Below are 57,671 nucleotides of genomic sequence, written 5' to 3' on the forward strand. Positions count from 1 at the left end.
GTGGAGCCGGGACCCGCCCGATCGTCGGGTGCGGGACGAGCGGGTCCCGGAGCGGGTGGGGGTGTCACGCGGTGGTGCAGGCGGTCCCGTTCAGGCTGAAGCCGGCGGGCTTGGCGAAGGTGCCGCCGTAGCTGCCCTGGAACCCGAAGGACACCTGGCCGCCGGGCGCGATCTGCGCGTTGTGGGCGAGAGCGCTCGCCGTGACCGCGCCGGAGGAGGGTGTCACGGTGGCGCCCCAGGCGCTGCTGATCTGCTGCCCGGACGGCAGGGTGAAGGCCAGCTTCCAGCCGTTGACGGGGGAGGAGCCGGTGTTGGTGACGGTGACGTCGGCGGTGAAGCCGCCCGGCCAGACGTTCGTCGCGTACGCCACCTTGCAGGCCGTCGAGCCGCCGGAGCCGCCGCTGCCGGTGTTGACGGTGGAGGAGAAGGAGTTCACGGCGAGGCCGGCGCCGTTCTGCCAGGGCTCGAAACCGGCCTGCACACTGGTCAGGTACCAGCTGTCCTGCGCGAGCCCCCGGGAGACGGCCTGCCGGACGAAGTCCATGACGTCGAAGCTCCAGCTGGTGATCGCCGACGGCGCGACGAAGGACAGGACGTCGTTGGAGCCGTTGTTCCCGGACCACACCTGCCACTGGCGCCCGGCCACGGTGGCGGTGCCGACCTGCGAGCCGACGGGCTGGACGGGACCCACCTTGTTGAACCAGACCATGATCTCCGTCCGGCTGACGCCGTCGGTGCGGGGCGTGGGGTCGAGCCAGATGTCGTACGCGGCGTCGTACACGGCGTTGCTCACGTACGTGTACGAGATGCTGGTGGGCGCGCTGGAGATGGTGCCGAGCCGGGCCGGAAGGTTGGTTCCGGGCGAGCAGTTGGTGTAGTGGCAGCCGTTGAAGACGGACGGGTACGACTTCGGGGCACCGTTCGTCGGCACCGAGCCGTCGGCCTGTGTGACGCGGAATCCGGAGTCGGTGACCGAGATGCACTGGGTGTCGCTGGTGCCCCAGCGGTTGTTCTGGACGACGTAGCGGTTCTGGATCGTCGTCGACCCGTACTGTTCGCAGATCGTGGTGTCGGCCTGCGCCGCCGGAGCGACGGTGAGCAGCGCCGCCAGCGCTGCCAGGGCGGTGAGGAGCACGCCCAGCAGGCCGCGCGTGCCACGGACATGGTGCTTGGACGGTCGCATGCGGGTCCTCTCCATGACGGTGGAGCACAGTGCGGGAGCGCTCCCATGTGCGCAGGGATGGGAGCGCTCCCATTTCCCCCGTTGGGCTGGGACTCTAGGGAGAGTCCATGTCCCTGACAAGACTGAGGGCGGAGGAAGCGTCGAAGAACTTTCGAAGCCGCAGGTCGGAGCGGGGCGCCTGCGCGGCCGTCCCGCGCTGGGAGCGCTCCCGAAGTGCCGGCCGAGTCACCGAGCGGCCGGTGCGGCAGCGCCTCTCAGGCCGAGTCGCGCACCACCAGCTCCGTACGGAGGATCACATGCCGCCACGCCACGGACGACTCCTCGACCTCCTCCAGGAGCAGCCGGACCATGGCCCGCCCGATCTCCTCCAGCGGCTGCCGTACGGTGGTCAGCCGGGGCTGGGTCCGCTCGGCCAGCGGGAAGTCGTCGAAGCCGATGACGGCGACGTCCTCCGGCACCCGGCGGCCCGCCGCGCGCAGCGCCTGCAGGGCCCCGGCGGCCGTGGTGTCGGAGGCGGCGAGCACACCGTCGATCTCCGGATGCCGCTCGATCAGCCGTTCCATGGCGCGCCGGCCGCTCTCCTCGGTGAAATCGCCCTCGGCGACCCAGGACGGCAGCGCCTCCAGCCCGGCCTGGGCCAGGGCCTCGCGGTAGCCGCGCAGCCGGCACTGGGCGACGTACATGTCGAGCGGCCCGGTGATCGTGGCGATCGTCCGCCGGCCCGACTCCAGCAGGTGGGCGACCGCGCTGCGGGCACCGCCGACATTGTCCGCGTCGACGTAGCTGACGTGCTCGTCGGCCGAGCGGCGGCCCAGCAGGACCGTCGGCAGCCGGGCCTCGGCGAGCATGTCGGGCAGCGGATCGTCGGCGTGCACGGACATCAGCAGCACCCCGTCGACCCGGCCGCCGCGGGCGTACTCCAGGAAGCGCCGCCGCTCGGGGTCCGAGCGGACCAGCGTCAGCAGCAGCTGCATCCCGGTGTCCGTCAGGGCGTCGCCGAGCGAGGTGACGATCTCCGAGAAGAACGGCTCCGCGAACATCCGCCAGTCCGGCTCCGTCATGACGAGCGCGACGGCGTCGGCGCGCCGTCCGGCGAGCGAGCGGGCCGCGAGATTGGGCACGTAGCCCAGTTCCGCGATGGCCTGCTGCACCACCCGGCGTGTCGACTCCTTCACGCCCGCCTCGTTGTTGACGACGCGGGAGACCGTGCCCCGGCCCACTCCGGCGTGAGCGGCCACCTCCTCCAGCGTCGGCGTGCCAGGACGCCGCTTGCCCATGACCACCTCCCCCCACGAGATCACCGATATTACGGGGCACGCGACGGCGGGCGCACAGCATGTCTTCGGCCGAACGCGGGGCGGGCGGCGCGGCGTATACGATCACCGCCGGACCGGAGCGCGAGGGGTGCGGGGACGACCGGTGGACGCGGCCGGACTGCCCGACCGGACAGACCACGGTTCCATGCCGCACAGGGTTCGCACGCCGCCGGCGCCGAGGCTGTGCAGCGGCGCGCAGCGCCCGCGAGGTCGCCACGCTCGGTACGGTCTCCGGCGCCCACCTGGTCGCGCCGACCGCCGCCGGCGCCCGGACGGAGGCCGGCATGGACGATCCTGGCTGCTCCGCCACCGCCTGCGGGCCGCTGGAGTGCACCCCGGGGGGCGGATTCGCCCGGGCCGTCGCACCGCCGGGTGAGCGCGTCCGCGTCCGGATCCGGTGCCCGGTGTCGCCCGGGCGGAGGCCCTCCGTACGGCATGGACGATCCCGGCTGCTCCGCCACCGCCCGCGGGTCGCCGGAGTGCACCCCGGGGGGCGGGTCCGCCTGGGCCGTCGCACCGCCGGGTGAGCGCGTCCGCGTCCGGATCCGGTGCCCGGCGTGGTGCCGTCCGTGCCTCGGTCCGCGGGAGCCCTGGCCGGCCTGCCGGGGCAGCGGTTCGTCGCCCAGGTCGCCTTGCCGTAGCTGCCGGGCCGACTCTTCGCGCACACCAGGCACCGCGCAGGACCGGGCGCGCCCAGTTCGCGGTCCCCGCCTTCGCCCCCCATGACGCCGCCGCACCGTCGCGCGCCCCCGGCCCGGTCCGCGTCAGAGTTCCATGAAGTCGAACAGGGCCGACGGATCCGGTTCCGGGACGCTGTCCAGCGTCTGCTCCGCCCAGATGACCTTGCCCCGCGCCGCGTAGCGGGTCCCCCAGATGTCCGCGAACTGGGAGACCAGGAACAGACCGCGGCCTCCCTCGTCGGTGGTGGCCGCGCGGCGCAGCCGGGGCGAGGTGTTGCTGCCGTCCGACACCTCGCAGACCAGGGTGCGGCCCAGCAGCAGCCTGACCCGCACGGGCGGAGCGCCGTAGCGGAGGGCGTTGGTGAGCAGTTCGCTGAGGATCAGCTCCGTGGCGAACGCCGTCCCCTCCAGCCCCCAGTCGGCGAGCCGTCGGCTCACCTCCCGGCGCACCCGGGGCACGGCCTCGACGTCGAACGGGACGTCCCAGGTCGCCACGCACGAGGGGGCGAGCAGCCGGGTCCGGGCGACCAGCAGCGCCACGTCGTCCCGGGGGTGCAGGGGCAGCATCGTCTCCACCAGGGCCCGGCAGGTCTCCTCCGGCGTCCGGTCCGGATGGGCGATGGCCGCGGAGAGCATCGCCAGGCCCTCGTCGATGTCCCGTCCGCGGTTCTCGATCAGGCCGTCCGTGAACAGGACGAGACGGCTGCCCTCGGGCAGGTCCAGCTCACCGGACTCGAAGGGATGCCCGCCCACGCCCAGCGGCGGCGAGAGGGGAAGGTCGGGGAAGGTCACCCTGCCCTCGGGGTCCACCACGGCGGGTGCGAGGTGCCCGGCGCGGGAGAGCGTGCAGTGCCCGCCGACCGGATCGTAGATGGCGTAGAGGCAGGTGGCCCCGGTCAGCGGCACCCGGTCGTCGTCGGCGGTCGCGGACTGCGTGTCCAGCCGGGTCACCATCTCGTCGAGGTGGCCGAGCAGCTCGTCCGGGGCCAGGTCCAGCGAGGAGAAGTTCAGTACGGCCGTACGCAGCCGCCCCATGGTCACCGCGGCCTGCAACCCGTGCCCCACGATGTCACCCACGACCAGGGCCACCCGGAAACCGGGCAGCGGGATGACGTCGAACCAGTCGCCGCCCACACCCGAGCGCGCCGGCAGATAGCGCGAGGCGATCTCCAGCGCGTCCTGCTCCGGCAGGCCCAGCGGCAGCAGGTTGCGCTGCAGCGTCACCGCCAGCTCGTGCTCGCGGGAGTACCGGCGCGCGTTGTCGATCGCGACGGCGGCCCGGGCCACCAGCTCCTCGGCCACGGCGACGTCCTCCTCGTCGAACGGGAGAGCGCCCGCACCACGCCAGAGGTTGACCATGCCGAGGACCACCCCGCGAGCCCGCAGCGGCACCGCGATCAGCGAGTGGATGCCGTAGTCCAGCGCCCGCTGGGCACCCTCGGGGTCCTGCGCCCGCCAGTCCTGGGCGGTGTGCAGGTCGGGCACCAGGACGGCCTTGCCCCGGCGCAGGGCCGCCACCATCGGCGTGTCGGCCATCACGAACCGGATCACATCGCCCACCGGCTGCAAAGGATGCCCGCTCTGCGACGCGCGCAGCGCGGTACGACGCATCTCGCGCACCGCGCTCGACGGCTCCTGGCCGCGCAGCACGGAGTCGAGGAGTTCCACGGTGACGAAGTCGGCCATCCGGGGGACCGCCACCTCGGACAGCTCCTCCGCCGTACGCTGCACGTCGAGTGTGGTGCCGATCCGCACGCCCGCCTCGTACAGGAAGGACAGCCGGCCCCGCGCCACCTCGGCCTGGCCGGACAGCGCCTGCAGCTCCGTGGTGTCACGGAAGGTGGCGACCAGCCCCTGAACGCCGCCGAACGGGGCGGTGGGCCGGATGTTCACCGCCAGCAGCCGGTCCCCGGCCGGGATCACCTCGTCGGTCGCCGTCTCCTCCGACTCCAGCAACCGCGTGAGCCGCGGCCCCAGCCCCAGCTCCCGCACCTGCCGCTGGTCGACGTCCCCGGGCAGGTCCAGCAGCCGCTGCGCCTCGTCGTTGGCGAGCCGGACCCGCCCGTCGCCGCCGACGATCAGCACCCCTTCGCGCACGGCGTGCAGCACCGCGTCGTGGTGCTCGTACATCCGGGTCATCTCGGCCGGCCCCAGCCCGTGGGTCTGCCGCAGCAGGCGGCGGCTGACCAGAGCCGCGCCGCCGGTCGCCAGGACGAGCGCCCCCGCCGCCGCGCCGAGCAGCAGCGGCAGCTGCCGGTGCAGCACATGGCCCACGTTGGCGTACTGGATCCCGGCGGTGACCATGCCGACCACACGCCTGCTCGCGTCCGTCACCGGGACGACCGCGCGGACGGCGTCGGTCGGCCGGCCGTGGAACGTCTCGGTGAACGCCTCACCCGCGGCGGCCCGGCCGACGCCCTGGGCCTTCGTGCCGATCAGGGCGGGATCGGGGTCGGTGAGGCGGACGCCGTGCTTGTCCAGGACGCTGATGAAATCGACGCCGGCGCCCTTCTGCGCCTGCTCCGCGGCCGGCTGCAGCCGGGCCGTCGGATCCGGCGACCGCAGCGCGAGCGCCGTCCCGGGGGCGTGCGCGAACGCCTCCGCCGCGGCCAGGGACCGGTCCGCGGCGCTGCGCTCGGCGTCGTAGAGCCCCTGCACCACCAGGGCGGCGGACGCCACCGCGACCAGCAGCAGCATGATCAGCGCCTGGAGCACGAACACCTGCGCGGCGAGCGTGCGGACGCTCAGGGACGACGAGAGGCGGCGTCCGCGTGACGGCCAGGGCCTTCGTCTACGGGACGGATCGGATGACCCACGTGTGCCGGGCGGCGGCGCCGCGCTCGCCCATGGCCAGCGGGAACGTCCGCTCATCTCCCTTTTCTAGCACTGGACCTCCGTGCTCGGCGACCGGTGTGCCCGCGGATGGCGCAGGCACCGTGAACGTCCTGCGAGACGCCCCCTGCGCACGCGGGGCGCGCACCACCAGCGCAGGGCGCCCACCGCCGCTCCGGCGCGCTCCTGACGCCGATGGCCGGGGCGCGGTCATCAGGCTTGGCGCCCCCGCGTCGCGCCCGGCGGGGAGGGTCGCGCGCGGCTTCCCGCCCCGCACTCCCCGGCCGTGGTGGAACATGCCGTGGAGTGGAGCAATCGTTGGCGCGTCGCCGCGCGGCCGACCAGGCTGGACGTCTTGTCGAGTTGCCGTGACAGGAGTCCGTGTGCGCAGACCACGTATGCCGAAACCTGGACATACCGGTCGGGAGCCGGAGGACGGCGCCGGTGCGCGGACGCAGTTGCCGGCGCCTCCGGCGTGGATGCGGTGGCTACCGGTCCTGTACGTCGCGGCCCTCCTGCTGCTGGAGCCGGCGACGCCGGTGGAGTGGCCGGTGAGCTTCGTGCTGATCGCCCTGCCCCTGGTCGCCGCCTTCGCCCACGGACCGGCCGTCGTCGCCGGCACCACGGTGTTCGCCATCGTCATGGAAGGCGTCCTGGCCGGCACCCCGTGCTGCGCGGGCCGCTCGGTCGGCTACCTGTGGGACCGCCACTACGTCGCCGCCTACGTCTGCACCGCTCTGGTGGGCGTCCTCGGCACGATCCTCGCCGCGCACCGCACGCACCGGGAGCGCACCCTGGCCGACGTCCGGTTCGTGGCCGACATCGCCCAGCGGGTCCTGCTGAGACCGGTCCCGCACCGGATCGGCAGTCTACAGCTGGAGAGCCTCTACCTGTCCGCCGCGGCGGAGGCCCGCATCGGCGGCGACCTCTACGAGGCCGTCCCCACCCGGTACGGGGTCCGGCTGCTCATCGGCGACGTCCGGGGCAAGGGCCTGCTCGCGGTGGAGACGGCCGCGGCCCTGCTCGGCGCGTTCCGCGAGGCGGCGCACGACGAGCCCGATCTGCCCGCGCTGGCCGACCGGGTGGAGACCAGCATGGACCGCAGGGCGGCACTGCTGGGCGGAGGCGAGGTGGGCGAGCGGTTCGTCACCGCGGTGTTCGCCGAGATCCCCGCCGAGGAGCCGCTGGTCCGCGTCGTCAACTGCGGCCATCCGCCCCCCGTCCGCATCCGGGACGGACAGGCGCGGGAACTGGACAGCGGCCGTTCGGCTCCGCCGCTCAACCTCGGCATGCTGGTCGGGGAGCCGTACCACGTCGACACCTACTCCTTCCGGCCCGGCGACCAGCTCCTGCTGTACACGGACGGCATCACGGAGACGCGCGACGCGGACGGCGCCTTCTACCCCCTGCTCCAGCGCCTCCGTGCCTGGTGCTCGCTGCCGCCCCGGGAGCTGCTGGAGCGGCTCCATCATGATCTGATGGCCTACAGCGGCGACCGGCTGGAGGACGACATCGCGGCGCTCGCCGTCTGCCTCCCCGCCCACGCGCCCTCCGTTCCGCCGCCGTCCCCGGCCGGATGAGCCGGGCCTCGGCTCAGCAGACGGTGCGGGCGGCCGGAAACCGTCCGGGCCCGGCCGTACCCGCCGCCACGCCTCGCCGGTGTCCGTGCACCCGCACCCGCACGCGCGCGCCCCGCCGTCGCCGCGCGGCTTCGTCACCGCGTGGGGGCGAAGAGCCCCGCGCACGGCAGATCGACCAGGAACTCGTCCGCCCCGTCCGCCGCGCGCACCGGAACCAGGTCCGGTGCGCGGCCGACGGCTCGCTCCGCGCCCACCCGGTGCACCAGCGTCCCGAAGAGCGTCCGCCGGGCCCGTGACCGGGCGCGCCGGTCCTCGCCCCGGGCCCGCATCGTCGCCCCCGGATCCGTGTCCCGCACGCCGTACGGCCGCCGCCTCAAGCACCCCTGCGCGCACGCAGAGCCACGGGCCGCCGTCACAGGGAAGGACGGCGGCCCGGGGCAGGCGGGGGCGCGGACGGGCGCGGCACCGGTCAGGGGATGCGGGCGACCCCCGCGTAGATGCCGCTGCCCTCCGGTTCCGCGTCCGCGGCCGAGGCGCTCCACTCCGTGGCCGTCACCAGGCCGGGCGGCACGAGGTCGAGGCCGTCGAAGAAGCGCTCCACCTCCGCGCGCGACCGGAATGCGAGCTGGATGCCGCCCTTGGCGTACTCGGCGGTGACCTGTGCGGCGAGTTCCGGATACAGGTCGGACGCGGCGTGCGACAGCACCAGGTAACTGCCTGGGGGCAGCGTGTCGACCAGCCTGCGGACGATCCCGTGGGCGTCCTGCTCATCGGTGATGAAGTGCATCAGCGCGATCAGCGACAGCGCCATCGGGCGGGTGAAGTCCAGGACCTGCCGGGCGTGCCGGACGATGGACTCCGGCTGCCGCACATCGGCCTGGACGTAGTCGGTGACCCCCTCGGCGCTGCTGACCAGCAGGGCCTCGGCGTGGCGCAGGACGATGGGGTCGTTGTCGGTGTAGACGACCTTCGCCGACGGGACGATGCCCTGCACGATCTGGTGGAGATTGGGCTGGGTGGGGATGCCCGTGCCGATGTCCAGGAACTGGTCGATGCCCTGCGCGGCGAGCCAGGCCGCGGCCCGGTGCATGAACGCACGGTTCTGCCGTGCCGCGTCCCTCGCCTCGGCCGGCAGCCGCTCGCCCACGGCCTCGTCGATCGGGTAGTTGTCCTTGCCGCCCAGCAGCCAGTCGTAGACCCGCGCGGGATGCGCCTTGCTGGTGTCGATCGCCAGGGGCGACGGTGACTCGGTCGTCATGACAACTCCGGTGCGCGGATGAGCGGTTCGGGCAGTGAGTTCGATCATCCTACTCGGGCGGACGAGGGGGCGTCGCCGCGCGGCCCGGCGCGGCCGCCTGCGCGCCGGTGGCCTCGGCGCCCCGGTACGCCGTCGGCGGCCGGCCGAGGAGCTTTCTGAACGCGGTGGTGTAGGCGGCGGGGTTGTCGTAGCCCAGCATGGCCGCGACCCGCGTGACGGGTGTGCCCGTGGCGAGGTGCCGCAGGGAGTGCAGGACACAGGCACGCTGCCGCCACTGCGAGAAGCTCAGGCCGGTGCCGCGCCGGAACAGGCGGGCGAGGGTGCGTTCGCTGATGTGGAGCGCCGCGCACCACCGCGCGGGCGGGTCATGGACGTCCGGCCGCCGCAGGAACGCCTCGCACAGGCCGCGCAGCCGGGGATCGGCCGGCAGCGGCAGGTCGAGCGGCAGCGGGGCGAGGTTCCGCAGCTCGTGGAGGAGCAGATCGGCGACCGCGGCGTCACGGCTGTGCGCGGGGTAGCGCGGCTCCATCTCGACGGCCTCCAGGATCAGCGCCCGGAGCAGGGGGGAGACGTCGACGGCCCGGCAGCGGGCGGGGAACCACGGCACGGCGGCCGGTTCGATGTAGAGGCTGCGGGTGCTGACCCCCGTCATCGCGACCTGGTGCCGGGTCCCGGGCGGAATCAGGACCGCACGGGCGGTGGGAATCGTCCAACTGCCGTCCGCCGTCTCGACCCGCATGACGCCCGTGGCCGCGTACAGCACCTGGGCACGGCGGTGTGCGTGCCAGACGAGCAGGTGGTCAGGAGGGTAGTCGGTGCCGATGGCCAGCACCGCGCGATCGAGATCGTCCACCTCCGCGACCGGGACGTTGCGCATGCCGCGAGCGTACGCGGGACGGTACGGTCCTGTCCGCTGCGCGTAGGAAGTCGGCGCCTCATCGATTGTCCGCCAGGAGCCGTGATCCCTAGCGTCGCACCCGTGCAGACCTCCTTCCTCACCCTCCTGTGCTTCGGCTGCCTGACCGGCGTCACCACCGTGCTCTTCGGCTTCGGCGGCGGCTTCGTCACGGTCCCCGTCGTCCACGGCGTCCTGACCGCCACGGCACGTCCTGGAGACGCCATGCACGTCGCGGTGGCCACCTCGGCCGCGGTCATGCTCGTGAACGCCGCGACGGCGGCACTCGCGCAAGGGCGGCAGGGCCGGCTGCGCCGCGCGTACGTCTGGCCGCTGGCGGCGTACATCGCGATCGGCGCCGCCGCCGGGTCCCTCGCCGCCACCGCGCTCGGCGACACGGCGCTGCGTCTGCTGTTCGCCGCCTACCTGCTGGTGACGATCACCGACAGTCTCCTGCGCGAGGGCTTCCTCTCCGTGGCGCACCGGCCGCGTCCCGAGCCGCTGGGCCGGGCCACCACCACCCTCGGCGGCATGGGCATCGGCCTGGTGGCCGCGGCCCTGGGCGTGGGCGGCAGCGTCATGACGGTCCCCCTCCTGCGTCGCAGGGGCCTTCCCATGGCCGAGGCGACCGCCCTGGCGAACCCCCTCAGCGTCCCCGTCGCCGTGGCCGGCACCCTCGTCTACGCCGTAGCCCCCACCACGGCCGCAGGCCCGGGACAGCTCGGCTACGTCGATCTCACCGCCGGCGCCGCCCTGCTCCTCGGCTCGCTGCCCGCCATCGCCGTGGCCAGGCGGATCACCGGCCGCGTCCCCGACCGCGTCCACTCCGTCGCCTACGTCCTGCTGCTCCTGCTGGTCCTGATCGTGACGGTGTCCCTGGGCGTCTGAGGCCCGGCCGTGCGTTCCGTCCGGGGCCGCGCGGCGCACTCTCCGCACGAGCTGACACAACGTCAGGCCCTCGTTTCATGCGTGCATCCCGCCGGACGGGGCAGCAGGTCAAGCTCCGGCCGCGCTCGCGGCCGAGGGACGCGGCACGCGTTGGACAGTGCGGAGGGAGGTGTGGCAGAAAGATCGTCGGCATGCACGGCCGTGCCTGGCCTGGCTTTCACCACCGATCGCGGCGGGGTACTCTGCATCTTATTTGCTATACGACAATGATCCGGACGATGTCGTGCGGCGTCGAGGGGGCGGTCCGTCGAGGGCCGTGACGGTGTCCCGCATGCCGGCGGAACTCCTGGTAATCAACGAGGATTGGTCATGGCTGAGACGACGGTCGACGATGTGCGTCCGGTACCGCGCAGCCGCGCGCGCAAGGTGGGGGAGCCGGAGCTGCGGCAGCTGTTGGCCGGACTGACGGCGGTCCGCGACGGCGACTTCGGCACCCGCCTGCCGGACGGTGCGGACGGCCTGCTGGGCGAGATCGCCACCGTGTTCAACGGCATGGTGGACCAACTCTCCCTCGTCACCTCCGAGGTGACCCGGGTCGCCCGCGAGGTGGGCACGGAGGGCACCCTCGGCGGCCAGGCCCGGGTTCCGGGCGTCTCCGGCACCTGGGCCGACCTGACCGATTCGGTCAACGCGATGGCGGGCAACCTGACCACCCAGGTGCGTGACATCGCGCAGGTGGCCACGGCGGTCGCGAAGGGCGACCTGTCCCAGAAGATCGACGTGGACGCGCGCGGCGAGATCCTGGAGCTGAAGAAGACCATCAACACGATGGTCGACCAGCTGTCGTCCTTCGCCGAGGAGGTCACCCGGGTCGCCCGCGAGGTGGGAACCGAGGGTAACCTCGGCGGGCAGGCCGACGTCAAGGGCGTGTCCGGCACCTGGCGGGACCTGACCGACTCCGTCAACTCCATGGCCGGCAACCTCACCGCGCAGGTGCGCAACATCGCCCAGGTCACCACGGCGGTGGCGCAGGGCGACCTGTCGCAGAAGATCACGGTGACGGCGCGGGGCGAGATCCTGGAGCTGAAGGAGACCATCAACACGATGGTCGACCAGCTGTCCGCGTTCGCCGAGGAGGTGACCCGGGTGGCCCGCGAGGTGGGCACGGAGGGCATCCTCGGCGGGCAGGCCGATGTCAAGGGCGTGTCGGGCACGTGGCGGGACCTGACTGACTCCGTCAACTTCATGGCGGGCAACCTCACCGCGCAGGTCCGTTCCATCGCCCAGGTCGCCACGGCGGTGGCGCAGGGCGACCTGTCGCAGAAGATCACGGTGACGGCGCGGGGCGAGATCCTGGAGCTGAAGGAGACCATCAACACGATGGTCGACCAGCTGTCCGCGTTCGCCGACGAGGTCACCCGCGTCGCCCGCGAGGTGGGAACCGAGGGCAACCTCGGCGGGCAGGCCACCGTGCGGGGCGCCTCGGGCACGTGGAAGGACCTCACGGACAACGTCAACGTGATGGCCTCCAACCTGACCAACCAGGTGCGGTCCATCGCGCAGGTCGCCACCGCCGTGGCCCGCGGCGACCTCTCCCGGAAGATCACGGTCGAGGCCAAGGGCGAGGTCGCCGAACTCGCCGCGGTCATCAACACCATGGTCGACACGCTGTCCGCGTTCGCCGACGAGGTCACCCGGGTGGCCCGCGAGGTCGGTACCGAGGGCCGGCTCGGCGGGCAGGCCCGGGTGCCGAACGTCGCCGGCACCTGGAAGGACCTCACGGAGTCCGTGAACTTCATGGCGAACAACCTGACCGGGCAGGTGCGCAACATCGCCCTGGTCACCACGGCCGTCGCCAAGGGAGACCTGTCGAAGAAGATCGACGTTGACGCCCGGGGCGAGATCCTTGAGCTGAAGACGACGATCAACACGATGGTCGACCAGCTGTCCTCCTTCGCCGCCGAGGTCACGCGAGTGGCCCGCGAAGTGGGCAGCGAGGGCCGGCTCGGCGGCCAGGCCGAGGTCGAGGGCGTGTCCGGCACCTGGAAGCGCCTCACCGAGAACGTCAACGAACTCGCGGGAAACCTCACCCGCCAGGTACGGGCCATCGCCGAGGTCGCCAGCGCGGTCGCCGAGGGTGACCTCACCCGTTCCATCACCGTCGACGCCTCCGGCGAGGTCGCCGAACTCAAGGACAACATCAACGCGATGGTCGGCTCCCTGCGCGAGACGACCCGGGCCAACCAGGAACAGGACTGGCTGAAGTCCAGCCTCGCCCTGATCTCCGGCCTGATGCAGGGCCACCGTGACCTCGCGGTCGTGGCCGAACTCGTGATGGACGAGCTGACGCCGCTGGTCTCGGCCCAGTACGGCGCCTTCTACCTCGCCGAGGAGACCCCGGACGGCACGGAACTGCGACTCGTCGGCTCGTACGGCCGCCCCGCCGGCGACGGAGCGACCCGCCGCTTCAAGCTGGGGGAGTCGCTGGTCGGCCAGGCGGCCCGCAGCAGGCGTGTCATCGCCGCCGACGGCGTGCCCGGCGACTACGTCACGATCTCCTCCGGGCTCGGCAGCACCGCCCCCGGCAGCCTGATCGTGCTGCCGATCGTCGTCGACGACCAGGTGCTCGGCGTCATCGAACTCGCCTCGTTCACCGCGTTCACCCCCGTCCACCGGGACTTCCTCGAACAGCTGATGGAGACGGTGGGCGTCAACGTCAACACCATCCTCGCCAACGCCCGCACCGACGAACTGCTCGGCGAGTCCCAGCGGCTCGCCGCGGAACTCCAGGCGCGCTCCGAGGAACTCCAGGTCCAGCAGGAAGAACTGCAGCGCTCCAACGCCGAACTGGAGGAGAAGGCGGCGCTGCTCGCGGCGCAGAACAGCGACATCGAGGCCAAGAACCTGGAGATCGAACAGGCGCGTCAGGAACTGGAGGACCGCGCCCAGCAGCTGTCCCTCGCCTCCAAGTACAAGTCGGAGTTCCTGGCCAACATGAGCCACGAACTGCGCACCCCGCTCAACTCGCTGCTCATCCTGGCGAAGCTGCTGGCCGACAACGCCGAGGGCAACCTCTCCCCGAAGCAGGTCGAGTTCGCCGAGACCATCCACGGGGCCGGCTCCGACCTGCTCCAGCTGATCAACGACATCCTGGACCTGTCGAAGGTCGAGGCGGGCAAGATGGACGTCTCCCCGACGCGGATCGCGCTCGTCCAGCTCGTGGACTACGTCGAGGCCACCTTCCGGCCGCTGACCACCCAGAAGAGCCTCGACTTCACGATCACGACCGCCCCCGGCGTGCCGTCCGAACTGATCACGGACGACTCCCGGCTGCGGCAGGTCCTGCGGAACCTGATCTCCAACGCGGTCAAGTTCACCGAGCGGGGCAGCGTGGAACTGCGCATCGAGACGGCCCCGGAGAACGCCCTGCCCGCCGCCGCGCAGCGCGACGGCGCCGTCCTCGCCTTCCGCGTGAAGGACACCGGCATCGGCATCGCCGAACAGCACCTCGAAGCCATCTTCGAGGCGTTCAAGCAGGCGGACGGCACCACCAGCCGCAAGTACGGCGGCACCGGCCTCGGCCTGTCGATCAGCCGCGAGATCGCCCACCTGCTCGGCGGCGCCCTGACCGCGGAGAGCACCCCCGGACAGGGCAGTACGTTCACGCTGTACCTGCCGGTGACCCGCGCCGACTTCGAGCACGAGGCCGGCCGTACGGCGGAGGGAGCCCCCGCCACCGGCCGCCCGGCCGCGGAGACGGCGAGCGAGAGCCGGCGCTCGCCCGGCCCGCAGAGCGAGCCCCGCAGGCCGCGCAGACTGCTGGTCATCGAGGAGCGCCCGCGCGGACTGCTGTCCCTCGTCGCCGAGAGCGCCGTCGGCGAACTCGCCGGCGGACACGACCGGGAACCCTTCGAAGTGATGACGGCGGTCGGACCGCGGGACGCGGCCAGCATCCTGGCGACCGCTCCCGTGCACTGCGTCGTCCTCGAACTCGACATGGCCGACGGCGAGGCACTGCACTTCCTCGACGCGATGGACGGCGACGCGGCCCTGCGCAGCGTCCCCGTACTGGCGCACAACCACCGGCGCCTGGAAGCGGAATACGAACGGACGCTGCAGGACCGGGCGCGCACGCGCCCCCTGGAACTGCTCTCCAGCCTCGACGAACTGCGCGAGCGGATCGCCCTGCACCTGTCCGCCGAGCAGCCGGGCGCCGTGGTGCCCCTGGTCCGTGCGGAGAAGACCCCGCCGCAGCCGTCGGAGACCGTCGACGACTCGCTGCACGGCTGCACCGTGCTCGTCGTCGACGACGACGCCCGCAACCTCTACGCCCTCAGCGGCATCCTCGAACTCCACGGCATCGACGTCCTCCACGCGGAGAACGGCCGCAAGGGCATCGAAGCGCTCCTCGACCACCCGGACATCGACCTGATCCTGATGGACGTCATGATGCCCGAGATGGACGGCTACGCCGCCACCGCCAGGATCCGGCAGATGCCCGAACACACCGATCTGCCCATCATCATGGTCACCGCCAAGGCCATGCCCGGCGACCGGGAGAAGAGCCTCGCCTCCGGCGCCAGCGACTACGTCACCAAGCCGGTCGACGCCCATGACCTCATCGCCTGCATCCGCCGCTGGGTGAAGCCCCAGGACGACGCCCAGGGAGTGTCATGACCTCCGCCGAGAACACCGACGGCGAGGAGACCGTCCGCCCGCCGGACCCGGCGGGCGACCAGCCGCCCGTCCCCCTCCGCGACATCGCCGCGGCACACGTGATCACGTCGGCGGAGGCGGGCCTCCTGCCCGCCGACGCCCTGCACCCGCAGGCGCCGGCCCACCCCCGGCGGGGCTCCGCCGTCGGCCGCCTGGCCGCCACCGTGGAGCGACTGCGCGCCGAGGTGCGCGCCGCGCACGCCGCGGCCGAGGGCCGCGCCCTGGTGGAGATGGCCAAAGGCGTGCTCGTCGAGCGGCTGCGCTGCGGGCCCGCCCAGGCGGCACGGCAGCTGACCGAGCTGGCCCACGAGGCCGGTGTGTCCCCGCTGGAACTGGCCGCCGACATCGTCAACCAGGCTGCCCGCGACCACCTCGCCGAGGTGGCGGAGGACTTCGTCCGGCAGGCCAGCGGACAGGCCTCCCCGGGCGCGGCGGCCGGCGCGTCCGTCGCCGTACGGCTGCGTACCGCCGAGAGCGCCGCGCTCGCCGCCGGCGACACCCAGGCCGTCGCGGAGTCCCTCCTGGCACACGCGCTCGCCCCGCTCGGGGCGAGCGCCGTCGCCGTGTGGACCGCCGGCTCCGACGCCTCCCTGACCCTGTGCGGTCACGCCGGCTTCAGCGCGGACGAGGCGGACCGCTGGCGGTACGTACCGCCCGGGGTCGTCACCGTGGCCCGCCAGGCCCTCGGCGAGCGGCGCACCGTACGCGTCGACTCCCTCGCGGCGGTGGGGCTGCCCACCATCGGCCGCGCCGAGTTCCTCGACGGCGGTCGCGTCGCGCTGCCCGCGGGCACCGGAGGCCGGATCCACGGGGTCCTGGAGATCTGCTGGCCGGAACCGCTCGCACCGCACCCGCCGGCCATCGTCCGCCAGATCGAGGCCCTGGCCGAACTGTGCGCCCACACGCTCGAAAGCCTGCCGACGGCCGTCCGGAACCCGGCGGGCGCACGCGAACCGGGAGACGTCGGGGAACTCATCGACCTCTCCGACGGCCTCTACGACCCCGCCCTCGTCCTCACCCCCCACCTCGACCCCGAGGGAAACCTCGCCGACTTCCGGATCCGCCACGCCAACAGCTGCTTCGTGGACCCCGCGGGGCGGCCCCGCAGCGCCGTGGACGGAGCCCTGCTGCTGGAGGCCTACCCGATGGCCGCCGGCGACAGCGAACTCTTCGAGAAGATCGAACGCGTCTACGCGACCGGCGAGCCCTTCCGCGCCCAGCGCATGACGCTGACGGCGCTCGTCGACCAGGTGCCGCTGTCGGCCGTCGCCGACCTCAGCATCAGCCGGCACGGCGACAGCGTCCTGCTCATCTGGCGCATAGAGGACGAGACCGCGCGGCTCGCCAGCCTGCTCCAGCACGCGCAGCGCCTCGGACGCGTCGGCGCCTTCGAGGAGAACCTCGTCACCGGTGAGATCACCTGGAACGGGCAGCTCTTCGCCCTCTACGGACGAGCCGTCAGCGAGGCGCCCGTGTCCCTCCAGGACCTCGCCGAGCATGTGCACCCGGACGACGCCGTCGCCATCGGCCGCTTCCTGCAGGCCGTACTGCACCACCGGCGCGCCACGTCGACCGCGTTCCGCCTCCAGCGCCGCGACGGCGTCACCCGCCACATCCGGGTGATCGCCGAACCCGTCCTCGACGCCGACGACCGGCTCCTCGCCGTACGCGGCGCCTACCAGGACATCTCCTCCCAGCACTGGACCGAGGTGGCCCTCGCCGCCACCCGCGACCAACTGGCCCAGACCGAACAGGAGTCGGCCGAGCGCAACCGGCTGGCGCTGCAGTTGCAGCACGCCATCATGCCCCCGACCCGCGCCCCGCTCGACGCGCCGGGACTCCAGGTCGCGGTGCGCTACCGGCCCGCGGAGTCGGAGGCTCTGGTCGGCGGCGACTGGTACGACGCCGTCGTCCTGCCCAACAAACGCGTCCTGCTCTGCGTCGGCGACATCGCGGGACACGGCATAGAGGCCGCGACGGGCATGGTGGTGCTGCGCAACGCCATGCGCGGCCTCGCCGTCACCGGCGCCGGCCCCGGCCAGCTGCTGTCCTGGCTCAACATCGTGGCCCACCACCTCACCGAACAGGTCACCGCGACCGCGGTGTGCGGCGTGTACGACCCCGAGACCCGCGTTCTGCGCTGGGCCAGGGCCGGTCATCTGCCGCCGGTCCTCGTCCGTGGGCAGGAGGCCACCACCCTGCCCGTGATCCGTGGACTCCTGCTGGGGGCCCTCGCGGAGGCCGAGTACGAGGAGGAGGAGCTCCAGCTCGAACCCGAGGACACGCTGCTCATGTACACCGACGGTCTCGTCGAGCGCAGGGACACCGCCGTCCAGGAGTCGCTGACCCAGCTGCTCGCCGTGGCCCAGGACCCCGCCTCCTCGCTCGAACGGCGCCTGGACCGGCTGCTGTTGTACAGCAAGTCGGACACCGACGACGACACCTGCCTCATCGGCGTAAAGGTGTCGTGAGCGGCGCCTGAGAGGTCACGGAAGGCGGGTGGGGGCGGTGTTGCTCACCTGCTGGAAGATGACCGAGGTGCGGAAGCCGGTGACTTCGCCGCGCTTGCTGAGCTGGTCCGTCAGGAAGGCGTGCAGGCGGTCGAGATCCTGCACGGCGACATGGAGGAGGAAGTCGTCGTCTCCGGACAGCACGAACACGTGCAGGACTTCCGGCAGTTTCCCGGCGAAGGTCTTGAACGCGTCGATGACGGTCCGGCTGAGCGGGCGTACCCGGACCGACACCAGCGCCTGGACCCCGCGGTTGAGCGCGGCCGGGTCGATGTCCGCGTGGTAGCCGCGGATGACGCCCCGGCGGTGGAGCGCCCGGACCCGTTCCAGGCAGGTGGAGGGGGCGATGCCGAGCTGCCGGGCGAGTTCGCGGTTGGACTGCCGTGCATCTGTCTGGAGCAGCCGCACAATCTCCGAATCAAGTTCGTCCACGGTCGGCGACCCTAGCCCATCTTCACCCATTCGTTCGGCGAAGTCCCCGGACAGCGGCTCGTTCAGGCACTGTGAGGGCATCCAGCTGGACGAATGACAGGAGGATGCAGTCATGCTCGATCACGAGCAGGTCGTGGTCCGTTCCGGTCGCCGGTCCCGGTTGCCGGTGATCGTGGCCGTCCACTCCACGGCACTCGGCCCGGCGGCGGGCGGCCTGCGGCTGTGGCACTACCCCGACTGGCGGGACGGCCTCACCGACGCGCTGCGCCTGTCGGCGGCGATGACCGCGAAGTTCGCCGTGGCGGGGCTGCCCAGCGGCGGCGGGAAAGCGGTCGTGGCCCTGCCGGAGGGCATGGTGCTGGACCCGGACCGGCGCCGTGACGTCCTGGAGGACGTGGCCGACACCGTCGAGTCGCTGGGCGGCACGTACGCCACCGGACCCGATGTCGGAACGGGCCCGGACGACATGGCGGTGATCGGCACGACCACCCGGCACGTGTTCTGCCGGCCGGCGCGTCTGGGCGGCAGCGGCGACTCCTCCCCGCACACCGCGCGGGGGACGCTCGCCGCCCTGCGGGCCGTCAGCCGGCGGCTGTACGGCACCGCGAGCCTGGACGGACGCCGGCTGGCCGTGGCCGGCCTGGGCCGTGTCGGCACGGAACTCGCCCGGCTGCTCGCGGCCGAGGGCGCCGCGCTGACGGTGACCGACGTCGACCAGGACAAGCGGAAGACCGGCCACGAGCTGGGCGCCGACTGGGTCGCGCCCGACGAGATCCTCGCCGCGCCCGTCGACATCGTGGTCCCCGCGGCCCTCGGCTCCTGCCTGACCCGGCAGAGCGTGACACGGCTGCGCTGCGACGCCGTCGTCGGGCCGGCCAACAACCAGCTCGCCACGCCCGATGTCGCCGACCTGCTGCACCGGCGCGGCGTCCTCTGGGTGCCGGACTACGTCGCGAGCGCGGGCGGGGTCGTCCACGCCGTCAGCGTCGAGGTCCACCGCCTCTCCGCCGAGGAGGCGCGCGCCCGCGTCGACGCCATCGAGCACACCGTCACCGACCTGCTGACCACCGCGGACGCCCAGGACCTGAGCCCGGCACAGGCGGCGACCGCACTGGTCCGGCAGCGTCTGGCCGCCGCCGACCCTGCCGGCCGATCCGCGGCCTAGCGCCCGTCGTCCGGATCCTCCCGGCGTCGCGGCACCTGGCACTCGCCTGTGCGTCGTCGTCGGCCGCCACGCCCCCCACGGCGGGGGATCCCCGCAGCCGCGCGCACCGGGCCCCGCCCCGGGCGGGCCGGCAGGCGCCGCACCTGACCGCCGGCCTGAACCGGACGACAGGCCCCGGCACCGGTACGCCCCGGGCACCCCCTGGGAGGGCCGCGGTCGCGCGGGCCTCCGCCCGGGTCACCGGGGTTCGACGGCGAGTTCGTCGACGACGGCCTGGAGACGGCCCCCGTGCTGGTCCGCGACCCGTCGCTGGCGCGCGGAGCCGGGGCCCTGGCGCTGGACCTCGCTCAGCCAGTCGCCGACCCACCGGTCGTCGCCGTAGCGGCTGAGGTGCGGCTCGACACGCTTCCACAGCTCCTCGACCAGCCGGCCGACGGACGTGGGGGCGCAGTCATGGGTGTGGGTCGCGGGCAGGGTGCCGTGCGTCCCGTGCCGGGCGGCCTGCCAGCACGCCGCCCGCAGCAGCAGGTCGGGGACGGCGGGCGCGGGTTCACCGGCGCGCACCGCGTCCACCGCGCAGCCGACGAGGGCGCGGACGAGGAGCGCGTACGCCGTGGTGGCCGCGGGATCGGGCAGCACGTCGGCGACGCGCACCTCCACCGTGGGAAGGTGCGGTGAGGGGCGGACGTGCCAGTAGACCATCGCCGGGTCCATCGCCGCCCCGGAGGCCACGAGGTGGCCCACGACACGCTCGTAGTGGGCCGCGCTGTGCAGGTAGGGCGGCGGACCCGCCACCGGCCACCGGCCCCAGACCACGGAGCGCCAGCTCGCGTAGCCGGTGTCCGTCCCGTCGCTGAACGGGGAGTTGCCGGTGACGGCCAGCAGCAGGGGCATCCAGCCCCGCACGTGGTTGATCGACCGTACGGCCTCTTCGCGGTCGGCCACCCCGACGTGCACGTGGCAGGCGTTCACCCCCTGGTCGTGGGCCAGCGGCCCGAAGCGCCGGGCGAAGGCCCGGTAGCGCGCCTTGTCCACGACGGGCGGCGGGCCCGGCCGGCCGAGGACCGCGGTGCCGGTGGGCACCAGGAGACAGTCGTACTCGGCCGCCGCCGCGGCCGCGCCGCTGCGCAGCCGGACGATTTCCGCCGCCAGGCCCTCGGCGGTACGGCACACCGCGCTGACGGTCTCCACCTGGGCCTGCGAGACCTCCACCGTGACATGCGGCGCGCCGAGGCGAACGCGCGCGGCACCCACCACGGCGGGGGCCCGGTGCACGGCCGCCCTGCTGTGCCGCGCGGCCAGGACGAACTCCTCCTCCACGCCGACCGTCGGCGGTGCGGTCACCTCCGCCGGAGACGCGGGCGTACCGGCGGGGACAGGGGTCACGGCATCAAACGGCTCTGGCACGACCAGCCCTTCCGGAAGACACGGGACACCGACATCCGCACGGCACGGGCTCTGCGCGGCCCTCGATCACTGCTGTCGCGTTCGGAGACATGGGGCCACTCCCTGTCGAACAGCGGGCGGGGTCCCTCATGCTCGTCCCGGCGCCGAGCGCACGGCAAGCGCCAACCCAGTCACCATCAGGGCGCGCCCGCCGCCCCTGCCCCGGGCGCCGCCGGCGACCACGCCGTCCCGAGAAGACGCAGGTCCGGCGGCGGTTCCCGTACGGTGCGCCCCTGCCGGCCCAGGTCCCACACAGATCCACCGCACCGCACGCGGCCTGACGGCTCGCCACCGCGTGGCCGAACTCCGACGCACCACCCGGTGCCGTCCGGCCGCACGGGGGGCAGGAGCGGGTCCTTCAGGAGCGCCGGGCCTTCAGGTACTCCTCCGCGCCCGGGATCCGGTGCGCCTCCTCCGCGCCCACCAGACCGCCCAGCGCCTTCGCGTCCGGCTTGAGCACGTACGTGGACAGGCTCGCCGGACGGTCCACGTCGGAGAAGTCCTGCGGGACGCCCAGACCGGTGTCGGCGTTCTCCTGCGCGCGGTGCGCCTTCACCACGTCCTCCCGGGCGAGACTCCCGGCGGCGCAGGCCTTCTTCAGGCCGGCACCGAGGAGCTGGGCGGCGTTGTAGCCGGACAGCACGCCGGAGTCGACGGGGGAGCCGGCGTACTTCTTCCGGTAGGCCGTCACCATCCGGCGTACGCCGGGCAGCTCGGAGCTGACCGCGGGCGCGGAGCTGACCACATGGAGGAGGGCGGCCAGGGCCGGCGCGGCCGGGGTCTTCATCAGCTGCGGAGCGAAGCCGGGCGCGCTGCTGACCACCGGGACGCGCAGGCCGCGGGAGGCGGCGACGCCGACGAGGGACGCGGTCTGCGCGGGCCCCGCGCTGATCAGGATCGCCTTCACGCCCTCCTTGCGCAGCGCGGAGACCTGCGCGGACAGGTCGGTGTCGGTCGCCTTGATCTTCTGCCCGACCACCTTCACCCCCGCCTTCCGCGCCGCCCAGGAGGAACCCTCCAGCGCGTTGGCGCCGTAGTCGCCCTCGAAGTACACGTGGCCGATGGTGTCGCCCTTCCGCACGCCCCGGGTGCGGGTCAGGAAGTCGACGGCGGCGATCATGTCGAGGTCGTAGGTGGTGCCGACCACCTGCACGGACTCCTTGCCGAGCAGGGAGGCGGCCCAGGCCTGCGGAAACGTCAGCAGGTGATCGCGCTGGACGTCGTCGAGCAGGGCGGCCACCACCGGGGAGCCGATGACCTGGGGCAGGGCGACGACGTCCGGGGAGATGTCGGCGTAGGCGGCGACCGCCCGCTGCACGTCGTAGCCGTGGTCCTTGACGGTGATCTCGACCTTGCGGCCGCAGATGCCGCCGGCGGCGTTGGTCTCGTCGGCCCACATCTGCTGGGCCTGCACGATGCTCTTGCCGAGGGTGGCGTAGGGGCCGGTCAGGTCCGTGAGGGCGCCGAGCCGGATGGTCTCGGCGGAGACGCCGGGGCCGGTGCGGACGCCGTCGGCGTCCTGGCCGCCGCTGCCGCCGTCCGCCTTGGCGCTGCATCCGGTGGCGGCGACCAGCAGGGCGAGGGCCGCGGCGAGGACGGCCGTGGTGGCGCGGTGTCCGGGGTGCGGGGTGTTCACGGGGTGTGCTCCTCGGGTCGTACGGGTGCGATGGGCGGCGCGGAAGGACGGGCGTGCGGCCCGGATCCCGGCCCGGACCGGCGTGCCGCCCGGAAGCGGTCGCGCAGGCGGCGGGTGAGGCCGTGCAGGCCGTCGGGGGCGTGGAGGAGGACGACGACGACGGCGGCGCCGTAGAGGAAGCGGGCCGCTTCCGTCGGGCCGACCGCGCCGTCCGCGGTGCCGGGCGCGGCCACCAGGGGCAGCTGGTCGGCATAACGGCTGAGCAGCAGGGGCAGCGCGGTGACGAAGACCGCGCCCGCCGTGGCCCCGGCGACGGAACCGAGGCCGCCGAGCACGATCATGGCGAGGTAGTCCACCGAGAGGGCGAGGGAGAAGTAGTCGGGGACGATACGGCGGAAGGCCAGGGCCAGCAGGACCCCGGCCGTCCCCGCGTACATCGACGACACGACGAAGGCCGCCGCACGGTGGCGGGCCACGTCCACCCCCAGCACCGCGGCGGCGGTCTCGCTGTCCCGCAGCGCGGCGAGCGCCCGGCCGGGCCGGGAGCGCAGCAGGCCGCGGGCGGTGAACCAGGTCAGCCCGAGCAGCGCCAGGGCCAGGTACCACAGGCGTTCCTCGGCGCCGAACGGCACACCCAGCACGGTCAGTTCGGGCTCGCCGGCCGTGAAGCCGAACCCGCCGAGACGGAGCGGCGGCACCGAGCGGCCGTTGAAGCCGCCGGTGACGGAGTCCGCGGTGAGCAGCACATGGTGGCCCAGGAAGACCAGGGCGAGGGTGGCCACGCCCAGGTAGATGCCGCGCACCCGGCCGGCGACCGGGCTGAACAGGCCGCCCGCCGCTCCGGCCAGCAGCACCGCGAGGACGGCGGCGACGGCGGTGGGCAGGCCCGGCCCCGGCTCACCGGCCAGCCACGTGTAGCCGTAGGCGCCGACGGCGAGGAAGAAGGCGTGGCCGAGCGAGAGCTGGCCGGCGGTGCCGCTGAGCAGCGACAGACCCACGGCGCCAATGGCGGCGGCCACCGAGAACAGGCCGACGCGCAGCCAGAAGGCGTCCAGGTAGAAGGGCGGCACACACAGTACGAGGGCGATCAGGAGCGTCCTCACCGGTGTGCGCGGGCGGCGGTCAGACACGGGCCGCTCCTCTCGTGCCGAACAGCCCGGTGGGCCGGACCAGCAGGACCAGGACCATCACGGCGTACGGGGCGACGTCGGCGAAACCTTCGCCCAGCAGGCTCAGTTCGGACTGGTGGCCGGCCACCAGGGCCTCGGTCAGCCCGATGAGGAGGCTGCCGGCGAGCGCGCCGACGGGGGAGGCCATGCCGCCGAGGACGGCGGCCGGGAACGCCTTCAGCGCGATCTGACCGGTGGTGCGCTCCAGGCCGGGCGCGGGGAACGCGGCGAGGAACACCGCCGCCAGCGCGGCGAGCCCGCCCGCCAGACACCAGGCGAGCGTCCGCACCCGGGACAGCCGGACACCCATCAGCGCGGCCGCCTCCACGTCCTCCCCGGCGGCGCGCAGGGACAGGCCCCAGCGGGTGTAGCGGAACAGGGCGAAGACGGAGGCGATGGACACCGCGGACACCACGATCGCGGCGAGTCTGCTGTCCGCGACGGTGACCGGCCCGAGCCCGGTCACCGCGTCCCCCCAGGGGTCGCCCAGCGGCAGCAGGTCGCCGCCGATGCGCCGGGACAGCTCGGTGAGCAGGACGATGTCGACGCCGATCGTGACGATGGTCTGCACGTGCGCGGCGCCCGGGCCGGGATCGCCGCGCTGGAGCAGCAGCCGGTCGAGGGCGCCGGCGAGGAGGGCCGTGGCGAGGACGGCCACCGCGAGCGCGCCGGCGAAGCCCAGGTCGTCGTGCAGGACGGCGATCAGGTAGCCGCCGAACAGGAGCAGGGAACCGTGGGCGAAGCTCAGGACGCCCGACGCCTTGAAGATGACGACGAATCCGAGCGCCACCAGGGCGTACACGGCACCCAGGGCGAGGCCGCCCAGCAGGTCGTCGAGGAGACCGGTCACGCGGCTCCCTCCCGGGGTGTGCCGAGGTAGGCACGCAGCACCTCGGGGTCGCGACGGACCTCGTCGGGGGTGCCGTGCGCGATCCGGCGGCCGAAGTCGAGGACCGTCACCTCGTCGGCGAGGCGCATCACCAGCCCCATGTCGTGCTCCACCAGCAGCACGGACAGCTCCAGTTCGGCGCGGACGCGCGCGATCACCTCGGCGGTGCGGGCCCGTTCGGCGGCGTTCATGCCGGCCACCGGCTCGTCCAGGAGCAGCACGCGCGGCTCCAGGCACAGGGCGCGGGCCAGCTCGACACGTTTGCGGTCGCCGTACGACAGCAGCTCCACCGGGCTGTCGAAGTGCGGGCCCAGGCCGGTGAGTTCGGCGATCTCCCGGGCGCGGGCGAGATGCTCGCGCTGTTCGCGCACCGCCCACGGCAGGCGCAGCGCGCTCGCGGTGAACCCGGCGCGGGAGTGGAGGTGCCGGCCGAGCATCAGATTGTCGGCGACCGTGCCCGCCGTGGTGACGATGTTCTGGAACGTGCGGGCCACCCCGAGCGCGGCGATGCGGTGCGGAGCGAGCCGGGTCAGCTCCGTGTCCCCGAGCCGGACCGTGCCGGCGGCGGGGCGGGCCAGACCGGAGAGCACGTTGAAACAGGTGGACTTGCCGGCGCCGTTGGGCCCGATGAGGGCGTGCACGGTGCCGGGCGCGACGGCGAAGGAGACGCCGTCCAGGGCGGTGAGACCGGCGAACCGGACGGTGACGTCCCGCACGCTCAGGCCGGGCACGGTCATGCCGCCCCCTCCTCGCCCAGATAGAGCCGGCGCACCGCGTCCGTGCCGGCCAGATCGGAGGCGGGGCCCGACAGCCGTACCTCCCCGGTCTCCAGGACATGGGCGTGGTCGGCGAGGGACAGGGCCATCCCGGCGTTCTGCTCCACCAGCAGCACGGCGGTGCCCTGGGCGTGGATCTCGCGGACCACCTCGGCGATCCGGTCCACCATGAGCGGGGCGAGGCCCAGCGAGGGCTCGTCCAGCAGGAGCAGGCGCGGGGCGGCCATGAGGGCGCGGCCGATGGCCAGCATCTGCTGCTCCCCGCCGGACAGCAGGCCCGCGGCCTGCCGGCTGCGCTCGGCCAGGCGCGGGAACAGCGTGAAGACGCGGTCGCGGGCCTCGGCCGTCTGCGCGGGTCCGCGGCGGCCGAGGCCGAGGCCGCCGCTGCGCAGATTCTCGTCGACGGTCAGGCCGGCGAAGACCCGCCGTCCCTCGGGCACCTGGACCACACCCGCCCGTACGGCGGCGACGGGGTCACGGCCGTCCAGGACGGTACCGCCGTAGCGGACCCGGCCGGCGGTGATCGCGCCGCGGTGCAGGCGGAGCGTGCCCGACACGGCACGCAGCAGCGTGCTCTTGCCGGCGCCGTTGGCGCCGAGCAGCGCGACCACGCGGCCGTGCGGCACGGTCAGGGACACATCGCGGAGGGCGGAGACGGCACGCCCGTACGTCACGTCCACATGCTCGACGTACAGGGCGGGCGGGTCGTCCGGTGGTGCTTCGGGCATCGCGGCTCCTGGGGGCCGGGCCGGCGCGCGGCACGGGCTCGTGGCGGGGAAGGAAGCTCACGACAGCACGGGTGGCCGAAGCGGGTACAGGAGCGCGGGCACGGTCGGTGCGGCGGCCCAGCGGGGACGCGGGGCGGCTGTGCGGGTGCCCAGCGGTGACGGCGTTCCGGGCCGGGGAGGAGCGGCGGCGGCCGGGTTCGGGGGGTGTCAGGAGAGGCGGCACAGGAAGAAACCGGCCGCCTCCCCGCCGAACCGCAACCGGGCTGCCGGGCGGGCGAGTTCGGGGGCGGAGAAGTCCTCACGGCGGACGTCGGGCCGGCCGGGCAGCCGCTCGCGGTGCGATGTGCTCCGGGTACGGCCTGGTGCCGACCGTGTACGGGCCGGCCGGGCCCGCTCCGCCCCAGCGGATGCCGCACCGGCACCCCTGCCGCGGCCGGGCTCTCCGCGGTCACGAGGCCGCCGCTCCGGGCGCCACCCGGACGACCGCCCGCACGCGCGGGTCCGAGAGGTCCGCCGCGGCCCGGTCCGGCGCGCGACACCGTGCCGGCTCGCCCGGCGGGCTCTTCCCGCGCAGCGCCTCCGGCACGCCGGGGAGGCCGGGGACCGGCGGCAGCGGGACCGCCCCGTCCGCACCGCCCACGGGATGAGGGGATCGGGGCGGGCCCCGGCGCGTGCCGCCGCCGCGGAACCGCCGAGGGGCAGAAGCCCGCCGCACCGACCGGGGCGAGGGGCTGCTGCTCGCGGGCGAGCGCGCCGAGGGCGAAGGACAGGTCCCGAGGCCGCTCCCGCACAGGGAGGAGCGGGCACGGGTGACGGACGGACCGGCTCCGACAGACACCGGCGGACGGGACGCGCACGGGCCGGATCGCGCAGGCCGTCGCGGGACGCGTCGTACCGAACCCGGACCAGCGGCTGCTCCGGCGTCTGTCACGCGCAGAGCGTCATGGCGCCCTCGTGGGAACCCCGGTCACGGTCGTGCCGCGAGGAGGCGGCGGGCGGTCAGGGCCAGGGTGACCTCGACCAGGTCGGCGGGGCGGGACAGGGAACGGCCGGTCAACTGCTCGTAGCGGCGCAGGCGGTTCAGGACGGTGTTGCGGTGGCAGTACAGCCGCCTGCTCGCCCGCTGCGCGGAGCCGTCACAGGCCAGCCAGGTGGCCAGGGTGTCCAGCAGCACGTCGGCGTCGGCCGGTTCCAGCCGTGCCAGCGGGCCGAACGCGCGCTCCACCAGCAGGGCGGCCAGGGACGGGCAGGACACCACGAGGGCCTCGGGAAGGTGGCCGTCGAGCCGCACCGTGCCGCCCGCGTCCGGGCACAGCCGCAGGGCGGTGTCCGCCAGCCGGCGCCCCTCGCCGACGGCGGCCAGTCCGTCGACGGCCAGGCCGATCCCGACGCGCAGCCCGGGCGGCGCGTCGGCCGGCGCGGGCACGACGCCGTCCTCGACGAGGACGATGCCGTGATCCGTCTCCGGCCCGGTGTGCCAGTGCACCCGCGCGCTCGGCGGCCACAGGGCGCGCACGGCGCCGGCGGACCGCGCGCCCGCGACCGCGACGACGACGTACCGTCCCTGCTCGGGCAGACCGAGCGCCTGTGCGGTCTCCGGCAGGTCGGCGATGCGGCCGGTGCCGTCGAGCAGGGCGGCGGCCAGCAGCCGCACCCGGTTCTCGCGCCGCCAGGCGAGCTGCCGCTCGGTCTGCCGGTAGGCGTCCGCGACGAGCGTGCAGTGCTCGTCCACGAAGTCCCAGACGTCGCCCGCCACATGCACCAGGAGCCGGACGTCCTCGGGAGCGGTGCGGGAGGTCACGTCGACGAGTTCCTGCCACACCAGGGAGCCGCCCAGCCGGAAGGCGTGCAGCAGCGCGTCCAGCGGCAGCCCCTGCTCGGCGCGGGAGACCCCGATGCGCCAGGAGCAGCGGTGCGCGGCCTCCCGGGTGCCGCGCGGGTCGAGCAGGGAAGTGACGCTGTGCCGCAGCGAACGGTGCACCTCCTGCCAGGTGCCCGGGTGGTCGTCGTCCAGCGCGGGCCGGTAAGCCGGTTCGCGTTCCCGCAGGGCGGCGACCAGCCGGTCGGTGAGGCCGGGCAGGTCGTCCAGCAGCACCCGGGCGGCGCGGTGCAGCACCCGCAGGGCCTCGGCGTCGATCAGCGACCGGGTGTGCGGTCCGCGCGCCCGGGGCGCGGCCTGCGGCCCCGGGCGGAGCGCGGGTCGTGGCCGTACGGCAGGGTGCATCGCGGTTCCCCCAGGGTCGGCTGGCGCGTCCTTGGTCGAAGAATGACATACCGTCCGGTCGGTCCCTAGAGTTGTGCAGCGGTCTTTTCCGCCTGCTCCACCAGACGCGCCAGCTCCATCCGGGAGCGGACACCGAGCGCGGCGAAGACGTTGCGCAGGTGGTAGTCGACGGTGCGGGTGCTCACCGACAGGCTCAGGGCCACCTCCCGGTTGGTGAGCCCCTGCGCGACGCCGCGGGCGATGCGCATCTGCTGCGGCGTGAGCCGGGACAGCCCGTGCGGCACGGCCCCGCCCGGGACCGAGACTCCCTCCGCCCCGGCCACCCCGTTCGCCCGCAGCTCCGCCGCCGCCTGATGCGCCCACGGGCGGGCGCCGCAGCGCTCGAAGCCGAGCAGCGCGGCCCGCAGCTGGGCGCGGGCCTCGCCGAGCCGCCGCCGGCGGCGCAGCCACTTGCCGTACAGCAGCTCGGTGCGGGCCCGCTCGAAGTCACCCGCGGCCTCCCCGTGCCGTCGCAGCGCCTGCCGGTACACCGGATCGGCGGCCTCCGGCGGGGCCAGCAGGGCCCGGCAGCGCAGCAGTTGCGCGGGGGCCTGGGGGTCGGCGTCGCACGCCGACCAGCGTGCGAAGTCCTCGACCGCCTCCCGCGCCTGCTCCGGCTGCCCGGCGAGGGCGCACGCCTCCACGTAACACGGCACGGCGAGCATCCAGACGGCGAAGTGGCCGCGCCCCGGGCCGGGCCGCACCAACGGGCCGAGCCGCTCGGCGGCCTCACGGGGCCGGCCGTGGCCCAGATCCGCCCGGGCGGCCGCCCACTGGGCCAGCGCGGCGGCCTGGGCCAGCCCGTGCCGGCGAGCGGTGGCCAGCGCGGCCGTCACATGCTCGGCGACGGTCTGCGCCTCGCCCTCGATCGACGCCGCCAGGGCCAGTACGGCGTGGTGGTGCGCGGCGGTGTTGCGCTGCCCGGTGCGGTACGCGCTGCGCAGCCCCTCCTCGGCGTGCGTCCGGGCCAACGCGTGCCGGCCCGCCCGGAGTTCGCCGTAGGCCAGATATTCCAGGGCCCGCGCCTCGTGCACCGCGGACCGGTTCGTGCGCGCCACCGCGAGCGCCCGCGCCCCGGCCCGCCGGGCGGCGGCGGTGTCTCCGAGCAGAAGAGCCGCCGAGGCGGCCCGCAGAAGCCGCCCGGGCTCACCGGCCGCACCCGGCGACCGCGACGAGCCGCCTGCCGTCCGTGGCGGTCGGTCGGGGTCGTGTGCGGTGTGCGGTGGCTGTGCCGGGGTGTCTGTTGTGTGTGCCGGTCGGTCCGGGTTGCTCGCTGTGTGCGGCGGTTGTCGTCGGTCGTCTGTTGGGTGCGGAGGCCGGTCCCGGGCGTCTGCCGCGGGCGTTGACGGCTCGCGGTCGCCCACCGTGACCGGCGGCTCCGCGGCGGAATCGCCCGCCGCGTGCGGCGGCTGTCCCCAGCCGTCCGCTGTGCGCGGCGGTTGCTCCGAGGCGTCCGTCGTGGTCGGTGGCCGTCCGGGGGCGTTGGCCGCGGGCGTCGGATGCTCCCGGTCGCCCCTCGCGCCCCGCGCCTCCGCGGGATCGCCCGTGGCGTGCCGGAGCGCTTCGCGGTCGCCCGCCGTCCACGCGCCGTCCACGACCCGCCGCAGGGGCGCGGTGGCCAGGTCGAAGCGGCCCTCCAGGACGGCTCGCATGCCCGCGCGGTGGTCCCGCAGGACCGCCGACGGTACGGCCGCGCTGCCGCCCGGCCGGTCCACCGGGCGCGGACACGGGCCCCCGGGCGGAGCGCCCTCGCCGTTCCGGTCGTCGGTGTGCCCCCCGCTGTCGGCGTCGGACCGCAGGCGGTCCCCGGCCGGTTCCTCCGCCAGCGCCCGCAGGCACGCCGCGCGGTCGCCCGCCGCCCAGGCGGCGTCCGCGGCGGCCAGGGCGGCCTCGGCGGATCGCTCCGGGTCGTGCGGAGCGAACAACTCCGCGGCCAGGAGCAGCGTCTCGCGGGCGTCGTCGACCGGTCCGTCCCAGCGCAGCACCGCCCCGCGCAGCAGCTCGGCACGCGCGCGTACCGCCGAGGGCGCCGGGCGACCGCGGGCCGTGTCGAGCAGGCGCAGCGCCCGGTCGGACTGCCCGGCCAGCAGGGCCTGTTCGGCGGCGGCCGTGTACCACCGGACCTGCCGGGCGCCGTCCGACGCGAGGTCGGCGGCGCGGGTGAGGGCCGTGCAGCGCAGCGCGGGCGGCGCCGAGGGGTCCGGGCCGGCCGCGGCGGCGGCGAGGTCGGCCGCGAGCGCGGCGGCCGGAGCCGTGACGGCCCACGAACGGTGCAGCAGCGCCGGCAGAGCGCCCCCGTCGGGCAGCGCGCGGGCCAACGCGGCGTGGGCGGCACGGCGCCGCTCGGCCGACGCACCGGCGTACACCGTGCGGCACAGCACCGTGCTGTGGAAGCCGATCCGGCCGTCGGAACCCCGGAGCGGCTCGGGCAGCGGGGCGGCACCCGGTGAGAGCCGGCTGCCGCCGGGACCGTACCCGCCCGCGTCGTCGGCGAGCGGCTCCGGCAGCGCGGGACCGGCACACGGCACGGCCCCGGCGAGCCGCGCGGCGGCGCGCCGCAGGACACCGGCCTCGACGGTCGGCTCACCCGACACCTGTACGGCCGCTGCGGTCAGCACCAGCAGGTCCCGCTGCGCGGCCGGCAGACCGGTGAGGTGGCCGCCGGCCAGCGAGGCGAGGGTCTCGGCGTCGGCCAGAGGGCACGGCAGCGGCGCGAGCCCGCGCCTCTGCGCCGGGGTCAGGCGGTCGAGCACCCGCAGCAGCAGGCCGGGATTGCCCTGCGCCGCGGCCGAGATCTCGTCGCGCACCCGGGGGTCGAGCGCGTCCTGCGCGGCCTCCTCCAGCAGGGCGGCGGCGTCCGGCGCAGGCAGCGGGGCCAGGCGCAGCAGCGGCAGACCGGCGAACTCGGGATCCACGGGCCGGTGCCCGGCGACGGTGAGCAGGAGCGCGACCCGGCCCCCGTCGGCGAGGCGGGCGGCGAGCCGGCCCAGCGCGGCCCGGGAGGCGGCGTCCCACAGGTGGGCGTCGTCGACGCACAGGAGGACGGTCCCGGACGCGGCCGTGCCCTCCAGCGCGGCGACGAGGTCCCGCACCGGGCCGGCGGCGCGGACCGCGGGGACCCCGGCCGCGTCGCACAGCGCGCGGAGTCCGTCCGACGGCTGCCGGCAGCTCCCGGGGCGGGCGCGTACGGTCACGACGGGCCCGGCGGTGAACGCGTCGGCGGCGAAGGCGAGGAAGGCCGACCGGCCGCCTCCGGGCTCGCCGGTCACGACACAGGCCCCACCCCCGCGCAGCCGGTCCCACAGCGCGGCCACCACCCGCACCTGGGAACCCGGCCGGTACCGCGGCGCGGCGGGTCCCAGAGTCGTCAGTCCGGTCATTCCTGTGACCTTACTGACGCGTAAGGAAGCGCGGAAGCCTTACGTCCGGGTAGGCCGTCCAGGCCGTCGCGGCCGTCACCTGCGGGTTCCCGGGAATCCGGCGGAGCACGGCCTGTGCCGCGGCACAACGCACGCGCCCCCGCCCGGTGCACCCGCACAACGCCGGCGGCGACCACCGCCACGGGTGGTCGCCGCCGGATCACGGGCCGCCGGTCGGCGCGGGTGCGACAGCCGGTCAGGAGGTGTGCGGGCAGTTGCCCCGGTACTCCTCGATGGTCAGGCTCGGCCGCGGCAGCGGGCACAGGAACTGCTCGTAGCGGGTGTCGTTGTCGATGAACCGCTTCAGCCACGAGATGCTGTACTTCGCGATCGTCGTGTTGGAGGTGTTCGGCGTGAAGTGGGTGGCGCCGTTCAACTCCAGGTACGCGCGGTCGAGGGAGCTGGGGAGAGCGCTGTAGAAGGGCTCGGCGTGGGTGGCGACGGGGGCGATCGTGTCACCGTCGGCGCCGACGATCAGCGTGGGCGTCTGGATCTCGGGCCAGGTCTTGTCGAGGTTCCACGGGGTCAGCGGGATCGCCGCCTGCAGCGAAGGCCGCGTCTTCGCCGCCTCCAGGCTGCCGCCGCCGCCCATCGAGTGGCCCATGACACCGAGCCGGGTGGCGTCGACACGGCCGCGGACCGAGCTGCTGCGGGTGAGGTAGTCGAGGGCGGCGAGCAACTGGTCTCCCCGGGAGTCCGGCTGGTCCAGCGTGGTGAGCGTGTCGATGGTGAAGACCACGAACCCCTGGGACGCCAGCCGCGGGCCGAGCCAGGAGATCGAGGACTGGGTGCCGGTGTAGCCGGGCGAGACGGCCACCGCGCCGAAGGTGCCGTCGGCGGTGCTGGTCGGGTAGTAGATGGTGCCGCCGCCGAAGCCGGTGACGGCGAGCCGGGAGACGGACGTCTCCGAGACGGCGTACGGGCCGCGGAGCGCCTCGATGCTCGATTCGGTCGGCGCCGGACCGCGCTCGTAGGGGTTGTCCGCACCGTGGGCCGCCGGCCCGCCGAGCATGGTCAGGCCGACGACGGCCGTGACCGCGGCGGCGAGGGCGGCGAGCCGTCCGGAACCCCGGAGGGTGCCGCGACCGGTTGGCCGGTCGGGGCGGGCCGGGTGCGGACGGTGGGCCGGTGCCGTGGTGCTGGTGCGCGGGTGCTGCACGACGAGTCGTCCTCTCTGTCGTCTGTCGTGGCGAGCCGCCCGTTCGGAGCCGACGGCGCGCACAGGCGCGCGACGGCCGAAGGACGCCGCCGATGGGCTGGCGGTGCCACTGTCGGTGCCGTGCGGGCGGGACGGGACCGGCAATGTCACCGGTCTCGTGCGGACGCGCACCGCCGCGTCGCGGAGCGAAGGCGGGGCGAAGTGGCGTATGACTGGGTGGACTTGCCCAACGCGGTGGCCAGGGAGGCCGGATGACGGGTCGTACGGAATCGATCGAATCGATGGAGCAGCTCGCCGTGGTCTGGCGGGCCATGGTGCTCGACCGGGATGCCGAGGCCGACGTGCGGGACCTGCCGGGCATCGCTGTCCGCTGGGCCGACTGCCGGTTCGCGTTCTGGAACTGCGTCACGCTGACCGAGGTCGACGCGGACGCCGCGCTGGTCGCCCGGCGCCTCGGCCAGGCGGCCGAGATCATGCGCGCGAAGAAGCACCCGGGGTTCCTGTGGCTCTTCGAGGACCTGCTCGGCGACGAGGCGCGCGGGGCGGTGCGGACGGCGGCCGAGCGGGCGGGCCTCGCGTACGCCTTCCCCGGCACCGGCATGGCCGGCGACCTCCTGCCCCTCCCCGAACCGGCCCACCCGGAGCTGACGTTCGTCCGGGTGACCACGGAGGAGCAGCTGGAGGCGTACGCGGACCTGAACTCACGCGCCTACGGCTTCCCGCTGGAGGACGGCCGCGACGGGCTGCTCGGGTCCGCGCTGTGGAAGAACCAGGTGTACGCCTACCTGGGGCTGCGGGACGGCGTCCCGGTGACGTGCGCCGCGACGGTGGAGGCGGACGGCCGGCTGTTCGTCGTGCTCGTCGCCACGGACCCCGCGTGGCAGCGCAGGGGCTACGGGGAAGCGGTGACCCGGAAGGCCCTGTACGAGGGCGCCCGGGCCACCGGCCTGACCCGCGCCACGCTGCACGCGACGGCGGCGGGGGCGCCCGTGTATCCCCGCATCGGCTTCAAGCCGAACTCGCCGGTGCGTTTCTACAGCCTGAAGGAGTGAACCGCCCGCCACCGGCCCGACGGCCTGCCGGCGCACGCCGTCGGGCCGGTACCGGTGCGATGGATCACCAGGGAAGGGGCCGGCCGTCGCGGTAGAAGCCGCCGGTGGGGCCGTCGTCGGGGAGTTCCGCGGCCCACACCACACCGGCGGCGCCCTCCCGGACGGGCCGGCCGCCGGGGCCGCCCATGTCGGTGGCGACCCAGCCGGGACAGACGGCGTTCACCAGGATCCGGTCGCCGCGGAGTTCGTCGGCGAGCATCCGGGTGAGCGCGTTCAGGCCCGTCTTGGTGACGGTGTAGGCGGGGGTGCCGCCTCCCATGCCGGCCAGCGAGGCCGCTTCGCTGCTGACGTTGACGATTCTGCCGTGGCCGCTGCGCCGCAGCAGGGGGAGGAAGGCCTGCACGGTGCGCCAGGGGCCGTAGAGGTTGGTCTCGGCGGCCTCCGCGACGACACCGAGGTCGGCGGTCGCGGCGCGCTGCCATGTGTCGTAGGTGATCGCCGCGTTGTTGACGAGTACGTCCAGCCGCCCGAACCGCTCGGCCACGTCCCGTGCGGCGGCCGTGACGCTGTCCGGGTCGCGGACGTCCAGCCGCAGCGGGTGGACGAGGGAGCCGTCCCGGCCCAGCTGCTCCGCCGCCTCCTCCGCGTGCGCCAGGGTGCGTGCGGTGAGGACCACGGTGTGCCCGTGGGCGGCCAGCAGGCGGCAGACCTCGTGTCCGATGCCCCGGTTGGCGCCGGTGACGAGGGAGACCGTGGGGCCGGGCTCGGCCGTGGGACGGGTCATGGTGGGGCTCCTGCCTGCGGAAGAGGTCGTGTGCCGATCCTCGGCCGGACGGAGGGGAGTTGTCCAAGACGTTCCGTCAGGGGGATGCGTGACGGGGTGCGCACCCGTGTGCTCCCAGGCGGTGCGTACGGGCCAGGGTCAGCCGGATGGCGTAACGAGGAAATGATTCGGCGGGTGAAAGGGGCGGACGGGGCGTGGTTCCGGCCGCGGTGAGCACTGATCATGGGCGCGTGCCCGGCCGGGCGGCCCCGCCGCAGCCGCCGGCACGGTTCTCCTTTCCCCGCCTTCCTCTGAGAGGTCCGTCATGCCTGTCCGTCGTCTGCTGACCGCTGCCCTCGGTTCCCTCGCTCTCACCCTGGGTCTGCTCGGCGCCGGCACCGCCACCGCGACCCCGGCGGCCGCCGATCCGTGCGGCTTCTACGAGACCGGCTCCGACGCCTACTACAACCACTGCACCTCCGACGGCTCCCACGTCGTGATCAAGGTCGAGGTGGCCCTGGCGCCCGACTACGAGCGGTGCGTGGCCCCGGGCCGGACCTGGCTGGGTTCCGCCGGCAAGATCCAGGGCGCCTACTACGTGGGCCGCACCTGCTGATCCGTCGGCGGCTGCGCCGGGTCAGATGGTCATCGGCTCCTGGAGCCAGCGGCTGATCCGGTACGGCAGCCACCAGGCGAGCGGGCCGGCCTCCAGCACGAGCTTCTCGCCGCGGAAGTCGTCGAGCACGGCGGCCGGCACCGAGTCCGCCGGCGCTCCGTAGGCCAGACGCTCGATCGCCCGCTCGTAGTGCGGCTCGTCGGCGGTGAAGCGGCGCAGTTCCCCCCAGCGGCGGTCCCGTATCTGCACGAAGCCCGGGCCCTTGCGCCACAGGCACTTGCACAGATAGTGGCCCTGCCGCCAGGCGCGCAGTGCCTCGGCGGCCTCGGCGGGCCCCTCGATACGCCGGGGCGGCTGCAGGTGGCTGAGGACCTGCCAGGTGCCGTCCGGCGTCGGGGGCAGCCGCAGGTCCCACTCGACCAGGACGGCCCGCGCGGTCAGGTCCCGCACCAGGCTCAGCGCGCCCACCGCCGCGGCGGCCCGCTCGTCGTCCCCTCCCGAAGCGAGGTCCACGGTCGCGGGCAGCCGCACGCGCCGGGCGCCCAGCCGCCAGAGCCGCTCGCTCTCCCCCTCCAGCGGACCGGGAAGGGCGAGTTCGCCCAGGAACATGCCGGGGAGTGCGCAGGCGGCGGGGTCGTAGTCGCGCCAGGCGAGGACGGCGGGCGGACTCGTGGTGCTCGACGTGCTCATGGGCGTACTCCTCCTCGGGGCGCGGTCACGCGTGGACGGGCTCGGCCCGCGTCGCGTAGGTGTGGCGCATGAAGTCCAGCCGCAGCAGATCCTCGTTGACGGCGGCCGGGGCGATGTGCACGTACTGCCCGCCGTCGGTGAAGACGATCCCGAGGCGGAGCCAGTGGTCGAGGAGGCGCTGCGCACCCGCCTCGTCCCGGGCCGCTCCGGGCGCGCCGCGCGCGGCCTTGCGGGTGAGGGCGGCGACGGTGTGCGGCTGGTCGAGGAGGCGGAACGCGGCCAGCTCGAAGGGGTCGGCCAGCTCGGTCGTCCGCCAGTCGAAGGCGCGGCGCCGGGAGACCAGGACGATCCGGTCGCCCAGGTCGGCGTGGGTCAGGCGGGCGTCGGCGTGGTGCTTCTTCCACGCGGCCAGGGCGTCGTTCAGCGCGGTGACGGTCGGTTCGCCGATGCCCCGCTCCGGTGCCTCGAAGACGTACGCGAGGTCGTACAGCTCCTCCTCGGGCAGGTCGTAGGTGAAGCGGTAGTGCTCCTCGGGCCGCAGGCCCGTGAAGCCGAGTTCGGGCCGCTCGAAGTAGGGGCTGAAGCGTTCGATGGCGATCCGGGCCGACAGGTCGACCGGCGGGTCGAGATGTTCCAGCGCCGGTATCTGGGCGATCACCGGCTCGTAGTCCCGGTCGGTCTCCCCGGGGAAGCCGTGCAGGTAGTTCCAGGCGACCGACAGACCGGTCTCGGCGCCGTCACGGAGCATCCGGACGTTCTGGCAGCCGCTGACGCCCTTGTCCATCAGGTCCAGGACCCGGTGGTTGAGCGACTCGATGCCGGGCTGGACGTAGATCATCCCCGCGTCGGCGAGGGTACGGAGCTGGGGGCGGCGCATGTTGGCCTTGATCTCGATGTGCAGCCGCAGGTCGTACCCGCTGTCGATGATCCTGGGCAGCACGGTCGTCAGGTAGCCCATGTCGAGGATGTTGTCCACGACGTACATGTCCAGGACCCGGTGGCGGCGGGCCAGTTCGACGATCTCCTCGTAGAAGGTGTCCGGGCTCTTGGAACGGAACTGCATGAACGATCCGTTGAGCCCGCAGAAGGTGCAGTGGTGCTTCTCCCCCCACCAGCAGCCGCGGGCGCCCTCGACGACCAGCTTGGGTTCGACCCAGTGACGGGCGGCGGAGGCGGCGAGGCGCTCGAAGTAGCCGCTGTAGTCGGGCGGCAGGATCGCGGCGGGCGGCAGCGGACGGGTGGCCATCGGGTTGGCACGGCTCGCGCCGCCGGCTGCCCGGTGGCACAGTCCGGGCACCCCGGCGAGGTCCGAGCCGTCGGCGAGCGCGGTGAGCAGCTGCGGGAAGGCCGCCTCCCCCTCGCCGCGTACGACGTGGTCGACGAACGGGAAGTTGCGGTGGACGGCGGCGCCCTGCGCGCCGTCGCAGTTGGCCCCGCCCAGCACGGTGACGATGTGCGGGGCGAGCTGCTTGACCCGCCGGGCGGCGGCCAGCGCCGCGGTGTTCTGCTGGAAGGTGGAGGTGAACCCGACGACATCGGGTGCCTGCGCGACGATCCGCCGCGCGATCTCGTCCACGAACTCCGGCACCACCCGGTGCAGTGCCCGGGTCATGGCCATCCGCGACTTCTTCAGCTTCCCGCGCATCACCGCGGTGAACTCCTCCTCGCGCCAGTGCGGATCGTCGTACAGGGCGGAGGAGAACACCCAGTCGCCGCAGCCCATGAAGTAGGACGACAGGGCGTAGTACTCGTAGTCGTCGCCGGTGAACGGGGTGCGCGCGGTGATCCAGTCGGTGAATTCGAGGTTGGCGTGCAGGACCTCGGCCTCGGCGCCGGGCACGCGCTCGTCCACGCTGCGTTTGAGGATCCCCAGCGCGAGGGACGGGAGGTCGATGGGCGACCAGGGCATGTTGACCAGCAGGACACGCATGTCGGCTCCTCGGGGAGGGGGGACCGGCCGGCCCGGCGGCGCACCGCCGGGCCGGCCGGCGGGGGTCAGTCCTCTTCCGCGTCCTCGGCGTTGCGGAACGGGACGGTGACGGTGATGCCGACGCTCGGCTTGCGGTTCTCCTCGTCACCCGCGAGCGGGTCGTTGTGGATGATGTCCTTCTGCACGGGACCTTCTCCTCTCCGTGAGGTGTTCGGCGGTGTGGTGCTCCCCGCTCCGGGCGGAGCGGGGCGTCTGGGGCCGGTGGTGCGCCGGGCCGCGCAGTTCCCGGTCGAGGAAGACCACGCCCCGGCGCAGCACGGTGACGTGGTCGCCGCCGTCGTAGCCGTCGTGGCCGGAGTCCAGCCACAGCGCCGCGTGCCGCACCCCGGCGGCGCGCAGCGCGGCGAGGTAGGCGCGGATCTGACCGGGCGGGCACTTGGCGTCATGGATGGCGGCCGCCACGAGCAGCGGGGCGCGGACCGCGGCGGCGTAGTGGATCGGTGAGCTGCGCGCATACCGTTCGGGCACCTCGTCGGGGGTGCCGCCGAACAGCCGCTCGTCCAGGGCGCGCAGCGCGGGAGTGGTGGTGCGGTACGCGGCCGCGCAGTCGGCGACCGGCTTCACCGCGACCCCCGCCTGCCACAGGCCGGGGCGGGTGCCGAGGGCGAGCAGCACGAGGTAGCCGCCCCAGGAGGTGCCCCACAGCCCCACGGCGTCCGCGCGGATCAGCCGGCGGGCGACGAGGTCGGCGCGGACGGACGCCAGGTCCGCGACCTGGGTGAGTCCGACACCGTCCCGGAAGGCCCGCCGCCAGCGCGGCCCGTAGCCGGTGGAGCCGCGGTAGTTGACGCGGACGACCGCGAAACCGGACGCGACGAGGGAGTGGACGACGCCGTCGTAGGCGTCCCGGTCGTGGTCGGCGGGCCCGCCGTGCACCAGGAACACCGCCGGGACCGGACCGCGCGGCGCGTCGGGCAGGCTGAGCAGGCTGTGCACGGGGCCGTCCGGGCCGGGCGTCCACACGTCCCGGTGGGTACCGGGGAACGGCTGGGGCAAGGCGGGCAGTTCGGGCAGGGCGGTGCCCCGGGTGGAGCACAGGCGGGGCGGACGGCCGGCGGCCGTCCAGAGGTAGTGCAGGTCGCCCCCGGGCCGGGTGGCGGCGTCCAGCACGGTGCCCGGGGGAGTGGGGACGGGGGAGAGGGTGCGCGCGGTGAGGTCGGCGCGGTGCAGCGTCGAGCGGCCGTGGCGGTCCTGCCGTACCAGGACGGACCGGCCGTCCGGGTCCCAGCGGGCGGTGATCTCCGTGTCGAAGGCGCACCAGTCGTGCGTGGCGGGGCCGCTGCCGGGCCGCCAGGACGCCAGGACGTAGCCGTCCTCCCGCTCGCGGATCAGCAGGAGTTCCTCGCGGTCGGGGCCGGGGGCGAAGCCCAGGGACCACAGCCGGCCGGTGTCGCCGCCGGGCAGGACGGCCCGTACGACACCGTCGCAGGTGAGCACGGTGACCGCGTCGGCGCCGGCGAGCGCCAGCAGCCGGCCCCCGGGGGTGATGCCGGTGAGGGTGACATGGCCCGGGAGGCGGGCCACCGTGCGGGCCCGGCCGCCGCGCGGGCCCACGTGGACGGTGGTGGCGCGGCCGTCCCCGGCCGCGACGGCGACGGTGCCGTGGTCGCTCACCGCGAGGCCCCGGGGGAGCCCGGGCGGGACGTCGGTCAGACCGGGCCGGTCGGGACCGCCGGTGAAGGGCTGGAACCGCCAGCAGCCCGCCCCGTGCGCGTCCTCGTCGAACCACCACACGTGCGCGTCCCGGTCGACGGCGCCGTGCAGGGTGCCCCGGGCGCGCCGGGTGACCTGCCGCGCGCGACCGGCCGCGGCGTCCCAGGCGAACACCTCGCACCGGCCGCCGGCGTCGGCGGTGAACACCATCCTGGCCGGGTCGGCGGCGCACACCTCCGGCAACGCGGCCCGGTACACCTGGTAGCCGCCGCTCATCCGGTGACCTCCGCCGCTCGTCCCGCGGCCTCCGGTGCGAGCACGCCGCGCACCGGGCGCCGGGAGCTGTGCGCCGCCAGCAGGGCCAGCAGCACACCGCAGACGGCCGCGGGCGCCGCGGCGGACACCCGGTCGGCGAGGCCGCCGGCGAGGACCGGGGCCAGCGCGGCGGCACCCGTGGTCGCGGTGGCCAGCACCGCGCCGGTACGGGCCTGCAGCGCGGGCGCCGTGACCTGGACGGCCCGGGCCTGGAGCACGACGGAGGCGAGCGGCATCAGCAGGCACACCAGGCCGAACAGCAGCCCGTACGCCCACGCGCTCGTGACCACGGCGAGCGCGGCGGCGAGCGGGACGAGCAGCCAGGTCACGCCGGGGACGACCCGTGGCGCGCCGAACCGCCCCGCCACGCGCGGCGCGGCGAGCGCGCCCACCAGACCGGCGGCACCCGACAGGGCGAGGACCGCGCCCAGCACGGCGCCCGCGTGGCCGTCCCGCCGGAGGGTGAAGACGGCGCCGTAGTACAGCGCCACCACCACGGCGTTGACGGTGGCGCCCCACACCAGGACCAGCCGCAGCAGCGGAGCGGAACGCACCAGCCGCAGCCCGGCCGCGCCCTCCCGCAGCAGCCCCGCCCCGCGCTGCCGCGGCGACGCCGCCCTGAGGTCGGCACGCATGGCCGCAACGCACAGGGCGCTGACCAGGTAGGAGAGGGCGTCGGCGAGGAACGGCAGCGCGCGGGCGGCCTGGTAGAGGAGCCCGCCCAGCGCCGGGCCGGTGATCAGCGCGCCCTGGTCGGCGGCGGCGAGCCGGGCGATCGCCCGGGGCTGCTCGGGGCCCGGGCTGACCAGCGCGACCGTCCCGCGCGCCGCCGCCTCGAAGCAGGCGGTCGCCAGCCGCTCGACCAGTACGGCGGTGAGGATCAGGCCCAGCGGCGGGTGCCCGGCGGCCAGCGCGAGGGCCACGCAGCCCATCGCGAGCGCCGAGACGGCCGCGGACCCGGTCATCACGCGTTTGCGGGCACCCCGGTCGGCGGGAAGGGCGACGAGCGGGCCGAGGAGCAGCCCGAGGGCGGTGGAGGCACCGGCGATCAGACCGACGGTCTGGGGCGAGTTGCCCAGCCCCAGGAGGAGCAGCGGGAGCACGGTCCCCGAGGCCTGGCTGCCGACCCCGTCGGCGGCGTTGGCCCACCACAGGAGCCGGAAGTCACGTGGTTCCGCCCGCTGGTGGGACGGTCGTGCGGTCGACGCTGGCCGTTCCACAAGCACCTCACCAATGTGGCGAAATTGTGCAGAAAGTGTGGCGAGAGCGGAGCGAGCGGGAGCGTAATCGAGCGCGAACAAGCGTCACAAGAGCCCGAGGAGGCTGGCCGGATCCGTGTGGTGCGGCGGTGCGACGGGGCCGGTCCGCCGTACGCGCGAAGAGGGACTGATCCTTCCGCACCAACACGGCGGGACGCCGCCTTTCCGCCAGGGAAAACCCGCGACGGCGCCCATGCCCCTGCCCGGGTGGGCCGGACGGGCGGGCCGGAACGGGAGGCCGGCCGTCCGGGGCACGGCGGCACCGGCGGCGCGCCGCTTTCGGCCGAGAACGTGCGCCGCACCCACCCGCCGCGGGGCGCCCCGCCGTACGAGCACCCGGTCCACGCGAGGGGCGGGCCAGGGCGGCCGCCTGGATCATGCGGGCCGGCAGCGCGCGCCGCACGGTTCCCCGCGGCGGCGCGCACCTTCCGCCCGGGCCGTCGCGTCCGCGGACGGACTCACGCAGCGCGGGAGGCCGGAGCACCGGCGTGGCCGGGGGCCGGGTCGTCGGCGGTCGCGACGAGCGCGCCCGACGTGTCGCGGGCGACCCGGAGCACGGACGGAAAGCGGATGACGGCGAAGGCCCGCGACACCGGCCCGCCCCGCTCCTCGACGACCACCCGTGCCACGGGGGCGAGCCGGGCGGCGTACGCGGCGGCCGCCTCCTCCGCGCCGACCACGACGGCCAGCGCCTGCCGGCGCCCGCCCGGAAGACCGCGCGCGTACTCCAGGAACCCCGGCAGCCTCTCCCGGCACCTCGTGCAGCCGGGCAGGAAGAAGGCGACCGCCGTGTCGTCCAGCAACTGCTCCCGGTCCAGGGGTACGCCCTCGGTGGTGACGGTCCGGAAGGGGTGCACCCGCCCGCCCCGGGCGAGGCAGGACGCCGGGTCCCGGCCGGCCCGCGCCGGTTGCTCCGCCTGCTCCACGAGCCGTTGCATCGCCCCCACACAGAGCACCAGATCCCGCACGCAGAGCAGGCCCACGAGCGCGACCAGCCCGAACAGGACAGACATGTCACCTCCTCGCGCCATGGCGGACGGAACGGCTCGGCAAGGCCGTCGAGGCCGGCGGGCGCGCCGCCGCCCGCCGGCCGTCCGGCCGTTGGAATACTGATGGGCGCCCGTTGGGCAAACCTTGGAAGATCCTTGAATGCGCAGGCCGGTCCGCTGTGGCGACCACCGGCCGTCGACGCGAGGGGGAAGAGGATGTCCGTGGATTTCGTTCTGCTCGGCGGCATCGAGGCACGCGTGGACGGGGTTCCGGTCGACCTGGGCCATGTCCGCCAGCGCTCGGTGCTCGCGGGCCTGCTGGTCGACGCGAACGCCCCGGTGCCGACCGCCAGGCTCGTGGACCGGGTCTGGGGGGACCGGCCCCCGCAGCGCGCCCACGCCACGCTCTACAGCTATGTGTCCCGCCTGCGCGGCGCCCTGGCCACGGCGACGCAGGACGTACGCATCACCCGGCGCACGGGGGCCTACGTCCTCACCGTCGATCCGTCCGCCGTGGACGTGCACCGCTTCCGCGACCTGGTCGCGCGGGCCCGCACCGCCGGCGAGGACCGCGCCGCGACGCTGTTCGCGCAGGCGCTCGCCCTGTGGCGCGGCGACGCCTTCGGCGACCTGGACGTCCCCTGGTTCAACGCCCTGCGCGCGTCCTGGCACCGGGAGCGGCACGCGGCCGAACTCGACCTCACCGACGTCCGGCTGCGGCTCGGCCGGCACGCCGAGCTGCTCGCCGAACTCCCCGCACGCACCGAGCGGCACCCGCTGGACGAGCGTCTGGCGGGGCAGCTGATGCTGGCCCTGTACCGCGGCGGCCGACGGGCCGACGCCCTGGCCCACTACCAGCACCTCCAGCGCCGATTATCGGCGGAGCTGGGCGCCGAGCCCGGCCCGGAGCTACGACGGCTGCACCAGCGGATCCTCACCACGGACCCCGCGCTGTCCCTCCGCCCCGCGCCCGCTCCGAGCGCGCACCGCTCACCGCACCCGGTGCCGCGCCAACTGCCGTCCCCGCCCGGCCCCTTCGTCGGCCGGACCCGCGAGATCGCCGCGCTCGACAGGACGCTCCACGCGGGCGACGCACCGGGCGCCACCGTGGTGATCTCCACGATCGGCGGGATCGGCGGCATCGGCAAGACCTGGCTCGCCCTGCACTGGGCCCACCACAACGCCGCGGCGTTCCCCGACGGCCAGCTCTACGCCGACCTCCGCGGCTTCTCCCCGGCCGGGGACCCCGCCTCCGCCTCCGAGGTGCTGCAGAACTTCCTCCACGCCCTCGGGCTCGCGTCCACGGAGATACCGGCCGACCTGCCGGGCCGGGCGGCGGTCTACCGGAGCCTGGTCGCGGACCGGCGGATGCTGATCGTCCTGGACGACGCCCGCGACGCCGAGCAGGTCCTCCCCCTGCTGCCGGGATCCCCGTCCTGCACGGTCCTGATCACCAGCCGCCGCCGGCTCGCCGGGCTGGTCACCGCCTACGGGGCCCGGCCGCTCGCCCTGGACGTGGTGTCCGAGGCGGAGGCCCGGGACATGCTGGTGCGGCGCCTCGGCGCCGAACGGGTCGCCCGGGAGCCGCAGGCGGTGGCCGCGCTCCTCGGCTCCTGCGCGGGTCTGCCGCTGGCCATCAGCGTGGTGGCGGCCCGGGCGAGCACCCACCCCGGCTTCCCGCTGGCCGCGCTCGCCGAGGAACTCCGCGACCGGTCCGCCCGGCTGGACGCCCTCGGCACCGACGACCCCGTCGCCGACCTGCGGGCCGTGCTCTCCTCCTCCTACGACGCCCTCGACGCGGCGACCGCGCGGGTGTTCGGACTGATGGGCCAGGCGCCCGGCCCGGACATCAGCCTGGCCGCGGCGTCCGCCCTGACCGCGCTGCCCGTCCCGCGGGTGCGGTCGCACCTGCGCGGGCTGGAGGAAGCGCATCTGGTGCAGGAGACCCGCCCCGGCCGCTACCGCATGCACGACCTGGTACGGCTCTACGCGGCCGAGCGCGCGGCACAGGACCAGCCCGGCGACGCCCTGGACTCCGCGCTGCGCGGGCTGGCCGACTTCTACGCCGCCACCGCGCACGACGGCGACCGGTTGCTGTCGCCGCAGCGCACCCCGTTCGGGACGGACCTGCCGGACGTCACACCGGGCGCCCACCCGCTCGGGACCGTGGAGACCGCGCTGTCCTGGTTCGAGGCCGAACACCTCTGCCTGCTCGACACACACCGTTGCGCCATGGCCCGGGGCCACTACCCGCAGGCATGGCAGCTGGCCTGGTCCCTGGACACCTTCCACTGGCGGCAGGGGAACCTGGACGACCGCACCGCCATGCTGCGGGCCACGCTCGCCGCGGGGGACAGCATGGGCGACCGGGCACAGCGGGCACTGGCCCACCGGCTCCTCGGGCGCGCCCATGCCGCTCAGGGCCGGCACGAGGAGGCTCTGGCGGACCTGCACGTGGCGCTCACGCTGTTCGAGGAGGCGGGCGACCCGGCGGGGCGGGCACAGACCCATCTCAACCTCGCGCTGGCCTGGGAGAAACACGGCGACGACCGGCAGGCGCTGGCGCACGCCCTGAAGAACCTCCGCGTCCGCAGGACGCTCCACAGCCCGCCCAGGGAAGCCGAAGCCCTCAACGCGGTGGGCTGGTACCACGCCCGGCTGGGCCACCACGAGCGGTCCCGCCGCTACTGCGAGGAGGCGCTCGCCCTGTGCCGCCGGCACCGGTTCCGGGAGGGGGAGGCCTTCACCCTGGACAGTCTCGGCTACCTCGCCCACCGCACCGGCGCCCACGCCCTCGCCCTCGCGCACTACGGGCGGGCCCTGGCCCTGCGCCGGGAACTCGGCGACGCCTTCGAGGAAGCGGACACCCTGGCGAAGATGGGCGACGTCTGCCACGCCTTGGGCCGGCCCGCCGAGGCCCGCGAGGCCTGGGAACAGGCCCGGTCCCGCTACCTCGCGCAGCGGCGCCTCGGGCAGGCCGCCGAGGTCGAGGGGAAACTGGCGCGCAGCGGCCCGCCGGACTGACCCGTCGCCCCTCCGGGCCGGCCACGGGGTCGATCAGGGGCGGCCGGGGCTCGATCAGGGGCGGCCAGGGCTCGAACAGAGGCGGCCAGGGCTCGAACAGAGGCGGCCGGGGGCCGGTCCCGGTGGCCGACGGACCGACAAAATCCGTTGCCCCGCGGCGGCCGTCGGCCTAGGTTCCCGATCATGCTGCCTCCGGTGGAAACAGACGAAGAGTGGGACGCGATCGTCCCCGACGAGACCGTGATGCGCCCCGCAGTGGAGCACCTGTGCGCACGCCTCGGCCTCGCCGGCGCACCGCTGACCCGCTTCCCGGACGGCTCGCAGCCGGTCTACGCGGTGGGTGACGAGCACGTGCTCAAGCTGTTCCCCGGCGCCGCCGCCCAGGACGGCGTCACCGAAGGCGCCGTCCTCAGCCACCTCCAGGGCCGGCTGCCCGTACCGACACCGCGGGTGCGCGACGCCGGACCGTACGACAACGGCTGGCGGTACGTCCTGATGTCCCGGCTCCCCGGCGAGAACCTGGCCCGCACCTGGGACCTCGTGCCGCCGAGCCACCGCGAACGGCTCGTCACCGAGGTCGGCGAAACCCTGGCGGTGCTGCACTCGCTCGACCCCGAACCCCTCGCGGACGTCGTCGGCCCCGGGGACTGGGGCGCCTTCCTGGACCGCCAGGGCGCCGGCGCCGTGGCACAGCAGCGGGCCCGCGGACTGCCGGCCCCGTGGCTGGAGCAGATCCCGGACTTCCTCGCCTCCGTCCCGCTGCCCCGTGCCCCCCACCGCTCCCTGCTGCACACCGAGGTGATGCAGCAGCACTTCCTGGTCGACCCCGACGGGTGGCGGCTGACCGGGTTCTTCGACTTCGAACCGGCCATGATCGGCGACCGCGCCTACGACTTCGTGGGCGTCGGCCTCTTCGTCACCCGCGGCGACCCGGCTCTGCTGACCCGGCTCACCAGGGCGTACGGCCACACCTTCGAGCCGTCCGCACTGCTCGCGTACACGCTGCTCCACGTGTACAGCAACCTCCCCTGGTACCTGAGGGAACTGGGCGCACCGGCCGAAGCAACCCTGCCCGCACTGGCCGAGGCGTGGTTCGGCACGAGCTGACGCGGGACGACACGAGCCGACGCCGGACGACCGGGCGCATCAGCAGGGACCAGGACCAGGGAGCGCGTCAGGGAGTGCGGAATCCGCGGAACGTCACCTGCCTGCGGCTTTCGAAGCCGATCCGCTCGTAGAGCGCCCTCGCGTGCGTGTTCGCCTCGGCCACGTGCAGGAAGGGCCGCTCGTTCCGCGCCAGGACGCGGGCGACCAGCGCTCGCACCAGGCGGGCGGCGTGCCCGCGCCCGCGTGCTTCGGGCGCGGTGCAGACCGAGCTGATCTCGGTCCATCCGGGAGGCCGCAACCGCTCGCCCGCCATCGCCACCAGCCGCCCGCCGTCGCGGATGCCGAGATACGTGCCCAGTTCGTGCGTGCGCGGCCGGAACGGCCCCGGCCGGGTCCGCGCCACGAGGTCGAGCATCTCGGGTACGTCGGCCGCACCCAGTTCGACCACGCCGGTGCCGCCCGCGGCGTCCGGACGCCCCGGCCGGCCGCCGCCGGGCCAGATCATCTGCCGGCCCTCCAGCACGAACACCGGTTCCCAGTCCGGCGGCGGGATCACCGGGCAGCTGAACATGTCGGCGAACTCGCCCCGGCCCAGCAGCCGGGCGAGGTCCGCCCAGTCCGCCGAGTCCGGATCGCCGGACACCGCCGAGAAGGTCGCGACGCCCGGCAGGTAGGTGGCGGCCCGGCCGAGACGGCGGGCGAAGCGCGCATGGGGACCGCGCAGCGACGCGCCCACCGGATCGTCGAGTACGACGGCCTCGCCGCTCACCATCGCCCAGCGCCTCTCCTTCATGCCCGGCCGGCCGGTGCGGTCGGCGGATGCCCGGTCCGATCGTCTCATCCGGCCCGGGCCCCCTGGCCCACCTGCCCGGCCCCATCGGCACCTGCCCCCGTGGTGATCCCGGCCTACGGTGGAGACGGGATCACCCGAAGCGACGGGAGAAGGCCACGTGGAGATCGTTGCGTACGGCGTCCTGTCGGACGAGGAACCGCTGCTGCGGGAGGCGTTCGACACGGCGTTCGCGGGCCGGCACGAGCTGCGCTGTCTGGGGCTCTTCCTGGACCGGGACACCGTGCCGACCGCGCACGGCCACGAGGTGGTGCTCAGCAGCGTCAACGACACCCTGGACGCCGGCGTGCTGCGCGCACTCGCCGAGGGCGGCACCCGGATGATCGCCCAGCGGTCCACCGGCTACAACAACATCGACCTCGGCGCCGCCGAGGACGTGGGCCTGTCGGTGGCCCGCGTCTCCTTCTACTCGCCGTACTCGGTGGCCGAGTTCGCCTGGACCCTCGCGCTCGCGGTCAACCGCCGGATCGTCCGGGCCGCGCACCGCACCCGGGAGTTCGACTTCCGGCTCGACGGGCTGATGGGCCGGGACCTGCGCGGCCGTACCGCCGGCGTGGTGGGCACCGGGAAGATCGGCACCGCGTTCACGCGGATCGCCCACGGATTCGGCATGCGGCTGCTCGGCTGGGACCTCGTGGAGAATCCCGACTGCCTCGCCCTCGGCATGGAGTACGTCCCGCGCGAGCGGCTGTTCGCCGAGGCCGACCTGGTCAGCCTGCACGTACCGCTGCTGCCGGACACCCACCACCTGGTCGACACCGAGGCGCTCGCGCTGATGAAGGACGACGCCGTCCTGGTCAACTCCAGCCGCGGCGGCCTGGTGGACACCGACGCCCTGCTGGAGACGCTGCGCGCGGGACGGCTGACCGGTGTCGGGCTCGACGTGTACGAGGAGGAGGCCGGAGTGTTCTTCCTCGACAAGTCGCTGGAGGTGATGACCGACGAACGCCTCGCCCGGCTGATGACCTTCAGCAACGTCCTGGTCACCTCGCACCAGGCGTACTTCACCCGCGAGGCCGTCGGCCAGATCGCGCGGACCACGGTGGCCAACATCGAGGACCACTTCGCCGGCCGCACCGGTGACAACACCCTGGTCGGGCCCGGAAGGACGCTCTGACCTCGCGGCACCCGGTGCGGCACCACCGCTCCGCGCGCCCGCGCGGCCGGTGCGCGGGAGGGGGAAACGGACCGCCCTGTTGCCCGGGCATCCCGCGAGGGCCACCGTGGAGATGGGGAGCGAGGAAGTGAGTACCGTGCGAGCGCTCGTCTACCACGGCCCGGATCAGATCTCCTGGGACATGGTCCCGGACCCGGTGATCGAGGAGGTGACCGATGCGATCGTGCGCGTCGACACCACCACCATCTGCGGCAGTGATCTCCATATCCTCCGGGGACGCCTTCCCGAGGTGAAGCCGGGGACGGTCCTCGGCCACGAAGCGGTCGGCGAGGTCGTGGAGGTCGGTCCCGAAGTGAACCACCTGCGCCCCGGCGACCAGGTGATCGTCTCGTCCGTCTCGGCCTGCGGCCAGTGCTGGGCGTGCCGCGACGCGATGTACGGCCAGTGCGGCGGGGGCGGCGGCTGGGTGCTGGGAAGCCTGATCAACGGGACCCAGGCCGAGTTGGTCCGGGTGCCCTTCGCCGACGGCTCCACCACCCGCTGCCCCTCCGACGTGCCCCTCGACGACGCGGTGCTGCTCGCCGAACTGCTGCCGACCGCCTACGAGGTCGGTGTCCGCAACGGCCAGGTGGGCCCGGGGGACATCGTCGTCGTGGTGGGCGCGGGACCCGTCGGGCTCGCCACGGTGGTCGTCGCGCGGCTGTACTCGCCCAGCCGGATCATCGTGGTGGACATGGCCCGTGCCCGGCTGGAGACCGCCGTCCGGCTGGGCGCCGATGCCGCCGAGTCACCGGGGAGTCTGCTCGCCGACCTGGCCGAGGGGCCGGGCGCCGATGTGGCGATCGAGGCGTCGGGCGATGCGGACGGCTTCGTGCTGTGCACCCGGGCCGTGCGCGCGGGCGGACGCATCGCCAACATCGGTGCGCACGGCAAGCCGGCGACGCTGCACCTCGAATCCCTGTGGCGCAAGAACGTGACCATCAGCACGGGCCAGGTGGACACGTCCTCCACCCCGCGGCTGCTCGAACTGCTGCGGTGCGGGCGCCTGCCCGCCTCCGGGCTGGTCACCCACATCTTCGGTCTCGACCGGATGGAGGACGCCTACGAGGTGTTCGCGGACGGCACCCGTACGGGCGCCCTCAAAGTCGTCCTGCACCACGAGTGAACCCCTGCCGAGGTGCGTCATGGGAGATCCGGTCGTCGTCGGAGTGGACGGTTCCGCGTCGAGCCTGGAAGCGGTGGGGGTCGCCGCCCACGAGGCGGGCCTGCGGGACGTGGGGCTGCGGCTGGTGCACGCGTTCGGGTCGCCGTCGATGCGGCTGCCGCCCGGAGGACCCCGCTGGAGTCCGGCCATGGCAGGGGTGCGCGAGCTGGTCGACGGGACCCTGGCCAGGGCCGAGCAGCGGGCGCACGCAGCCGCCCCGCACGTGGAGATCACCCGCGACGTCACCGTCGGCGAGCCGCTGACCGTGCTGGAGATCGAGTCGCGCACCGCCTCGCTCGTCGTGGTCGGCAGCCGTGGCCGGGGAGCGTTCGCCAGCCTCCTGCTGGGCTCGACCGCCGTACACCTGGCCGGCTACAGCCGATGCCCGGTGCTGGTGGTGCGCGGACGCCCGGACCCGGGCGGTCCCGTGCTGCTGGCGGCCGACGGCTCACCGGCCGGCGAGCCGGCCGTCGCCTTCGCCTTCACCGAGGCGTCGCTGCGCGGCACGGGCCTGGTGGCGCTGCACGTCTGGAACACCTGGACCGAGCGCTCCGCCGAGGGGCCGGTCGACCCGCTGAACGTGGTGACCGACGCCGAGCACCTGCGCGAGAAGGCCCAGCGGTTGCTGGACGACACGCTGTCCCCCTGGCAGCGGCGCTTCCCCCACGTCGGGGTGGAGAAACGGCTGGTCCGCTCCCGGGTCCGCCCGGCGCTGATCGAGGCCAGCCGCGACGCCCAGCTGGTCGTGGCCGGCGCCCGGGGACACGGCGGCTTCACGGGCCTGGTGCTCGGCTCGGTCAGCCAGGCCCTGCTGCACCACGCGCACTGCCCCGTCGCCGTGGTGCGCGGCGAGGAGCGGTCATGAACGCGGGGCGCCGGCCGGCGTGAAGCCTGGTGCCCGAAGCCTGGTGCGATGCATGACGGACACGGACCTCGGCGGCCCGGGCGCCCAGGGCGCTGCCGGTCGCGCACACCCCCCGTCCGACCCGCGGACACCGGATCGAGGCGGACGGGGCGGCGACCGTGCCGGCAGCGGAGTTCCGGACCCTTCCCGCCTGTGCGCCCGCACGGGTGCCGCCCTCCGCCGTCGACTCACTCCGGAGCCCGGCGGCCGCTACCGCGTCCCGCCGTCGTCCGCGAGGTCGAACGTCACGTCGACCACCCCTTCGACGGCCCTGACCAGGCGCGCCGCCACGGGGACCAGGGCGGTGTCACGGACCCGGCCGGTGAGGGTCACGACACCGTCGTGGACGTCCACGTGGACGACCGACGACGGCGGCGGGAAGAGGTACGACGCGATCTCGCGCCGGACCTCCTCGGCGATGTCCTCGTCGTCGCGCAGGAAGACCTTGAGCAGGTCCGCCCGGCTGACGATGCCCGCCAGCAGACCGGTGGCGTCCACCACCGGCAGCCTCTTGACCCGTGCCCGGGCCATGGCGTGCGCGGCCTCGGCGAGGGTGGCGTTCGCCCGGACCGTGACGGCGGGGGAGGACATGAGGTCCCCGGCGGTGAGCGCGTCGGCCTTCGCCAGGGCGGCCGGCGGACGCGGCCGGAGACGGCCGCTGTCCGGATCGTCCCGCAGCGCCTCCTTGGGCAGCAGATCGGCCTCGGAGACCACACCGACCACCCGGCCCTCACCCTCGATCACGGGCAGGGCGCTGACCTGCCAGTCGTGCATCAGGCGCACGATCTCCTTGAAGGGGGCCCGCCGGCCGACGGCGGCGACCGTGTGGGTCATGACGTCGCTGACGATGTGCGGGGTGCCGTACATGGTGACTCCGTAGGTCCTCGGCTGCGATGCCCGGCCATCTCCAGCGTGTGCCGGGACGGCGGCAGGCACCAGGGGCCGTACGGCCCTGGCCGCGGCGCCACCGCGGCGCCAACCTGGAGACAGGGACTCTCACCCCGGAGGCGGAGACCATGTCAGCACCTGTCACCGTAGGTCTCGACGACTCGCCCGAGAGCCGGGCCGCGGTCGAGTGGGCGGCGCGGGAGGCGCTGCTGCGCGGTCTCCCGCTGAAGATCGTGCACGTCGAGGAACCGGCGCCCGTGCGCCTGGCCCAGTCCCCGCTGTGGGATCCGGGGGCGTACCGGGACCGGGCCGAGCGGATGGTACGGGAGTCCGTGGAAGGCGTCCGTCTGCGCCACCCCGGCGTCGAGGTGACCGGCGAGCGGCGCTCGGGGACCGCGGCCGACCTCCTCGGCGAGGCGGCGGGCCGCGCCGGACTGCTGGTGCTGGGCTCGCGGGGCCACAGCGCGCTGAGCGGGTTCCTGGTCGGCTCGGTGAGTCTCGCCGTCGTGGCCCGCGCCGAGCGTCCGGTGGTGCTGGTGCGGGCGGGGGAGCAGGCCGCCGACGAGCACATGATGGACCCGGCGGGCGTCCCCTCCGCCGCGGCGCCCTTCCGGCCCGTCGTGCTCGGCCTCGACGTCGACGCCCCCGACGACACGCTGCTGGAGTTCGCCTTCGTCGCCGCCGCACTCCGCGAAGCCCCCCTGCGGGCCGTACACGCCTGGTGGGTGGCACCGACCTCCTTCCACGGCTTCTACGGTGACGACGACCTCTACGACTCCCTCGCACGCGGACAGGCCGACCACCTCGCCACGGTGCTGCGCCCCTGGCGGCGGAAGTTCCCGGACGTCGACGTGACCGAGGCGACCCGGTGCGGCAGCGCCGCCCAGATCCTCGTCGACGACGCCCGCGACGACGCCTCGCTGGTCGTCGTCGGCCGGCGCATCCGCACCCGCCCGCTCGGCGCGCACATCGGGCACGTCACGCACGCCGCCCTGCACCACATCGCCGCCCCCGTCGCGGTCGTCCCGCACGGCTGACACACCGGCCCGGAAGGAGACCCCATGGACGCCAGGGCAGCACGGCCTCCGGCGCGACCGAGGAGCGCGCGGCGCTCCCGGCACCGGCCCGGAACCCCCCGGACTCCGCGGTACGGCCGCGGAGAAGGGTGAGGAGCACGATGAAAGGCTTCGTCTTCCACGGTCCCGGACAGGCCTCCTGGCAGGACGTCCCGGACCCCGCCGTCACCGAACCGACCGACGCCGTCGTCCAGGTCGACGCGGTCACCATCTGCGGGACGGACCTGCACATCCTCAAGGGCGACGTGCCGGAGGTGCCGCCCGGTACCGTGCTCGGCCACGAGGCGGTCGGCGAGATCGTCGACGTCGGCGGCGAGGTCCGCGGCGTACGGCCGGGCGACCGGGTGCTGGTCTCCTGCATCACCTCCTGCGGCCGGTGCCGGTTCTGCCGGGACGGCTCCTACGGCCAGTGCCGCGGCGGGGGCGGCTGGATCCTCGGCCACCTCGTCGACGGCACGCAGGCCGAGTACGTCCGCGTCCCGCACGCCGACCTGTCCGTCCACCCGCTCCCGGGCGCCGTGCGCGGCGCGGACGCCGTCCTGTTCGCGGACGTCTTCCCCACCGCCTACGAGGTGGGCGTCCTGAACGGGCGGGTACGCCCCGGGGACACCGTCGCCGTCGTGGGTGCCGGACCCGTCGGCCTCGCGGCCATCGCCACGGCCCGCCTGCTGTCCCCCGAACGTGTCATCGCCGTCGATCTGGCCCCGGCCCGGCTGGAGGCCGCCCACCGGCTCGGCGCGGACGCCGTGGCCGACGTCCACGAGGCGCCCGGCCAGCTGGTCGCCGATCTGACCGACGGACTCGGCGCGGACGTGGTCGTGGAGGCGGTCGGCCTGCCGGAGAGCTTCGAGCTGTGCACCCGCATGGTCCGCCCCGGCGGGCACGTCGCCAACATCGGCGTGCACGGCAAGCCGGCCGCGCTGCACCTCGAAGACCTGTGGAGCAGGAACGTGACCATCACGACCGGCCTGGTGGACACCTACTCCGTCCCCGCGCTGCTGCGGATGGCCGCCGCCGGCCGGTTGCCGACCGGACAGTTGGTCACCCACACCTTCCCGCTGCACCGCATGGAGGAGGCGTACGAGATCTTCTCCCGGGCCGCGGAGACCGGCGCGCTGAAGGTGGTGCTCGGCGAGGAGCAGCACGCCGAAGTGGTGCCCGCGGCCTGACGGAGCAGCGGCGGAGACGGAGCCGCCGGCACCGGGCCCGCGCCCGGCGCGGGGGCGGCGGTCAGCCCCGGCGCAGCGCCGCGAGTGTCGCGGCGAGGTCGGCCGGGCGGGGACGGTTGTGCGGAAGCCTGGCCAGCACGACGGCCATGCCGCAGGTGTCGGTGAGCGCGGAGAGGACCAGGCCGCCCGCGATGCCGGCGGAGAGGAGCTGGAAAGCCGGGTGGACCAGCAGACCGAGGAGCAGACCGAGGAGGACCGCCGTGCCCGCCGTGAAGCGCACCTGACGCTCCATGCTCCAGCCGGCACGGCTGTCGTAGCCGGCGGGCCGCTCCAGGGCGTGCCCGTCGGCGGCCCAGGCACTGGTGCCGCCGGACAGGGCGGCGCTCGGGATGCCGTGCTCGGCGAGGAGCGTGCGGGCGCTCTCCGAGCGCGCCCCGGACGCGCACACCAGGAGCACCTCACCGCGGCCGGCCGCGTGCCGGATCTCGGGCAGGGCCCGCCGGACCTGGTCCAGGGGGATGTTCAGGGCTCCGGGCAGGTGGCCGGAGGCGTACTCGCCGGGGGTGCGGACGTCGATGACGGTGAGGTCGTGCAGCCGGGCGTGGGCCTGGTCGGTGCCGAGGGTGAGGTGGCTGGTCATGGCAGATCTGATCCTTGGCTGGTCGCCGCCGTCCCGGACCGGGACGTACAGTACCCCTAGGGGTATCGGCGAGGAGTGATGGTGGAACTGGAGCTCGAGGGCGCCTCTTTGAAGGCTGTGCTGAACCGGCTGCGGCGTGCGCAGGGCCAGATCTCCGGAGTGATCCGGATGATCGAGGAGGGGCGGGACTGCGAGGACGTCATCACGCAGCTGGCCGCCGCCTCCCGGGCGCTGGACCGCGCCGGATTCGCGATCATCGCCACCGGCCTGCAGCAGTGCGTGGCCGACATCGAATCCGGCCGGAAGAACGGCGAGGACACCGAGGCGATGCGCGCGCGCCTGGAGAAGCTGTTCCTGTCGCTGGCCTGAGCCGTTCGCGGCGCGCGGTCGTCACACCACCACGTCCAGCAGCATGAAGCCGGCCACGGCCAGGAGGACGAGGGCGAAGGCCCGCCGCAGGGTGTCCCCGGACAGCTTCGCCGACAGACGCCTGCCGTCCCAGGCGCCGAGGATCGCCGCACCGGCGAACGGCCCCGTGACCGCCCAGTCCAGGCCGTCGGCGGTACCGGTGCGCATCGCCAGGGCGGCCAGCGAGTTGACCGTGACGACGAGCAGGCCGGTGCCCACCGCCGCGCGCATCCGCAGACCGAGGACGCCGACCAGCGCGGGCACCGCGAGGAAGCCGCCTCCGACGCCGAGGACACCGGTGAGCCCGCCCAGTCCGGCGCCGGCAGCCGCCGCCCGGCCCGGCCGTACGGGGACGGCGCCGTCCGGCTGTCCGCGCAGGGTCCCGGCCGAGGGGGGCCGGAGCATGCGGACCGCGGCGCCGGCCGCGACCACGGCGAAGGACACGGTCAGCACGGCGGCGGGCAGGTGCCCGGCGAGCGCGCCGCCCAGCAGCGCCGGGCCGATCCCCGCCGCCGCGAACACCAGCCCTTCGCGCCAGCGGACATGGCCGTCGCGGGCGTGCGCGGTCAGGGCGGCGGCGCAGGTGAGGGTGACGATGACCAGGCTCGCCGTGGTAGCCGCGACGGGCGTCACGCCGAGCAGGTAGATCAGGGCGGGGACGGCCAGCACGCTTCCGCCGCCGCCGAGCGCGCCGAGCGCCAGACCGATGACGGCTCCGGCGGCCAGAGCGAGTATCACGGTGCTCACGCGACGGTCCCGCCCGCGCCGGCCCGCAGCCGGCGCCGGCCCCGGACGTCCGGGCGTACGGCGACTGCGGCGCCTCCTCCGCGTCCGGTGCGGTCGGCGGCCTCCCGCAGGCCCTTCTGTGGTCCGCCGGGGATCGATCCCGGCACTCCTGGGTGGCCTCGGAAGAGGCTCATCGTGGTTCTCTCTCCTGTCCGTCTTCCGGTGCGCTGATCGGCGGCGGGCGCCGTCATGCCGTCCGGACGGTGAGCCCGGCCCGCTCGGCCGCGTCGAAGGAGTCGTCCACGGCGACGACGTCACGGCCCGCGGCGTCCAGCAGGGAGGCGGCGATGGCGGCGCGCATGCCGCCGGCGCAGTGCACCCAGACCTGTCCCTCGGGGACCTCGTGAAGACGGTGGTGCAGGGTGTGGAGGGGGAGGTGGACCGAACCCGCCACGAACCCCGTCGCCCGTTCGGCGTCCCGGCGGACGTCCAGGACGACCACGCCGTCCCTCGGACGCCCCGCGAGGTCCGCGAACGTCGCCCGCCGGAAGGAGGCGAGGCTCTCGCCCCTGCGGGCCCAGCGCGCCGGTCCTCCGGTGGCCGCGGCGGCCGGCCGGTCGATGCCGACCCGGACCAGCTCCCGCTGGGCGGCGGCGAGCTGTCCGGCGGACTCGGCGAGCAGGGTCACCGGCTTGCCCCACGGAATCAGCCAGGCCAGGTAGGTGGCGAGCTGCCCCTCGGCCTCGAAGTTGAGCGAACCCGCCACATGCCCCTCGGCGAAGGCGACCCGGTTGCGCAGGTCGACCACCCACTCCCCGGCGGCCAGCCGGGCGGCGATCTCCTCGGCGTCCGCGACGGCGGGCGGGGTCAGGTCGACCGGCGCCGGCCCCGCGGTGTTGGCCGGCCCCATGTGCGCGTAGTACGCGGGAACGTCGTCCAGACCGGCGAGCAGGGCGGTGACGAAGCTGTCGACGTCCCGCACCAGCGCCTCGTTCCTGGTCTTCTCCTCGCCGATCGTGGTGGACCCGCCCTCCGCCCGGCCGGACGAGCAGAAGCTGCCGAAGCCGTGCGTGGGCAGCACCGCGGTGTCGTCCGGCAGCTCGGCGGCCAGGCGGTGCGCGGAGGCGTGCTGCGCCCGGGCGAGGTCCTCGGTCAGCCGTGGTTCGACCAGGTCGGGCCGGCCGACGGTGCCGATCAGCAGCGAGCCGCCGGTGAAGACGGCGACGGCCGTGCCGTGCTCCTCCAGCACGTAGGAGGTGTGGTGCGGGGTGTGGCCGGGGGTCGCCAGCGCGCGCAGCGACAGGCCGGCGGTCGCGTCGATCTCCAGGCGGTCGCCGTCGTGCACCGGTACGCGGTCGTAGGAGACGCGGGCCCCGGCGGGGACCAGGTACGCGGCGCCCGTGACGCGGGCCAGCTCCAGGCCGCCGGTGACGTAGTCGTTGTGGACGTGCGTCTCGACGACGTGGGATATCCGCACCCCCCGCCGTGCGGCCGCCGCGATCAGCCGGTCGATGTCACGCGGCGGGTCCACCACCACGGCCGTCCGCTCGCCGCCTGCCAGATGGCTGCGGTTGCCGAGTCCGGACACCTCGATCGTGTCGACGAAGAACACGGGGTACTCCCTTCCAGCGAAATTACCCCGGGGGGTATGTCTGGACGGTAGCACGATTACCCCCCGGGGTATTTTTGAGGGGGTGTCCGCCGGCGCGACGTGGACGGAGCGGCACCGCGGGGGATCGATGCCGCTCCTGGACTCACTGTCTCCGGTGACGTACACGTACCCCCAGTGCCGGTCGGCCCCGAGCGGGGGGCCACCCGTCCCTGCCGCCTGCCGTCACCCGGTGCGGCGGCTGTCCGCCACCGGTTCGTCGGAGCCGGAGTCGGAGCCGGCGGCGGTGAGCCGGCAGTCCACGCCCACGATCCCTTCGACGCCCCGGACCAGACGCACGGCCAGGGGAATGCGCTCGGGGTCGCCGACGCGTCCGGTCAGTGTCGCGACGCCGTCGGTGACCATGATGTGCACGGGTTCGACCGGGGCCGGGAAGAGGACGTCGACGACATCGCGGCGGATCTCGTCGGCGAGGTCGTTGTCCGGTCGGAGGAACACCTTCAGCAGGTCGCCGCGGCTGATCACGCCGTCCAGCACACCCTCGGCATTCACCACGGGCAGCCGCTTGACCCGCTTCAGCGCCATGATGCGCGCGGCCTCGGCGAGCGTGGCGTCGGCGTGCACGGTGACGGCGGGGGAGCTCATCAGCTCCTCGGCGCACACCGCCGCGGCCTTGGCCAGG

The 57,671-nt window shown here is 74.5% G+C and carries 44 protein-coding genes (1 of these 44 running past the window's edge); 15 read left to right on the plus strand and 29 right to left on the minus strand.

Going from position 1 to position 57,671, the window contains the following annotated elements; all coding sequences use genetic code 11:
* Positions 1 to 64: 64 nt before the first annotated feature.
* The 3 genes from CCN44_RS21130 to CCN44_RS21145 form a co-directional block, all read right to left on the minus strand.
* A complete protein-coding gene (locus CCN44_RS21130) occupies positions 65 to 1,183 on the minus strand; it encodes a GH12 family glycosyl hydrolase domain-containing protein (protein WP_086698608.1) in 1,119 nt (372 codons plus the stop codon).
* Between the two features lie 254 nt (positions 1,184 to 1,437).
* Positions 1,438 to 2,460: a LacI family DNA-binding transcriptional regulator gene (locus tag CCN44_RS21140; RefSeq protein ID WP_086698611.1), complete on the minus strand. Its 1,023-nt coding sequence runs from the start codon at positions 2,458 to 2,460 to the stop codon at positions 1,438 to 1,440.
* Between the two features lie 803 nt (positions 2,461 to 3,263).
* Entirely contained in the window at positions 3,264 to 5,894 is a 2,631-nt protein-coding gene (locus CCN44_RS21145) for a SpoIIE family protein phosphatase (RefSeq protein ID WP_059256486.1), read from the minus strand.
* 596 nt (positions 5,895 to 6,490) lie between these two features.
* Between CCN44_RS21145 and CCN44_RS21150 the strand changes: the two genes are divergently transcribed.
* On the plus strand, positions 6,491 to 7,591 hold the full coding sequence (locus CCN44_RS21150; RefSeq protein WP_086698614.1) for a PP2C family protein-serine/threonine phosphatase: 1,101 nt from the start codon (positions 6,491 to 6,493) through the stop codon (positions 7,589 to 7,591).
* Between the two features lie 134 nt (positions 7,592 to 7,725).
* Here the strand turns inward: CCN44_RS21150 and CCN44_RS21155 are convergent, their stop codons facing one another.
* The 3 genes from CCN44_RS21155 to CCN44_RS21165 form a co-directional block, all read right to left on the minus strand.
* A complete protein-coding gene (locus tag CCN44_RS21155) occupies positions 7,726 to 7,947 on the minus strand; it encodes a hypothetical protein (RefSeq protein WP_143649894.1) in 222 nt (73 codons plus the stop codon).
* A 113-nt stretch (positions 7,948 to 8,060) separates the two neighbouring features.
* Positions 8,061 to 8,849, minus strand: a complete 789-nt coding sequence (locus CCN44_RS21160; protein ID WP_059256130.1) for an SAM-dependent methyltransferase — start codon at positions 8,847 to 8,849, stop codon at positions 8,061 to 8,063.
* A gap of 49 nt (positions 8,850 to 8,898) precedes the next feature.
* The gene (locus tag CCN44_RS21165) at positions 8,899 to 9,726 is read right to left on the minus strand and encodes an AraC family transcriptional regulator (RefSeq protein WP_059256132.1); all 828 of its coding nucleotides are present in this window, start codon (positions 9,724 to 9,726) and stop codon (positions 8,899 to 8,901) included.
* Positions 9,727 to 9,828: 102 nt separating this feature from the next.
* Between CCN44_RS21165 and CCN44_RS21170 the strand changes: the two genes are divergently transcribed.
* The 3 genes from CCN44_RS21170 to CCN44_RS21180 all read left to right on the plus strand — a co-directional run bounded on the left by CCN44_RS21170 (position 9,829) and on the right by CCN44_RS21180 (position 17,819).
* The gene (locus CCN44_RS21170) at positions 9,829 to 10,632 is read left to right on the plus strand and encodes a sulfite exporter TauE/SafE family protein (RefSeq protein ID WP_086698618.1); all 804 of its coding nucleotides are present in this window, start codon (positions 9,829 to 9,831) and stop codon (positions 10,630 to 10,632) included.
* Between the two features lie 369 nt (positions 10,633 to 11,001).
* Positions 11,002 to 15,309, plus strand: coding sequence for a hybrid sensor histidine kinase/response regulator (locus CCN44_RS21175; protein ID WP_086698621.1), 4,308 nt, complete (start codon positions 11,002 to 11,004; stop codon positions 15,307 to 15,309).
* The gene (locus tag CCN44_RS21180) at positions 15,306 to 17,819 is read left to right on the plus strand and encodes a SpoIIE family protein phosphatase (RefSeq protein ID WP_237480896.1); all 2,514 of its coding nucleotides are present in this window, start codon (positions 15,306 to 15,308) and stop codon (positions 17,817 to 17,819) included. Before CCN44_RS21175 ends, CCN44_RS21180 begins: the two co-directional genes overlap by 4 nt.
* A 15-nt stretch (positions 17,820 to 17,834) precedes the next feature.
* On the opposite strand, the gene CCN44_RS21185 is transcribed toward CCN44_RS21180, so the two are convergent.
* Positions 17,835 to 18,290 carry an Lrp/AsnC family transcriptional regulator gene (locus CCN44_RS21185; protein WP_059256138.1) on the minus strand — a complete coding sequence of 152 codons (456 nt, stop codon included), beginning with the start codon at positions 18,288 to 18,290 and terminating at the stop codon, positions 17,835 to 17,837.
* Between the two features lie 112 nt (positions 18,291 to 18,402).
* Between CCN44_RS21185 and CCN44_RS21190 the strand changes: the two genes are divergently transcribed.
* The gene (locus CCN44_RS21190) at positions 18,403 to 19,455 is read left to right on the plus strand and encodes a Glu/Leu/Phe/Val dehydrogenase dimerization domain-containing protein (RefSeq protein WP_059256146.1); all 1,053 of its coding nucleotides are present in this window, start codon (positions 18,403 to 18,405) and stop codon (positions 19,453 to 19,455) included.
* 237 nt (positions 19,456 to 19,692) lie between these two features.
* On the opposite strand, the gene CCN44_RS21195 is transcribed toward CCN44_RS21190, so the two are convergent.
* The 9 genes from CCN44_RS21195 to bdeA all read right to left on the minus strand — a co-directional run bounded on the left by CCN44_RS21195 (position 19,693) and on the right by bdeA (position 32,940).
* Positions 19,693 to 20,841, minus strand: a complete 1,149-nt coding sequence (locus CCN44_RS21195; protein WP_158103134.1) for a carboxylate-amine ligase — start codon at positions 20,839 to 20,841, stop codon at positions 19,693 to 19,695.
* A gap of 418 nt (positions 20,842 to 21,259) precedes the next feature.
* Positions 21,260 to 22,537 (minus strand): ABC transporter substrate-binding protein, encoded by a 1,278-nt coding sequence (locus CCN44_RS21200; RefSeq protein ID WP_086698624.1) that lies wholly within the window; start codon positions 22,535 to 22,537, stop codon positions 21,260 to 21,262.
* The gene (locus tag CCN44_RS21205) at positions 22,534 to 23,667 is read right to left on the minus strand and encodes a branched-chain amino acid ABC transporter permease (RefSeq protein ID WP_086698626.1); all 1,134 of its coding nucleotides are present in this window, start codon (positions 23,665 to 23,667) and stop codon (positions 22,534 to 22,536) included. The genes CCN44_RS21200 and CCN44_RS21205 overlap by 4 nt, the downstream gene beginning before the upstream one ends.
* Positions 23,660 to 24,556, minus strand: a complete 897-nt coding sequence (locus CCN44_RS21210; RefSeq protein ID WP_059256154.1) for a branched-chain amino acid ABC transporter permease — start codon at positions 24,554 to 24,556, stop codon at positions 23,660 to 23,662. The genes CCN44_RS21205 and CCN44_RS21210 overlap by 8 nt, the downstream gene beginning before the upstream one ends.
* Positions 24,553 to 25,332, minus strand: coding sequence for an ABC transporter ATP-binding protein (locus tag CCN44_RS21215; protein ID WP_059256156.1), 780 nt, complete (start codon positions 25,330 to 25,332; stop codon positions 24,553 to 24,555). The genes CCN44_RS21210 and CCN44_RS21215 overlap by 4 nt, the downstream gene beginning before the upstream one ends.
* The gene (locus CCN44_RS21220) at positions 25,329 to 26,099 is read right to left on the minus strand and encodes an ABC transporter ATP-binding protein (protein WP_086698630.1); all 771 of its coding nucleotides are present in this window, start codon (positions 26,097 to 26,099) and stop codon (positions 25,329 to 25,331) included. Before CCN44_RS21220 ends, CCN44_RS21215 begins: the two co-directional genes overlap by 4 nt.
* A gap of 967 nt (positions 26,100 to 27,066) precedes the next feature.
* A complete protein-coding gene (locus CCN44_RS21230) occupies positions 27,067 to 28,323 on the minus strand; it encodes a helix-turn-helix domain-containing protein (protein ID WP_086698637.1) in 1,257 nt (418 codons plus the stop codon).
* A 65-nt stretch (positions 28,324 to 28,388) separates the two neighbouring features.
* Positions 28,389 to 31,742, minus strand: a complete 3,354-nt coding sequence (locus CCN44_RS21235; RefSeq protein WP_208639809.1) for a helix-turn-helix transcriptional regulator — start codon at positions 31,740 to 31,742, stop codon at positions 28,389 to 28,391.
* A gap of 235 nt (positions 31,743 to 31,977) precedes the next feature.
* Positions 31,978 to 32,940: a bis(hydroxyethyl) terephthalate hydrolase gene (gene bdeA / locus CCN44_RS21240; protein ID WP_059256171.1), complete on the minus strand. Its 963-nt coding sequence runs from the start codon at positions 32,938 to 32,940 to the stop codon at positions 31,978 to 31,980.
* 251 nt (positions 32,941 to 33,191) lie between these two features.
* Between bdeA and CCN44_RS21245 the strand changes: the two genes are divergently transcribed.
* The gene (locus tag CCN44_RS21245; RefSeq protein WP_059256173.1) at positions 33,192 to 33,992 is read left to right on the plus strand and encodes a GNAT family N-acetyltransferase; all 801 of its coding nucleotides are present in this window, start codon (positions 33,192 to 33,194) and stop codon (positions 33,990 to 33,992) included.
* Positions 33,993 to 34,056: 64 nt separating this feature from the next.
* Here CCN44_RS21245 and CCN44_RS21250 read toward each other — a convergent pair whose 3' ends face one another.
* Positions 34,057 to 34,776, minus strand: coding sequence for an SDR family oxidoreductase (locus CCN44_RS21250; RefSeq protein WP_086698640.1), 720 nt, complete (start codon positions 34,774 to 34,776; stop codon positions 34,057 to 34,059).
* A gap of 304 nt (positions 34,777 to 35,080) precedes the next feature.
* On the opposite strand from CCN44_RS21250, the gene CCN44_RS21255 reads away from it, so the two are divergent.
* The gene (locus CCN44_RS21255; RefSeq protein WP_059256177.1) at positions 35,081 to 35,371 is read left to right on the plus strand and encodes a DUF6355 family natural product biosynthesis protein; all 291 of its coding nucleotides are present in this window, start codon (positions 35,081 to 35,083) and stop codon (positions 35,369 to 35,371) included.
* A 21-nt stretch (positions 35,372 to 35,392) separates the two neighbouring features.
* Here CCN44_RS21255 and CCN44_RS21260 read toward each other — a convergent pair whose 3' ends face one another.
* From CCN44_RS21260 to CCN44_RS21280, 5 genes are all read right to left on the minus strand, one after another.
* Complete coding sequence (locus CCN44_RS21260) at positions 35,393 to 36,061, minus strand: DUF5825 family protein (protein ID WP_086698642.1); 669 nt, start codon at positions 36,059 to 36,061, stop codon at positions 35,393 to 35,395.
* A 25-nt stretch (positions 36,062 to 36,086) separates the two neighbouring features.
* Positions 36,087 to 37,991: a RiPP maturation radical SAM C-methyltransferase gene (locus CCN44_RS21265; RefSeq protein WP_086698646.1), complete on the minus strand. Its 1,905-nt coding sequence runs from the start codon at positions 37,989 to 37,991 to the stop codon at positions 36,087 to 36,089.
* A 144-nt stretch (positions 37,992 to 38,135) separates the two neighbouring features.
* Entirely contained in the window at positions 38,136 to 39,980 is a 1,845-nt protein-coding gene (locus tag CCN44_RS21270; RefSeq protein WP_086698650.1) for an alpha/beta hydrolase family protein, read from the minus strand.
* Positions 39,977 to 41,239: an MFS transporter gene (locus tag CCN44_RS21275; protein WP_086698654.1), complete on the minus strand. Its 1,263-nt coding sequence runs from the start codon at positions 41,237 to 41,239 to the stop codon at positions 39,977 to 39,979. The genes CCN44_RS21270 and CCN44_RS21275 overlap by 4 nt, the downstream gene beginning before the upstream one ends.
* A gap of 497 nt (positions 41,240 to 41,736) precedes the next feature.
* Positions 41,737 to 42,291 (minus strand): hypothetical protein, encoded by a 555-nt coding sequence (locus tag CCN44_RS21280; protein ID WP_086698657.1) that lies wholly within the window; start codon positions 42,289 to 42,291, stop codon positions 41,737 to 41,739.
* Positions 42,292 to 42,483: 192 nt separating this feature from the next.
* On the opposite strand from CCN44_RS21280, the gene CCN44_RS21285 reads away from it, so the two are divergent.
* Together CCN44_RS21285 and CCN44_RS21290 are read left to right on the plus strand one after the other, a co-directional pair.
* Positions 42,484 to 45,291, plus strand: coding sequence for an AfsR/SARP family transcriptional regulator (locus CCN44_RS21285; RefSeq protein WP_086698660.1), 2,808 nt, complete (start codon positions 42,484 to 42,486; stop codon positions 45,289 to 45,291).
* 183 nt (positions 45,292 to 45,474) lie between these two features.
* Positions 45,475 to 46,398: an aminoglycoside phosphotransferase family protein gene (locus CCN44_RS21290; RefSeq protein WP_167404013.1), complete on the plus strand. Its 924-nt coding sequence runs from the start codon at positions 45,475 to 45,477 to the stop codon at positions 46,396 to 46,398.
* Between the two features lie 67 nt (positions 46,399 to 46,465).
* Here the strand turns inward: CCN44_RS21290 and CCN44_RS21295 are convergent, their stop codons facing one another.
* Entirely contained in the window at positions 46,466 to 47,170 is a 705-nt protein-coding gene (locus CCN44_RS21295; protein ID WP_059256192.1) for a GNAT family N-acetyltransferase, read from the minus strand.
* A gap of 178 nt (positions 47,171 to 47,348) precedes the next feature.
* Here CCN44_RS21295 and CCN44_RS21300 point away from each other — a divergent pair, with 178 nt between their 5' ends.
* The 3 genes from CCN44_RS21300 to CCN44_RS21310 all read left to right on the plus strand — a co-directional run bounded on the left by CCN44_RS21300 (position 47,349) and on the right by CCN44_RS21310 (position 50,434).
* Positions 47,349 to 48,365 (plus strand): 2-hydroxyacid dehydrogenase, encoded by a 1,017-nt coding sequence (locus tag CCN44_RS21300; RefSeq protein WP_059256194.1) that lies wholly within the window; start codon positions 47,349 to 47,351, stop codon positions 48,363 to 48,365.
* A 136-nt stretch (positions 48,366 to 48,501) separates the two neighbouring features.
* Positions 48,502 to 49,530 (plus strand): alcohol dehydrogenase catalytic domain-containing protein, encoded by a 1,029-nt coding sequence (locus CCN44_RS21305; protein WP_059256196.1) that lies wholly within the window; start codon positions 48,502 to 48,504, stop codon positions 49,528 to 49,530.
* 19 nt (positions 49,531 to 49,549) lie between these two features.
* A complete protein-coding gene (locus tag CCN44_RS21310; RefSeq protein WP_086698663.1) occupies positions 49,550 to 50,434 on the plus strand; it encodes a universal stress protein in 885 nt (294 codons plus the stop codon).
* 249 nt (positions 50,435 to 50,683) lie between these two features.
* Here CCN44_RS21310 and CCN44_RS21315 read toward each other — a convergent pair whose 3' ends face one another.
* Complete coding sequence (locus tag CCN44_RS21315) at positions 50,684 to 51,340, minus strand: CBS domain-containing protein (protein WP_059256201.1); 657 nt, start codon at positions 51,338 to 51,340, stop codon at positions 50,684 to 50,686.
* Between the two features lie 149 nt (positions 51,341 to 51,489).
* On the opposite strand from CCN44_RS21315, the gene CCN44_RS21320 reads away from it, so the two are divergent.
* Positions 51,490 to 52,398, plus strand: a complete 909-nt coding sequence (locus CCN44_RS21320; RefSeq protein WP_086698666.1) for a universal stress protein — start codon at positions 51,490 to 51,492, stop codon at positions 52,396 to 52,398.
* Between the two features lie 140 nt (positions 52,399 to 52,538).
* A complete protein-coding gene (locus CCN44_RS21325) occupies positions 52,539 to 53,606 on the plus strand; it encodes a zinc-dependent alcohol dehydrogenase family protein (protein WP_059256205.1) in 1,068 nt (355 codons plus the stop codon).
* A gap of 61 nt (positions 53,607 to 53,667) precedes the next feature.
* Here the strand turns inward: CCN44_RS21325 and CCN44_RS21330 are convergent, their stop codons facing one another.
* Entirely contained in the window at positions 53,668 to 54,246 is a 579-nt protein-coding gene (locus CCN44_RS21330) for a rhodanese-like domain-containing protein (RefSeq protein ID WP_059256212.1), read from the minus strand.
* 81 nt (positions 54,247 to 54,327) lie between these two features.
* Between CCN44_RS21330 and CCN44_RS21335 the strand changes: the two genes are divergently transcribed.
* A complete protein-coding gene (locus tag CCN44_RS21335) occupies positions 54,328 to 54,615 on the plus strand; it encodes a metal-sensitive transcriptional regulator (protein WP_059256491.1) in 288 nt (95 codons plus the stop codon).
* Between the two features lie 21 nt (positions 54,616 to 54,636).
* Here CCN44_RS21335 and CCN44_RS21340 read toward each other — a convergent pair whose 3' ends face one another.
* The 4 genes from CCN44_RS21340 to CCN44_RS21350 form a co-directional block, all read right to left on the minus strand.
* Complete coding sequence (locus CCN44_RS21340) at positions 54,637 to 55,401, minus strand: sulfite exporter TauE/SafE family protein (RefSeq protein ID WP_086698669.1); 765 nt, start codon at positions 55,399 to 55,401, stop codon at positions 54,637 to 54,639.
* Positions 55,398 to 55,574, minus strand: a complete 177-nt coding sequence (locus CCN44_RS44500) for a hypothetical protein (protein ID WP_158103135.1) — start codon at positions 55,572 to 55,574, stop codon at positions 55,398 to 55,400. The genes CCN44_RS21340 and CCN44_RS44500 overlap by 4 nt, the downstream gene beginning before the upstream one ends.
* 53 nt (positions 55,575 to 55,627) lie before the next feature.
* The gene (locus tag CCN44_RS21345; RefSeq protein WP_086698672.1) at positions 55,628 to 56,992 is read right to left on the minus strand and encodes an MBL fold metallo-hydrolase; all 1,365 of its coding nucleotides are present in this window, start codon (positions 56,990 to 56,992) and stop codon (positions 55,628 to 55,630) included.
* Between the two features lie 222 nt (positions 56,993 to 57,214).
* Positions 57,215 to 57,671: the 3' portion of a CBS domain-containing protein gene (locus CCN44_RS21350; RefSeq protein ID WP_086698676.1), read on the minus strand. Its footprint extends 239 nt past the window's final position; 457 of the gene's 696 nt are visible here — the last part of the coding sequence; its start codon lies beyond the right edge, outside the window; it ends in the stop codon at positions 57,215 to 57,217.

Origin of the sequence: Streptomyces tricolor (assembly GCF_002155905.1) — a bacterium.
GTDB classification, from domain to species: domain Bacteria; phylum Actinomycetota; class Actinomycetes; order Streptomycetales; family Streptomycetaceae; genus Streptomyces; species Streptomyces tricolor.

What these genes read in the sequence shown, in the direction of transcription:
- CCN44_RS21235 (WP_208639809.1), bottom strand. Translation starts at nt 31,742, where the DNA reads ATGACCGGACTGACGACTCTGGGACCCGCCGCGCCGCGGTACCGGCCG.
- CCN44_RS21245 (WP_059256173.1), top strand. Translation starts at nt 33,192, where the DNA reads ATGACGGGTCGTACGGAATCGATCGAATCGATGGAGCAGCTCGCCGTG.
- CCN44_RS21175 (WP_086698621.1), top strand. Translation starts at nt 11,002, where the DNA reads ATGGCTGAGACGACGGTCGACGATGTGCGTCCGGTACCGCGCAGCCGC.
- CCN44_RS21165 (WP_059256132.1), bottom strand. Translation starts at nt 9,726, where the DNA reads ATGCGCAACGTCCCGGTCGCGGAGGTGGACGATCTCGATCGCGCGGTG.
- CCN44_RS21315 (WP_059256201.1), bottom strand. Translation starts at nt 51,340, where the DNA reads ATGTACGGCACCCCGCACATCGTCAGCGACGTCATGACCCACACGGTC.
- CCN44_RS21320 (WP_086698666.1), top strand. Translation starts at nt 51,490, where the DNA reads ATGTCAGCACCTGTCACCGTAGGTCTCGACGACTCGCCCGAGAGCCGG.
- CCN44_RS21190 (WP_059256146.1), top strand. Translation starts at nt 18,403, where the DNA reads ATGCTCGATCACGAGCAGGTCGTGGTCCGTTCCGGTCGCCGGTCCCGG.
- CCN44_RS21160 (WP_059256130.1), bottom strand. Translation starts at nt 8,849, where the DNA reads ATGACGACCGAGTCACCGTCGCCCCTGGCGATCGACACCAGCAAGGCG.
- CCN44_RS21130 (WP_086698608.1), bottom strand. Translation starts at nt 1,183, where the DNA reads ATGCGACCGTCCAAGCACCATGTCCGTGGCACGCGCGGCCTGCTGGGC.
- CCN44_RS21280 (WP_086698657.1), bottom strand. Translation starts at nt 42,291, where the DNA reads ATGTCTGTCCTGTTCGGGCTGGTCGCGCTCGTGGGCCTGCTCTGCGTG.
- CCN44_RS21310 (WP_086698663.1), top strand. Translation starts at nt 49,550, where the DNA reads ATGGGAGATCCGGTCGTCGTCGGAGTGGACGGTTCCGCGTCGAGCCTG.
- CCN44_RS44500 (WP_158103135.1), bottom strand. Translation starts at nt 55,574, where the DNA reads ATGAGCCTCTTCCGAGGCCACCCAGGAGTGCCGGGATCGATCCCCGGC.
- CCN44_RS21325 (WP_059256205.1), top strand. Translation starts at nt 52,539, where the DNA reads ATGAAAGGCTTCGTCTTCCACGGTCCCGGACAGGCCTCCTGGCAGGAC.
- CCN44_RS21255 (WP_059256177.1), top strand. Translation starts at nt 35,081, where the DNA reads ATGCCTGTCCGTCGTCTGCTGACCGCTGCCCTCGGTTCCCTCGCTCTC.
- CCN44_RS21285 (WP_086698660.1), top strand. Translation starts at nt 42,484, where the DNA reads ATGTCCGTGGATTTCGTTCTGCTCGGCGGCATCGAGGCACGCGTGGAC.
- CCN44_RS21265 (WP_086698646.1), bottom strand. Translation starts at nt 37,991, where the DNA reads ATGCGTGTCCTGCTGGTCAACATGCCCTGGTCGCCCATCGACCTCCCG.
- CCN44_RS21150 (WP_086698614.1), top strand. Translation starts at nt 6,491, where the DNA reads ATGCGGTGGCTACCGGTCCTGTACGTCGCGGCCCTCCTGCTGCTGGAG.
- CCN44_RS21230 (WP_086698637.1), bottom strand. Translation starts at nt 28,323, where the DNA reads ATGCACCCTGCCGTACGGCCACGACCCGCGCTCCGCCCGGGGCCGCAG.
- CCN44_RS21260 (WP_086698642.1), bottom strand. Translation starts at nt 36,061, where the DNA reads ATGAGCACGTCGAGCACCACGAGTCCGCCCGCCGTCCTCGCCTGGCGC.
- CCN44_RS21220 (WP_086698630.1), bottom strand. Translation starts at nt 26,099, where the DNA reads ATGCCCGAAGCACCACCGGACGACCCGCCCGCCCTGTACGTCGAGCAT.
- CCN44_RS21180 (WP_237480896.1), top strand. Translation starts at nt 15,306, where the DNA reads ATGACCTCCGCCGAGAACACCGACGGCGAGGAGACCGTCCGCCCGCCG.
- CCN44_RS21295 (WP_059256192.1), bottom strand. Translation starts at nt 47,170, where the DNA reads ATGGTGAGCGGCGAGGCCGTCGTACTCGACGATCCGGTGGGCGCGTCG.
- CCN44_RS21330 (WP_059256212.1), bottom strand. Translation starts at nt 54,246, where the DNA reads ATGACCAGCCACCTCACCCTCGGCACCGACCAGGCCCACGCCCGGCTG.
- CCN44_RS21250 (WP_086698640.1), bottom strand. Translation starts at nt 34,776, where the DNA reads ATGACCCGTCCCACGGCCGAGCCCGGCCCCACGGTCTCCCTCGTCACC.
- CCN44_RS21270 (WP_086698650.1), bottom strand. Translation starts at nt 39,980, where the DNA reads ATGAGCGGCGGCTACCAGGTGTACCGGGCCGCGTTGCCGGAGGTGTGC.
- CCN44_RS21215 (WP_059256156.1), bottom strand. Translation starts at nt 25,332, where the DNA reads ATGACCGTGCCCGGCCTGAGCGTGCGGGACGTCACCGTCCGGTTCGCC.
- CCN44_RS21140 (WP_086698611.1), bottom strand. Translation starts at nt 2,460, where the DNA reads ATGGGCAAGCGGCGTCCTGGCACGCCGACGCTGGAGGAGGTGGCCGCT.
- CCN44_RS21290 (WP_167404013.1), top strand. Translation starts at nt 45,475, where the DNA reads ATGCTGCCTCCGGTGGAAACAGACGAAGAGTGGGACGCGATCGTCCCC.